The 57671-nt window shown below is 69.3% G+C and carries 48 protein-coding genes and 1 riboswitch (1 of these 49 running past the window's edge); of the genes, 29 read left to right on the forward strand and 19 right to left on the reverse strand.

The genetic code is table 11. From position 1 onward, the window contains the following. Positions 1–60 precede the first annotated feature (60 nt). Complete coding sequence (locus BLW75_RS00005; RefSeq protein WP_241783845.1) at positions 61–1296, forward strand: HNH endonuclease signature motif containing protein; 1236 nt, start codon at positions 61–63, stop codon at positions 1294–1296. A gap of 571 nt (positions 1297–1867) precedes the next feature. Here BLW75_RS00005 and BLW75_RS44130 read toward each other — a convergent pair. From BLW75_RS44130 to BLW75_RS00020, 4 genes are all read right to left on the reverse strand, one after another. After that, complete coding sequence (locus BLW75_RS44130; protein ID WP_395766708.1) at positions 1868–2272, reverse strand: MFS transporter; 405 nt, start codon at positions 2270–2272, stop codon at positions 1868–1870. Then, positions 2239–3147, reverse strand: a complete 909-nt coding sequence (locus BLW75_RS00010) for an MFS transporter (protein WP_395766707.1) — start codon at positions 3145–3147, stop codon at positions 2239–2241. The genes BLW75_RS44130 and BLW75_RS00010 overlap by 34 nt, the downstream gene beginning before the upstream one ends. 132 nt (positions 3148–3279) lie before the next feature. Continuing rightward, on the reverse strand, positions 3280–4056 hold the full coding sequence (locus BLW75_RS00015; protein WP_034316803.1) for an alpha/beta fold hydrolase: 777 nt from the start codon (positions 4054–4056) through the stop codon (positions 3280–3282). Further along, positions 4053–5000 (reverse strand): LysR family transcriptional regulator, encoded by a 948-nt coding sequence (locus BLW75_RS00020; protein ID WP_034316941.1) that lies wholly within the window; start codon positions 4998–5000, stop codon positions 4053–4055. The genes BLW75_RS00015 and BLW75_RS00020 overlap by 4 nt, the downstream gene beginning before the upstream one ends. 86 nt (positions 5001–5086) lie before the next feature. Between BLW75_RS00020 and BLW75_RS00025 the strand changes: the two genes are divergently transcribed. The 5 genes from BLW75_RS00025 (at position 5087) to BLW75_RS00045 (ending at position 10044) form a co-directional block, all read left to right on the forward strand. Then, a complete protein-coding gene (locus tag BLW75_RS00025; RefSeq protein WP_034316801.1) occupies positions 5087–6235 on the forward strand; it encodes an acyl-CoA dehydrogenase family protein in 1149 nt (382 codons plus the stop codon). A gap of 17 nt (positions 6236–6252) precedes the next feature. Then, positions 6253–7407 carry a CaiB/BaiF CoA transferase family protein gene (locus BLW75_RS00030; protein WP_034316798.1) on the forward strand — a complete coding sequence of 385 codons (1155 nt, stop codon included), beginning with the start codon at positions 6253–6255 and terminating at the stop codon, positions 7405–7407. Next, positions 7404–8177: an HTD2 family dehydratase gene (locus BLW75_RS00035; protein WP_034316795.1), complete on the forward strand. Its 774-nt coding sequence runs from the start codon at positions 7404–7406 to the stop codon at positions 8175–8177. Before BLW75_RS00030 ends, BLW75_RS00035 begins: the two co-directional genes overlap by 4 nt. Then, complete coding sequence (locus BLW75_RS00040) at positions 8174–8995, forward strand: HpcH/HpaI aldolase/citrate lyase family protein (RefSeq protein ID WP_034316792.1); 822 nt, start codon at positions 8174–8176, stop codon at positions 8993–8995. The genes BLW75_RS00035 and BLW75_RS00040 overlap by 4 nt, the downstream gene beginning before the upstream one ends. Before the next feature lie 95 nt (positions 8996–9090). After that, positions 9091–10044, forward strand: a complete 954-nt coding sequence (locus BLW75_RS00045; RefSeq protein WP_034316789.1) for a helix-turn-helix transcriptional regulator — start codon at positions 9091–9093, stop codon at positions 10042–10044. Positions 10045–10182: 138 nt separating this feature from the next. On the opposite strand, the gene BLW75_RS00050 is transcribed toward BLW75_RS00045, so the two are convergent. Beyond that, positions 10183–10815: a TetR/AcrR family transcriptional regulator gene (locus tag BLW75_RS00050; RefSeq protein ID WP_034316786.1), complete on the reverse strand. Its 633-nt coding sequence runs from the start codon at positions 10813–10815 to the stop codon at positions 10183–10185. 48 nt (positions 10816–10863) lie between these two features. On the opposite strand from BLW75_RS00050, the gene BLW75_RS00055 reads away from it, so the two are divergent. Genes BLW75_RS00055 through BLW75_RS00065 form a run of 3 tightly spaced genes read left to right on the forward strand, consistent with a single transcriptional unit; the run spans position 10864 to position 14122 of the window. After that, positions 10864–11799: a patatin-like phospholipase family protein gene (locus BLW75_RS00055; RefSeq protein ID WP_034316783.1), complete on the forward strand. Its 936-nt coding sequence runs from the start codon at positions 10864–10866 to the stop codon at positions 11797–11799. Beyond that, on the forward strand, positions 11796–12644 hold the full coding sequence (locus BLW75_RS00060) for an SDR family oxidoreductase (RefSeq protein WP_034316780.1): 849 nt from the start codon (positions 11796–11798) through the stop codon (positions 12642–12644). Before BLW75_RS00055 ends, BLW75_RS00060 begins: the two co-directional genes overlap by 4 nt. Beyond that, positions 12641–14122 carry a flavin-containing monooxygenase gene (locus tag BLW75_RS00065; RefSeq protein WP_034316777.1) on the forward strand — a complete coding sequence of 494 codons (1482 nt, stop codon included), beginning with the start codon at positions 12641–12643 and terminating at the stop codon, positions 14120–14122. The genes BLW75_RS00060 and BLW75_RS00065 overlap by 4 nt, the downstream gene beginning before the upstream one ends. On the opposite strand, the gene BLW75_RS00070 is transcribed toward BLW75_RS00065, so the two are convergent. The 3 genes from BLW75_RS00070 to BLW75_RS00080 all read right to left on the reverse strand — a co-directional run bounded on the left by BLW75_RS00070 (position 14107) and on the right by BLW75_RS00080 (position 16421). Next, entirely contained in the window at positions 14107–14985 is an 879-nt protein-coding gene (locus tag BLW75_RS00070; RefSeq protein WP_167373453.1) for an alpha/beta fold hydrolase, read from the reverse strand. The genes BLW75_RS00065 and BLW75_RS00070 overlap by 16 nt on opposite strands. An 88-nt stretch (positions 14986–15073) precedes the next feature. Continuing rightward, positions 15074–15826 carry a hypothetical protein gene (locus BLW75_RS00075; protein ID WP_034316774.1) on the reverse strand — a complete coding sequence of 251 codons (753 nt, stop codon included), beginning with the start codon at positions 15824–15826 and terminating at the stop codon, positions 15074–15076. Between the two features lie 4 nt (positions 15827–15830). Next, entirely contained in the window at positions 15831–16421 is a 591-nt protein-coding gene (locus BLW75_RS00080) for a papain-like cysteine protease family protein (protein WP_034316771.1), read from the reverse strand. Between the two features lie 384 nt (positions 16422–16805). Here BLW75_RS00080 and BLW75_RS00085 point away from each other — a divergent pair, with 384 nt between their 5' ends. The 7 genes from BLW75_RS00085 to BLW75_RS00115 all read left to right on the forward strand — a co-directional run bounded on the left by BLW75_RS00085 (position 16806) and on the right by BLW75_RS00115 (position 28929). Further along, positions 16806–19625, forward strand: a complete 2820-nt coding sequence (locus BLW75_RS00085) for an ATP-binding protein (protein ID WP_241783843.1) — start codon at positions 16806–16808, stop codon at positions 19623–19625. A 159-nt stretch (positions 19626–19784) separates the two neighbouring features. After that, a complete protein-coding gene (locus BLW75_RS00090; protein WP_034316763.1) occupies positions 19785–21242 on the forward strand; it encodes a trypsin-like serine protease in 1458 nt (485 codons plus the stop codon). A gap of 27 nt (positions 21243–21269) precedes the next feature. After that, positions 21270–22808, forward strand: a complete 1539-nt coding sequence (locus BLW75_RS00095) for a S8 family serine peptidase (RefSeq protein ID WP_034316761.1) — start codon at positions 21270–21272, stop codon at positions 22806–22808. Positions 22809–23133: 325 nt separating this feature from the next. Next, positions 23134–23832 carry a TetR/AcrR family transcriptional regulator gene (locus BLW75_RS00100; RefSeq protein WP_034316759.1) on the forward strand — a complete coding sequence of 233 codons (699 nt, stop codon included), beginning with the start codon at positions 23134–23136 and terminating at the stop codon, positions 23830–23832. Next, positions 23832–26354 carry an ABC transporter ATP-binding protein/permease gene (locus BLW75_RS00105; protein ID WP_034316755.1) on the forward strand — a complete coding sequence of 841 codons (2523 nt, stop codon included), beginning with the start codon at positions 23832–23834 and terminating at the stop codon, positions 26352–26354. The genes BLW75_RS00100 and BLW75_RS00105 overlap by 1 nt, the downstream gene beginning before the upstream one ends. Further along, positions 26351–28066, forward strand: a complete 1716-nt coding sequence (locus tag BLW75_RS00110) for an ABC transporter ATP-binding protein (protein WP_034316935.1) — start codon at positions 26351–26353, stop codon at positions 28064–28066. Before BLW75_RS00105 ends, BLW75_RS00110 begins: the two co-directional genes overlap by 4 nt. Continuing rightward, positions 28063–28929 (forward strand): alpha/beta fold hydrolase, encoded by an 867-nt coding sequence (locus tag BLW75_RS00115; protein WP_034316753.1) that lies wholly within the window; start codon positions 28063–28065, stop codon positions 28927–28929. Before BLW75_RS00110 ends, BLW75_RS00115 begins: the two co-directional genes overlap by 4 nt. On the opposite strand, the gene BLW75_RS00120 is transcribed toward BLW75_RS00115, so the two are convergent. Then, on the reverse strand, positions 28904–29830 hold the full coding sequence (locus BLW75_RS00120) for a hypothetical protein (RefSeq protein WP_034316750.1): 927 nt from the start codon (positions 29828–29830) through the stop codon (positions 28904–28906). The genes BLW75_RS00115 and BLW75_RS00120 overlap by 26 nt on opposite strands. 238 nt (positions 29831–30068) lie before the next feature. Here BLW75_RS00120 and BLW75_RS00125 point away from each other — a divergent pair, with 238 nt between their 5' ends. Beyond that, positions 30069–36449 carry a DUF7927 domain-containing protein gene (locus BLW75_RS00125; RefSeq protein ID WP_091596356.1) on the forward strand — a complete coding sequence of 2127 codons (6381 nt, stop codon included), beginning with the start codon at positions 30069–30071 and terminating at the stop codon, positions 36447–36449. A 91-nt stretch (positions 36450–36540) separates the two neighbouring features. On the opposite strand, the gene BLW75_RS00130 is transcribed toward BLW75_RS00125, so the two are convergent. Beyond that, the gene (locus BLW75_RS00130) at positions 36541–36954 is read right to left on the reverse strand and encodes a RidA family protein (protein WP_034316746.1); all 414 of its coding nucleotides are present in this window, start codon (positions 36952–36954) and stop codon (positions 36541–36543) included. 105 nt (positions 36955–37059) lie between these two features. Between BLW75_RS00130 and BLW75_RS00135 the strand changes: the two genes are divergently transcribed. Further along, a complete protein-coding gene (locus BLW75_RS00135; protein ID WP_034316742.1) occupies positions 37060–37710 on the forward strand; it encodes a maleylpyruvate isomerase family mycothiol-dependent enzyme in 651 nt (216 codons plus the stop codon). Here BLW75_RS00135 and BLW75_RS00140 read toward each other — a convergent pair. Continuing rightward, positions 37701–38030, reverse strand: coding sequence for a rhodanese-like domain-containing protein (locus BLW75_RS00140; protein WP_034316738.1), 330 nt, complete (start codon positions 38028–38030; stop codon positions 37701–37703). The genes BLW75_RS00135 and BLW75_RS00140 overlap by 10 nt on opposite strands. A gap of 81 nt (positions 38031–38111) precedes the next feature. Here BLW75_RS00140 and BLW75_RS00145 point away from each other — a divergent pair, with 81 nt between their 5' ends. The 4 genes from BLW75_RS00145 (at position 38112) to BLW75_RS00160 (ending at position 42715) form a co-directional block, all read left to right on the forward strand. Then, positions 38112–38687, forward strand: a complete 576-nt coding sequence (locus BLW75_RS00145; protein WP_034316932.1) for a TetR/AcrR family transcriptional regulator — start codon at positions 38112–38114, stop codon at positions 38685–38687. Between the two features lie 28 nt (positions 38688–38715). After that, positions 38716–39108, forward strand: coding sequence for a hypothetical protein (locus BLW75_RS00150; RefSeq protein ID WP_241783841.1), 393 nt, complete (start codon positions 38716–38718; stop codon positions 39106–39108). A gap of 57 nt (positions 39109–39165) precedes the next feature. Beyond that, a complete protein-coding gene (gene secD / locus BLW75_RS00155; protein WP_091596361.1) occupies positions 39166–41436 on the forward strand; it encodes a protein translocase subunit SecD in 2271 nt (756 codons plus the stop codon). 91 nt (positions 41437–41527) lie between these two features. Further along, positions 41528–42715 (forward strand): cation:proton antiporter, encoded by a 1188-nt coding sequence (locus BLW75_RS00160; protein ID WP_034316729.1) that lies wholly within the window; start codon positions 41528–41530, stop codon positions 42713–42715. Positions 42716–42724: 9 nt separating this feature from the next. Here the strand turns inward: BLW75_RS00160 and BLW75_RS00165 are convergent, their stop codons facing one another. Both BLW75_RS00165 and BLW75_RS43280 read right to left on the reverse strand, forming a co-directional pair. Next, positions 42725–43039, reverse strand: coding sequence for a hypothetical protein (locus BLW75_RS00165; protein ID WP_034316725.1), 315 nt, complete (start codon positions 43037–43039; stop codon positions 42725–42727). 83 nt (positions 43040–43122) lie between these two features. Beyond that, positions 43123–44430, reverse strand: a complete 1308-nt coding sequence (locus BLW75_RS43280) for a DUF5919 domain-containing protein (protein WP_241783839.1) — start codon at positions 44428–44430, stop codon at positions 43123–43125. Positions 44431–44590: 160 nt separating this feature from the next. Here BLW75_RS43280 and BLW75_RS00175 point away from each other — a divergent pair, with 160 nt between their 5' ends. After that, positions 44591–45574: a LysR family transcriptional regulator gene (locus BLW75_RS00175; RefSeq protein ID WP_034316722.1), complete on the forward strand. Its 984-nt coding sequence runs from the start codon at positions 44591–44593 to the stop codon at positions 45572–45574. Positions 45575–45707: 133 nt separating this feature from the next. Continuing rightward, the gene (locus tag BLW75_RS00180) at positions 45708–47033 is read left to right on the forward strand and encodes an alpha-lytic protease prodomain-containing protein (protein ID WP_034316719.1); all 1326 of its coding nucleotides are present in this window, start codon (positions 45708–45710) and stop codon (positions 47031–47033) included. A 194-nt stretch (positions 47034–47227) separates the two neighbouring features. Here BLW75_RS00180 and BLW75_RS00185 read toward each other — a convergent pair whose 3' ends face one another. Together BLW75_RS00185 and BLW75_RS00190 are read right to left on the reverse strand one after the other, a co-directional pair. Next, positions 47228–47542: a DMT family transporter gene (locus BLW75_RS00185; protein ID WP_034316926.1), complete on the reverse strand. Its 315-nt coding sequence runs from the start codon at positions 47540–47542 to the stop codon at positions 47228–47230. Positions 47543–47553: 11 nt separating this feature from the next. Beyond that, positions 47554–47622: riboswitch (guanidine-III (ykkC-III) riboswitch) on the reverse strand. Between the two features lie 68 nt (positions 47623–47690). Further along, positions 47691–48272 carry a TetR/AcrR family transcriptional regulator gene (locus BLW75_RS00190; RefSeq protein WP_034316717.1) on the reverse strand — a complete coding sequence of 194 codons (582 nt, stop codon included), beginning with the start codon at positions 48270–48272 and terminating at the stop codon, positions 47691–47693. Positions 48273–48331: 59 nt separating this feature from the next. Between BLW75_RS00190 and BLW75_RS00195 the strand changes: the two genes are divergently transcribed. Next, entirely contained in the window at positions 48332–48877 is a 546-nt protein-coding gene (locus tag BLW75_RS00195; RefSeq protein ID WP_198935788.1) for an SRPBCC family protein, read from the forward strand. On the opposite strand, the gene mptB is transcribed toward BLW75_RS00195, so the two are convergent. Further along, the gene (gene mptB / locus BLW75_RS00200; RefSeq protein WP_034316712.1) at positions 48781–50220 is read right to left on the reverse strand and encodes a polyprenol phosphomannose-dependent alpha 1,6 mannosyltransferase MptB; all 1440 of its coding nucleotides are present in this window, start codon (positions 50218–50220) and stop codon (positions 48781–48783) included. The two genes, BLW75_RS00195 and mptB, sit on opposite strands and share 97 nt — an antisense overlap. Before the next feature lie 111 nt (positions 50221–50331). On the opposite strand from mptB, the gene BLW75_RS00205 reads away from it, so the two are divergent. Together BLW75_RS00205 and BLW75_RS00210 are read left to right on the forward strand one after the other, a co-directional pair. Next, the gene (locus BLW75_RS00205; protein WP_034316923.1) at positions 50332–50967 is read left to right on the forward strand and encodes a DUF4230 domain-containing protein; all 636 of its coding nucleotides are present in this window, start codon (positions 50332–50334) and stop codon (positions 50965–50967) included. A 195-nt stretch (positions 50968–51162) separates the two neighbouring features. Next, entirely contained in the window at positions 51163–51672 is a 510-nt protein-coding gene (locus BLW75_RS00210) for an SRPBCC family protein (RefSeq protein ID WP_034316710.1), read from the forward strand. 274 nt (positions 51673–51946) lie between these two features. Here the strand turns inward: BLW75_RS00210 and BLW75_RS00215 are convergent, their stop codons facing one another. Further along, positions 51947–53200, reverse strand: coding sequence for a cation:proton antiporter (locus tag BLW75_RS00215; RefSeq protein ID WP_034316707.1), 1254 nt, complete (start codon positions 53198–53200; stop codon positions 51947–51949). Between the two features lie 44 nt (positions 53201–53244). After that, complete coding sequence (locus BLW75_RS00220) at positions 53245–54447, reverse strand: sigma-54-dependent transcriptional regulator family protein (protein ID WP_034316704.1); 1203 nt, start codon at positions 54445–54447, stop codon at positions 53245–53247. A 158-nt stretch (positions 54448–54605) separates the two neighbouring features. Here BLW75_RS00220 and BLW75_RS00225 point away from each other — a divergent pair, with 158 nt between their 5' ends. Then, positions 54606–56423, forward strand: coding sequence for a flavin-containing monooxygenase (locus BLW75_RS00225; RefSeq protein WP_034316701.1), 1818 nt, complete (start codon positions 54606–54608; stop codon positions 56421–56423). Between the two features lie 133 nt (positions 56424–56556). Here the strand turns inward: BLW75_RS00225 and BLW75_RS00230 are convergent, their stop codons facing one another. Continuing rightward, entirely contained in the window at positions 56557–57504 is a 948-nt protein-coding gene (locus BLW75_RS00230; RefSeq protein ID WP_034316919.1) for a helix-turn-helix transcriptional regulator, read from the reverse strand. A gap of 92 nt (positions 57505–57596) precedes the next feature. Here BLW75_RS00230 and BLW75_RS00235 point away from each other — a divergent pair, with 92 nt between their 5' ends. After that, positions 57597–57671, forward strand: the 5' end (the start) of a protein-coding gene (locus BLW75_RS00235) for a DinB family protein (RefSeq protein WP_034316697.1). 489 nt of this gene lie beyond the right edge of the window; only the first 75 of its 564 coding nucleotides appear in the window; it begins with the start codon at positions 57597–57599; the stop codon falls past the right edge of the window.

The following is a 57671-nucleotide window of genomic DNA, read 5'->3' on the forward strand; positions in this document are numbered from 1 at the left end:
CGTGTAATGGAAACGGGTTGGATTCCGGAAACTGTCGGTGGCTGGTTGTAGGTTCTTTGTGTGGACACACGCAACGCCACTGTGGCGCTACTCAAGGAAATCATCTCGCTTGATGTGTTGCAGGAGGTCAATGCTTCGCTGGATTCGTTGGGCGACAGTGATGCTGTCGACGCTGCCGTGGCCGCGTCGGAAGGGATCGCGCGGTTGGAGGCGGTCCGGTTCCGCGCTTTGGCGCAGCTGAACCGCCACCGTGGCGGCGCTTCTAGTGTGGTGCAGGAGATCGCGTTCGCCTTGTCCGTTGTGGACGGTCACGCGGCGGGTCTGGTGTCGACGGCAGTGGCGCTGACCACCCGCCTCCCGCGCACACTCGGGCTGCTCGACCGCGGAGAGGTGGGTGGCTACGGGGCGATGAAGGTCGCCACCGCGACAGCGTGGCTGTCGGACGAGGACGCCCGCGCGGTGGACGCGGTGTTGGAGGATCGCCTGCCAGGCCGGAACTGCGACCAGATCCGGAAAGCGGCCAATCACGCGGCGGTGATGGCCGACCGTGAGGGTGCCGCCCGGCGCGCGGAGCGGCACCGTGCCGGGCGCCGGTTGTCGATCCGCCACGGCGAGACCGGGGTGGCGTCGATCGAGGTCGAGGACGGCCCCGTGGAAAAGGTCGCCGCCGCCTATACGCGCATCGACCGTGAGGCACGCGCCCTCAAAACCGGTGGAGAAACCCGCACCCTGGATCAGCTGCGCGCCGACATCGCCCTCGACCTGATGTTGGGCGGACAAGGCGGCAAAAGTGAACGGTCCGAAGTGTTCCTCTACATGGATTTAAACACCTACCTCGGCCTGAACGACGACCCCGCCGAATTGGCCGGGCATGGGCATATTCCGGCGTCGCTGGCCCGGCACATCGCCTCCGGCCCAGACACCGTCCTGCGCCGGATCATCACCGACCCCCTCTCCGGACAAGTCCTCGACCTCGGCCGCGACCGCTACCGGCCCACCGCCGGACTGGACGAGTTCGTACGAGTACGAGACCGCGAATGCCGAAGACCCGGCTGCCACCGCATCGCCCAAGCCTGCGACCTCGACCACTCACTGCCCTGGCAGCACGGCGGCCACACGAGTGCCACCGAACTGATCGACCTCTGCCGCCGCGACCACCGACTGAAAGACGAACCCGGCTGGATCTACCACCTCGCCGAGGACGGCACCCTCACCATCACCACACCCACCGGACACAGCTACAACAGCACACCACCACCACTGCACGAACCCCGCACCCAAGAGCCACCATTCTGAACCGGTCGCCGAAAAACGGCCACGCTGCCAGCCGTAGGGCCTCGCACCACGTAGCCCATTACCGAAATACGACCATGGTTGAGCGCGCGGACAGGGCTCCGCACGGATCGGTGCCACGGCGGCTGTCGTACTCACCCCTCAGCTGGAGAGGCGCTGTGACCGCTCGTCGCCGAAATTCGGCAACGTCCTGGCCGCGGTGGGGCGGGATTCCGCGAGAGTCGGCGCAATGCTGACGGTTCTGCGGTACCCAGAGTGTCACAACCTTCCAGTTGGGGAACCCTGCGACTGCCGTTGCCGAAATTCGGTCACGGCCTGTTCCCGGGCAGGTGTGCGGAACAGTGCGCTGCCGCAAACCCCAGTCGCTCCTGCGTCTCATGCGGAGATCTGCGGCCCATCGCCGGAATTCGGCTACGGCTCATCGCAAGAGGCGAGACTCCCTGCTCGCCCCCGAACCGGCAACCGTCGCTGCGGTACCCCTCCCGCCGCGGCCCATCGCCGGAATTCGGCAACACCGGAATCGCAAGGACAAGCCCCTAGGAACCGAGCAACCCCAACACCAACCCTGCCCCGCCTACCTCACCACGGAATCCCGCGCAGGCACCGCGTCGATTTCCAGAGAAGAGTCACGCGAAGGTTCCCGCACCACCAGAGTCGCCACGAACGTCAGCGCGATGCAGCCGGTGACCCACCAGAAGAACACGCTCTCGTGTCCGGCCTGCTTCAAGGCCAGCGCGATCGGTTCCGAAAGGCCGCCGAAGACGGCGGTCGCCAGGGCATGCGGGAGTCCGACTCCCAGCGCACGGACGTTGGTGGGGAACATTTCCGCCTTGATGATGGCCGACAAAGCCGTGTAGCCGCTGAGGAAGATCATGGCGGTGATCATGAGCAGGAAGGCGACCCACGGATTCCCCGTCCTGCCCACGAGCGTCATGATCGGCACGGTCAGCACCATGCCGCCGATGGAGAAGCCGAACATGACCGGGCGGCGGCCCCAGCGGTCGGAAAGGGCGCCGGCGACGGCTGCATGAAGATGAACAGGAACAGGGCGGCGAAGCCGATGAGTGAAGCGGTCGGCTTGGGGATTCCCGCCGTGTTCACCATGTACTTCTGCAGGTAGCTGGTGAAGGTGTAGAAGGCCACCGTGCCGCCGATGGCGAGGCCGAGAACGGCGAGAACCTGGCGACGGTGCTCGCGCAGCAGGACCCGCAGTCCGCCGCGGGACGGCGGGCCGGTGGTCGCGGAGCGCTGGAAGTGCTCCGATTCCACCATGGTGCGGCGGAGGTACATCACCACGAGTCCGGCGATCGCGCCGAGCACGAAGGGCACCCGCCAGCCCCACGCGTACATCTGCGCTTCGGTGAGCAGTGATTGCATGACGATCATCACCAGCAGGGCCGAAAGCTGGCCGACGGTGATCGAGACGTACTGGAAGCTCGAGTAGAAACCGCGTCGCCGCGGAGTGGCGATCTCGGACAGGTAGGTCGCGCTCGAACCGAACTCGCCACCCACCGACAGACCTTGCGCGAGTCTGGCGACCACGAGGATCACGGGCGCGAGGATGCCGATCGACGAATAGCCGGGAGTGAGGGCGATGGCCGGCGAACCGAAGCTCATCAGCGTCACGGACAGGGTCAGCGCGGCCCGGCGGCCGAACTTGTCCGCGTAGAGGCCCAGAAGCCAGCCTCCGAGCGGGCGCATCAGAAAGCCGACGGCGAACACGACGGCGGTCGAGAGCAATTGGGCCGTCAGATTTCCCTCGGGGAAGAAGCCGGCCGCGAAGTAGATGCTGAACGAGGCGTAGACGAACCAGTCGTACCACTCGACCAGGTTGCCGAGGCAGCCGCGGACCACGTTCGCGACGACACCGGGTTCTTGTGCGGCAAGGGAAGCTCCTTCGCTCCGGGAACGCCGACCAGCATGAGCTGTGATCCCTGCGGTGGAGAAATAGAAATCCGCGATGGGCACATACCCGGCCGGCATGGTCTACCCGAGGAAGTCGCTCACCAGCTCGCTCGATTCGGGACGGCACTCGTCGAAGTAGGCATGGCGCGCCCCGGCGAAGAGATGCATCCGCGCGCCGGGAATCCGATCCGCCAACAACGGCGCGTTCGCCACGGGCGCGAGCAGATCGTCGTCACCGTGCAGGACCAGGGTGGGCGCGGTGATCTCCGGGAGCACCTCCCAGGCGTCGTGCGTGTTGCTCGCGACCAGATGCCCGCGCACCGCGTGCGGCGGCATGCCGTGCGCGCCCAGCACCCGGTACGGACCGGGATTGGCCGCACGCCAGGCGGGGGTGTACATCAGATTCTCCAGCGTCTCCCGTGCTTCCGCGGAGGACCGCCGGGCCAGGGCCAGCCGTACGTCGTTCGACCGCTCGACCCCGTGCGTGCCGCCCGGCGAGGTGCAGCCGAGCACGAGCCGCCGCACCCGATCGGGATACCGCGCGGCGACCCACTGGGCGACGCGCCCGCCCATCGAGGTGCCGTAGACATCGGCCTCGCCGACGCCGAGTTCGTCGAGGACGGCGAGCACGTCGTCCGCGAAACCCGGTGTGGAGTAAGCGGAGTCGGGCGCGTCGCTGCCGCCCGTACCGCGGTAGTCCATGGTGATCGTGCTCGGGAAGTCCCCGCGCGTGCGATCCCACCACGTATGGTCGTTCGCCTGCCCGGCCAGCAGCACGAGCGGCCTGCCCGTGCCGTGCCACTGGTAGGCCAGCCGGGTGCCGTCGGCGGCGACGGCGTTACCGGTGAGCGTGCTCATTCTTCTCCTGTTCGGTCTTCCCAGAGCCGTGCCGAGGGCCATTCGCCCTCCCGCACGGTCCGGTGGATCTGCCGGACGAGCGCCTGTGCGACGGCGTCGACGGCGGGCGTGACGCGACCCGTCCTGGGCGTACCGAGGACGACGGTGCGCCAGATCTCCGGTTCGCACACCGGAGCCGCGCTCAGGACACCGTCGGAGACGTCCGTCGCGATGCCGATGCCGGGCAGGATCGTCCAGCCGTGCCCGGCGAGTACCAGGCGTTTCTGCAGTGTCATGGCGTTGGTCTGCACGGTGACCTCCGCATCGGCGCCCGCCTCGCGGGCCGCGCCGTCGATGAGGGTGCGCAGAGCGTGCCCCTTGGAGGGCATCACCAGCGGATGCGCGGCCACGTCGGCGAACGGGACGGGCTGGGCGGGATCGAGCCCCGCCGACGGGGGAGCGACCGCCCACAGCCGTTCCCGGACCAGCGGACGGACGTAGAGCGACGGTGTACTGGTCAAGTTGTAGAGCAGGCTCAGGTCGACGTCGCCGTCGTCGATCCACCGCTGGAGGTGCCCGGAGTACGCGGTGAGCAGCCGCAGTTCGATGCCCGGATGCTCGCGGAGCACTTCCGTCGTCAGCGGCGCGGCGAGCCGTTCCGCGGCGCTCTCCAGCAGGCCGACCGTGACGATCCCGGTGACCACGCCGGGTCGCGGGGCCAGCTCGGCCCGGGCCCGGTCGAGTTCGGTGAGTGCCCGCCGGGCACGGTCGACGAGCGTCGCGCCCGCCTCGGTGGGGCGCATCCCGTGGCGGGTCCGTTCGAACAACGGCACCCCGAGTTCCTGCTCCAGGGTGCGGATCTGCCGGGTGACGGCGGGCTGGACCAGGTGCAGCAGCTCGGCCGCGCGGGTCACGCTGCCGACCTCGGCGACGGTCACCAACGCCTTGAGCTGCTTGAAGTCCACCTTCACTCCTGCTCATCGCGGTCCGGTATGCGACCATCATGATTCGGTATTTCACAGACCGTCACATCATCGCTCATGATAACCACATGACCGAGGAAGAGACCGAGATCGTCGCGCTCGTGGCCGGGTTCGTGGATCGCGAGGTCCGGCCCGTCGCGCGGGAGCTCGACCATGCGAACACCTATCCCGGGAAACTCATCGACCAGATGAAGGCGATGGGTGTCTTCGGGCTGGCCGTGCCCGAGCCTTGGGGCGAGACTCAGGTCTCCGCCCAGTGCTACGCGCTCATAACGGAGGAGCTCGCGCGTGGCTGGATGAGCCTTGCCGGCGCGATAGGCGGCCATACCGTCGTCGCGAAACTCCATGCCACATATGGCACTCAGGTGCAGAAGGACACTTACCTGCCGAAGATGGCGACCGGTGAGATCCGCGCGACGATGGCGCTCACGGAACCCGGTGGCGGCTCGGATCTGCAGGCACTCCGCACCACGGCGCGGCGTGAGGGTGACGAGTACGTGGTCAACGGCAACAAGACGTGGATCACCAACGCGCGCCGGTCCCAGCTGGTCGCGTTGCTGTGCAAGACCGACCCCGCCGCCGAACCCGCACACAAGGGGATCTCCGTCCTGCTGGTGGAGAAAGGGCCGGGTTTCGAGGTCTCGCGGGATCTGCCCAAACTCGGTTACAAAGGTGTCGAGAGCTGCGAGCTTTCCTTCGACGACTTTCGCGCGCCGGCCACGGCCCTGCTCGGTGGGGTGGAAGGACGCGGATTCGGTCAGATGATGCGCGGCCTGGAGATCGGCCGGATCCAGGTCGCCTGCCGGGCACTCGGCGTCGGACGGGCGGCGTTGGAGGATTCCCTGCGCTACGCCCAGGAACGCGAGAGCTTCGGCAAGCCGATCTGGCAGCACCAGTCGATCGGCAACCATCTCGCGGACATGGCTACCAAACTCGAGGCCGCCCGCCAGCTGACGCACCACGCGGCGCGACGCTACGACTCGGGCGAACGCGCGGACATGGAGGCGGGGATGGCGAAACTGTTCGCCTCCGAGGCCGCGATGGAGATCGCGCTCGACGCGGTCCGCATCCATGGCGGCTACGGCTACTCGACCGAGTTCGACGTCGAACGGTACTTCCGTGACGCGCCACTGATGATCGTCGGCGAGGGCACCAACGAGATCCAGCGCGGCGTGATCGCCCGCCAGCTGGTCGAACGGCACCGCATCCCGTCCTGAACACCGAGGAAGGCAGTATGCGCCAACCACTCGAGGGAATCACCGTCGTCGCGCTGGAGCAGGCCGTCGCCGCTCCGTTCGCCTCCCGTCAGCTCGCCGACCTCGGTGCGCGCGTCATCAAGATCGAACGCCGCGGCGTCGGCGACTTCGCCCGCGACTACGACCGGACCGTGCACGGCCAGTCGAGCTACTTCGTCTGGCTCAACCGGGGCAAGGAGAGCGTCGAACTCGACATCAAGGATCCGGCGGACCGGGTGCTGCTCGGCGCGATGATCGGCAAGGCGGACGTCTTCCTGCAGAACCTCGCGCCCGGCGCGGTGGACCGGCTCGGCCTCGACGCCGGGACACTGCGCGCGGAACGTCCGGAACTGATCCACTGCTCCATCTCCGGTTACGGCCCGGAAGGTCCATATCGGACGAAGAAGGCCTACGATCTGCTGGTGCAGTGCGAAACCGGGCTCGTGATGTCCACCGGCACCCCGGAGACACCGGCCAAGGCGGGGATCTCGATCGCCGACATCGCCACCGGGATGTACGCCCACAGCGGCGTCCTCACCGCGCTGTACGACCGCGAGCGCACCGGCGAGGGCGCGAGCCTGCACGTCGCGATGCTCGACTCGCTCGGCGAATGGATGAGCCAGCCCGCCTATTTCTCCCGCTACGGCCAGGAACCACCGCGGCGTACGGCGGCGGCGCATCCGTCGATCTCGCCGTACGGCCCGTATCGCACCGGTGACGAGAGGGTCTTCCTGAGTGTCCAAAGTGAACGAGAGTGGAGCGTGCTGTGCCGGGACGTCCTGGGACACGAGGCGCTGGTCGAAGATCCGCGCTTCCGCACCAACGACGACCGCGTCGGCAACGACGGTGAACTCACGGTGATCCTGGAGGAGACCTTCAGCGGCCTGACCGCGGACGAGGTCGGGGACCTGCTGGAGCGCGCCGGAATCGCCAACGCCCGGTTGCGGACTCCGGAGCAGTTCACCCGCCACCCGCAGCTGGCCGCGAGGAATCGGTGGCGTGCGGTGGAAACCCCCGCCGGACCGCTGGAGGCACTGCTCCCGCCCGTCGAAGTCGCGGGCCGGGAACCGGTCATGGGGCCGGTGCCCGCGCTGGGGGCGCACAACGAGTCGATCCGGGCCGCGTTCGGTGCCCGCCAGGAGGTGCGAACGTGAAGGAAATCCTGCAGTCCGGCCCCGCGGAGGCGCTGGCTTCGCTGCTCGACGTCGAGTTGCCGGATCTGGACCGCGACGGCCTGCCCTTGCTGTGGCACTGGTTCTACCTGCTGGACCGGCCGGCGCAGGCCGACCTGGGGCCGGACGGGCATCCGCTCCGGGGCACGGAGCCGGGGCGCCGCCGGATGTGGGCGGGCGGGCGAGTGCGGACGCTCGGCCCGCTGCGGTGCGGACTGCCCGCCGAACGGAAGACGGAAGTGCTTTCCACACAGGAGAAACAAGGCCGCACCGGGCGGCTGACCTTCGTCGTGACGGGCCACAAGATCGTCCAGGGCGGCGAGGTCGTGGTCGAAGAGGAGCAGGACATCGTCTACCGCGACGCCGCTTCCGGGCAGGCCGACGCGCCCGTGGAGGCGCCGGAAGTGCCGGTGGCCGACGACGAATGGGCGATCGACGTCTCACCGACACTGCTGTTCCGCTTCTCGGCGCTGACCTACAACGCTCACCGCATCCATTACGACCGCGATTACGCCCGCGACGTCGAGGGCTACCCGGGACTGCTCACCCACGGCCCGTTGCAGGCGCTCGCGATGGCCGAAGCGGCCCGGCGGCGGGGAAGTGGTGGGAGGCGGGCCTTCGACTACCGGCTCGTCTCACCCCTGTTCGACCATCAGGGAATGATCGTGCGGGCGGATGACACCGGCACCGCGGTACGTGATCGCCACGGACGGCGGACGGCGACCGGAACGGTACGGAGCTTCGGCCGATGAACGATCTCCTGAGAAGCGCGAAGACCTTCCTGTTCGTCCCCGGACACCGGCCGGACCGGTTCGCCAAGGCCGCGGCGAGCGGTGCCGACGTCGTCATCCTCGACCTGGAAGACGCCGTCGCGCCCGATCGGAAAGAGGCCGCCCGTGAGCACGTCCGGGCATGGCTGGCGGAAGGCCATCAGGCGGTCGTCCGGCTCAACGCCGCCGGAACCGCTTGGTACCACGAGGATGTCGCGAGTATCGGACAGGCGCTCGCGGTGATGCTGCCCAAAGCCGAGAACCGTGCCGAGATCGATTCCCTCGCCGGGCGGCTGCCGGGTGTCCCGATCCTCCCGCTGGTGGAAACGGCGGCCGGGGTCGCGGGCGCGGTGGAGGTCTGCCGGGCGGACGCGGTGGTGCGGCCCGCCTTCGGCAGCGTGGACCTGGCCGCGCAGCTCGGGGTCGACCACCGGTCGCACGAGGCGTTGCGGTACGCGCGGTCGGCGCTCGTCGTCGCCGCGGCCGCCGCGGGCAGGGCGGCTCCGATCGACGGTGTCACCACGGCACTCGACGACGAGGCCGCGCTCGCCGCCGACGTCGAGCACGCCAAAACGCTCGGCTTCACCGGGAAGCTCTGCGTGCACCCGCGCCAGGTCGCCGCCGCGAAACGCCGGCTGGTCCCGTCCGACAGCGAGATCGAGTGGGCGCGGGACGTGCTCGGGCACACCGGCGACGGTTCGGTGGCCGTGGCGGGCGGTCAGATGGTCGACAAACCGGTCGAAGCGAGGGCCAGGGCCATCCTCGATCGCGCGGGCGGTCCGTTCCGGCCGGCCGGATGACGCCGATATGCCCCTGGTAGCGCCCGCCGAGTGGCGGTAGCGTTCCGGCCGGCGGACTTTTCGTTACGGGCGAACGGAAAGAAGGCGTGGTCCCCATGCACGAACCGGTACTGACGGAGTTCGCGACCACCGATCCGGAGCAGGCGTGTGCCCTGATCGCCGAGGCGTACCGCGACAACCGGTTACGCGTCCGGGGCAGCGTCGAAAACTACCGATTCGAGCACAACCGCTGTGATCTCGGGGACGTGCACATCGATTTCCTGCACAACACGCTGACCACGGAGGTCGCCGTCCAGCCACTCGACAGGATGGTGCTGCTGCGGGTGCTGGGCGGTGAAATCGAGATCGACGACGGCATCAACGACCGCAGGCTCGGTCCAGGGGACGTGTTCGCCGGACCGCACCCCGGTCACGACTATCGGACGCGTATGCACGGTACGCGGCTGCAGGTCACCGGCATCGACCTGGCGTTGTTCACCGGCGCCGACCCGGCGCAGGACGGCGCCGCGATCGAGCGGTTGTGGTACGAGCCGGTGAGTCCGGAAAAGGCGCGCCGATGGCGTCTGACGGTCGAATACGTGGCCGGGCTGTTCTCCGAACCGGGTGCCGGGAGCGGGCCGCTGGTGCTCGGCGCGGCGGGGCGGCTGATGGCGGCCATGGCCTTGGACACCTTCACCACGGGCGCCGGCGAAGACCGCCCGTGCGACCGCCGGGACGCCGTCCCGGAAACGGTGTGCCGCGCGGTCGCCTTCCTGGAGGCGAATCCGGACCTCGACCTCGGGATCGCCGACATCGCCCGCGCCTGCCGGGTCTCGGTGCGGGCCCTGCAGCTGGCGTTCCGGCGGCATCTGGACATCACCCCCATGGCCTATCTGCGCCGGGTCCGGCTCGACCTGGCCAGAGCGGAACTCCGTGCCGCCGCACCCGGTGACGGCACGACGGTGACGGGTGTCGCGGCGAAGTGGGGTTTCCTGGACGGCAGCCGGTTCAGCGCGCAGTACCGCGCGGCGTTCGGCGAGCCGCCCAGCCACACCCTGCGGAGACCCTGAGGTTCGTTTTCGTCGGTGCAGATGTGCGTTTTCGCCGCTAGACCCGGATGTCCGGACCCTGTTCCATGAAGTCCGGCCGCCAGTAACGCCGGGCCCCCGCCTACTGGTGCGTCGCAACCGAACCGGCCGGCCGGTTCCCTAGCGTGGCGCGGCGATCCCGTCGTACATGACCCGGCGGACCGCGCGGCTCATCGCGGCCTGCCGCTCCGGTGACGGGTCCCGCAGTTCGGACAGGATCGACGCGAGGATCATCCCGTTGATCGCGCGGGCGGTGGAGTCGATGTCCAGGTCTTCGTGCAGATAGCCGAGGCGGACGCCGTGCCGCAGGTAGCCGGCGGTCAGTTCGGCGGCGGTCTCGTAGAAGTCCAGCACCCGCTCCCGCATCTCGGCGTCGATACCCGCCGCTTCGAGCAGGAGGAACCGGGCCATCCGCGGGTCGCCGCCGAAGATCCGGGCGAGCGCGTCGCCGATCCGCGCGCTCTGCTTGCGGTACTCGGCGAGGCTGTTGACCGCGTCCGGCGCGTTGTCCGCGGCCAGCGCGCCGACCACCTTCTCGACCAGGTCAGTGATGACGTGGTCGACGATGTCCCGTTTGTTCTGGAAGTACCGGTAGAAGGTGCCGTGCCCGATGCCCAGCCGGGCGGCGATGTCGGCGATCCCCGTCGCGTGGTAGCCGCGTTCGGCGAAGCAGTCGAACGCGGTCTCCACGATCTCGCGCCGTAGTTCCTGCTTCTTCCGTGCGGCCCTGCTGACCGGGGTCTCCGTCGTCATCCCGCCAGCTTATTGCCCCGCGCGGTCAAATGACATACCGTTCCGGAAATGACACGTCATTCCGTGAGAGCGCTGGTGCTCGGGTGCGGCGGGACCCTGGGATTCGCCTGGACCGCCGCGGTCCTCGACGCGCTCGGCTGGGATCCCCGCGAGGCGGACGTCCTGGTCGGGACGTCGGCGGGGGCCGAGGCGGTGGCCATGCTCGGGGCGGGCATCCCGGCGAAGGCGATCCTCGACGCGGTCGCCGGCGCGCCCGGTGGGGACCCCGTCGTCGCCGCGCATGTCGCGCGGGTGCCGGGCAGGTTTCCGCCGGTGCCGGCTCCGCGCCTGCCCGCGGCCGGATTGGTCCGGGGCGCGCTGCGCCGGGACGTCGACCCGCTCGCCGGTCTCGCGGGTCTTCTGCCGCGCGGCAGGGGAGACGCCGGTTGGCTGCGCGAACTCGGCGACACGCTGGCGCCCGGCGGCTGGGTCCCGCATCCCGCGACCTGGCTGATGGCCGCGGACCTGACGGGGAAGCGGATCGCGCTCGGCTCCCCGGGAGCGCCGCCCGCGCGCCTCGGTGAGGCGATCGCCGCGTCGTGGGCGATCCCCGGCTGGTTCCCGCCGTCCGTCGTGGACGGACGGCCGCTGGTGGACGGGGGCACGGTCTCCCCGACGTCGGCCGACTTCCTGCTCGGGCAGGACGTCGGCGAGGTCGTGCTCGTCGCGCCGATGAGTAGCGAAGGCGGCGCTCCGGCGCGCGGTACGGCCCGGCTGGAACGCCTGCTGCGGTCGGCGATGACCAGACGTGTCGACGACGAGACACGGCGGCTGCGCGCGGCAGGCGTCCGGGTGGTCCGGATCGAACCGGGGCCCGCCGATCTCGCCGCCATGGGCGCCAACTTCATGGACGGACGGCGGCGCGAGCACGTGCTCGCCACGGCGCTGAGGACGGCGCCGGGCCTGGTCGCCGACGCCTTCGAACGAGAGGGAGTGCGCGCATGAGCAAGTACCCGGAACTCGAACTCGACGGCGCGCACGTGGCGATCACCGGTGCGGGACAGGGCATCGGCCGCGCGACGGCGGAACGCATGGCCGCGCTCGGCGCGCGCGTGTCCATCGGCGATCTCGACCTCGAAGCCGCGAAACGGACCGCGGCCGACGTCGGTGGCACCGCGCACCTCTTGGACGTCGCCGATCCGGCCTCGTTCGCCGCCTTCCTCGGTGATGCCGAGCAGGCGAACGGGCCGCTCGCGGTGCTCGTCAACAACGCCGGGATCATGCCCAACGGCGGTTTCCTCGACCTCTCCGACGCGCTGAACCGGGCGACCATGGAGGTCAACGTCTTCGGCGTCGTCCACGGTATGCGGCTGGCCCTGCCCGGCATGCTGGAGCGGGGCCGCGGCCACATCGTCAACGTCGCCTCGCTGGCCGGGAAGTTCCCCGTCAAAGGGCTGGCGATCTACAACGCCAGCAAGTTCGCCGTCGTCGGGCTGACCGCGGCGACCCGGCTGGAGTACGCGCGGCACGGCGTGAGCGTCTCCGCCGTGCTGCCGTCGGCGGTCGACACCGCGCTCGCCTCGGGGCTCGACATGCGGCCGATCCCCAAGGTGAAACCCGGCCGGATCGCCGACGCCGTCGTGGCTTCCGTTCGCACCCGCGCGGCGGAGATCGCGGTGCCCGGCTACGTCGGCGCGCTCGCCACTCTCGCGGCCGTGACACCCGAACCGGCTCTCAACGCGGTCCGGCGGCTGGTTCGCGACGACCGCGCCCTGCGGCCCGATTCACCGGAGCGGGACGGCTACCGCGCCCGCCTCGACCAGGACACCCACCGGGAGGAAAACGCATGAACGCGCAGTACGACGCCGTCGTCGTCGGGGCCGGTTTCGGCGGGATGGGCGCGGCGATCCAGCTCAACCGGCTCGGCTACGACAACCTGCTCATCCTCGAACGCGAGTCCGACCTCGGCGGGACCTGGCATGTGAACCGCTATCCCGGGCTGGCCGTCGACATCCCGTCGGCCACCTACTCGTATTCGTTCGAGCCGAATCCGCACTGGTCGCGGCTCTTCGCGCCGGGCGCGGAACTCAAGCGGTACGCCGAGCACGTCGCGGACAAATACCGGTTGAGGCGCTACATGCGGTTCGGCTCGGTGGTCACCGGCGCGGTCTGGGATGAGGTGAACGCGCACTGGACGGTCTCGCTCGCCGAGGGCGGGCCGGTCACCGCCAAGTATCTCCTCACCGCGACGGGATTCCTTTCCCAACCGAAGAAACCCGAGATCGCCGGGATCGACACGTTCGGCGGCAAGGTCATCCACACCACCGCCTGGGACGACGAGTACGACCTCGCGGGCCGGCGCGTCGCGGTGATCGGCACCGGCGCGACCGCGGTCCAGCTGATCCCCGAGATCGCGAAGACCGCGCGTGAGCTCACGGTGTACCAGCGGACGCCGATCTGGGTGAGCCCTAAACTGGACTTCCCGGTGCCCAAGGCGGTCCGGCGCGCGTTCGCCGCGGTCCCGCTCACCCAGCGGGCCGCCCGGCTGACCGGTACCGCGCTGCTGGAACTGATGATGGTGTCCGGTGTCCTGCACTACAAGCAACTGCCGATGGCGAACCGGCTCGGCAAGCTGTGGTGCCGGGCGCATCTGCGCCGTCAGGTGCGGGATCCCCGGCTGCGCGCGGAACTGACGCCGCGGTATTCGTTCGGCTGCAAGCGCCCGACGTTCTCCAACGAGTACTACCCGGCCTTCACCAAGGACCACGTGCACCTGGAGACGACCTCGATCGCGAGGATCGACGAAACCGGGATCGAGACCGCCGACGGAGTGCGGCGGGAAATCGACGTCCTGGTGCTGGCGACCGGATTCGACCTGTGGGAGGCGAACTTCCCGGCGATCGAGATCATCGGGCGCGACGGCCGGAACCTCGGGAAATGGTGGCGGCAGAACCGTTTCCAGGCCTATGAGGGGGTGGCGATCCCCAAGTTCCCCAACTTCATCTCGCTCAACAGCCCGTATTCCTACTCGGGACTGTCGTATTTCACCACCATCGAGACACAGATGCGGCATATGGACCGGCTCTTCGGCGCCATGCGGCGTCGCGGCGCGACGGAATTCGAGGTCAAGCAGGAGGCCAACGACGCGTTCCTCGACCGGATGACCGAACGCCTCGGCGACTCGATCTTCACGCTCGGGAACTGCGCTCCGGCGAACAGCTACTACTTCAACCCGAACGGGGAGGCGACGCTGCTCCGCCCGTCCTCCACGCTGAACGCCATCAAGGAGGCCGGGAGCTTTCCGCTCGAGGACTACACCTTCGCCTGACCGTCCCTGCCGAGCAGTGCGCGCAGGATTTCGGCGGCGTGCGTCCACAGGACCGCGCCGCCGATGCCGGGGACGATCCGGAGGGTGGCATCGGGAAGGCGACCGGCGAGGGTGACCCCGTTGTCGGGAGAGTGGCTTCGGTCCTGTTCGCCGTACCAGAGATCGACGTGACCGGTGATCGAAGACAACGCGAAAGGCCAGCGGCCCATGGCGAGGACGGTGTCGCGCGCGTACCCCGCCGGGCCTTGGCCGAACGCCTCGGCCATCGCCCGGCGGTAGGCGGACTCGAACGACGGAGCGGTGTAGACCGCGAGATCGGCGTCCGGGGCGGAGCGCGTCACCAGGTTCCACAGGGCGTCGGCGTCGTAGCCGGTGAAAACGGCTTCCGCGCGGGCAGGATCGGAGACGACCAGAGCGACCAGACCCGCCAGCTCGTCGGGCAGCGTCCCGGTGAACTCCGGCCTGCTGATCTCGTCCGCGCCGGACACGATGGCGAGCGGACCGGCCGCTCCCGCCGCGGCGCAGGCGAAGGCGAACGGGGCACCCTGTGAGTTGGCGATCATCGGCGAGACACCGAAACCCCGTTCGCCCGCGAGACAGGCGATGTCCGCGGCGAAATCGGCGAACGTGCGATCCTCCAGCGGGCTGGAAGAGCCGAGGCCGGGCCGATCGACCGTGACCAGCCGGACGTTCAGCGACTCCACGACTCCGGCGGACAGCCCCAGCCGGCGGCTCGTCGCCGCGCCGGGGATCAGCAGGACGACTTCGCCGTCGGGAGGACCCCACTCGGCCCAGCCGAGGACGCGGCCGTCGGGTAGTCCGGTTTCTCCCAGCCTGGCAGGGGCATCGATCTCGAAGTCCACGCCGCCATGATCACAGCCGGTCCACCGGTCGCGCATCCGAAAAACGCGGAGGTGCCGGGACCCCGCGCGGCCCCGGCACCCTTGGCGCTTACTGCCTGTGAAGCCGCAGAGTCACGGCCGCGCCCGCGGCGGCGAGGAAGACCGCGCCGAGCGCGTACGGCCACCACGGCACCTCGGTGTCGCCCACCGGAGTGGCACCGTAACCACCGGCGGCACCGGTGCGGTCGTAGGTCGAGCCGGGCAGCTTGTCGCCGTAGCGGTTCTGCAGGGCCTCGCGGTAGGCGGCGAGCGTCATCGTCTCGCCGGTCTTCGCCACCGACGAGCCGTCGAGGACGGTCACGGTGTCGCCGTCGACGGCATACCAGGCGCCCGCCTGAGGCTCGCTCAGGAGGTAACCCTTGCCGGTCTTCGCCGCGAGACGCTTTTCGACGTCACCCGAGGCGACGTTGTAGACCGACCAGCCCGAGCCCTCGCGCTGCGACCACACGGTCGCGGCGTCGCCGTTGCCCAGGGTGGCGGGGGTGGCGACGTAGGCGAGTTCGGCCGGGACGGAGGAAGTACCGGCGATGAAGGCCGCGGTCGGCTGGTAGACCGCGACCGGTGTCCGCGGATCCGCCTTGGCGGTCCTGGCGGCGACGGCCGTGTCCGCCTTGGCGGCACCGGGGAATTGGGCCTTGGCGAGGCGTTGGGTGGTCGCGTCGCTGGTGACCACTGTGGACACCGCGGCCAGGTCGGCGGGGGTGGGCGCGCCGCTGGGGGCGTCGGCGGCGGAGGCCTGGCCGCCGAGCGCCAGTGACAGGCCGATGGCGAGGATCGTGGCGCCGAGGAAGGTTCGCTTCATGGTTTCAGTCCTTGATCCCGTAGACGGTGTGGGTCCAGGTGAACGAGTTGTTGGACCGGTAGGCGTTGTAACTCATCTGGTTGTAGCGGGGGCTCGAGCCCCACGGGTCGCCGTAGTACACCGTCGTCGCGCCGTTGGTGTTGTCGTAGCCGTAGAGCACATGCATGTGCCCGCCGCCGTTGCGCCAGCCGATCCGGGTGCCGATCGGCTGCCGCGCGTCGACCTGGCTCTTGATGGAGGCGAAGCTCAGCGTCTGGCCGGACGAACTGTAGGTGCCGACGTTGCTGAACCCCAGCCAGCGGAACACCCGCTGCTGGTCGCTCAGGTAGCCCTGGTTGTTCGCGCAGTCCGTTCCGGATTCGTTGTGCGCGATCTGGCAGAACTTGGTCTGGGTGAGGGAATGCCCCCACCACGCGGCGATCGTGTTGCCACTGGCGTCCCAGCACCAGTTGCTCTTCTCCTGTGCCTGCATCCTGATCGGGATCGTGGTGGCCGCCGTGACGGCGGGTGCCGCGGAAGCGGGCGCCTGCAAGGCGACCAACGCGGCGACACCGGCGAAGGCGGTGGCCAGCCCGCGCCTGAATGAGGTCTTCACCGTCGGAACACTCCTAACTGGATGGTCGAACGCGAAGCAAGCGCGGGCGGCTACCCGTAAGGGACAGGTGGGGACTTCGGCTACCCGACTGGGTGACCGACCGGCGCGAGCAGGGGTCATGCGCTGTGGCGAGGTGACAGAGGGGCACTGCGAATAGTCTGAGATTCACCCTCTGGTGGCCTCGTGGCAAGGTTCGCGGCAATACCTAAGGGTCCGTATTGCCGATCCGAGGCCGCGGTCACCGCAGGCTGGCGTCGCCCGTTCGAGTTAACGGCGCGGAGGGGTCGTGACTCCCGTGGTGTGGACCAGCGGAAAGCGCGCGCACCCTGGTCACTGTTCGTGTTCCCGCCTTTCGGCGGGTGTCCGATCGGTATGGTCCCGAGCATGCCGACGATCGGTGCGGCACCGGTGTTCGTGGCCCGCGACACCGAACTGGCCGAACTGGTGCGCGTCGCCTCGCGCCCGCCGTCGGTCGCCGTCGTCGAGGGCGAACCGGGTGTGGGCCGCAGCCGTCTGCTCCGAGAACTGGCCGCCCATCCCGGGATCGCGTCGCGGGTGGTCTGGTCCGCCCGGTGCGGGTCCTTCACGCGGCCGGGCCGGCTGGCGCCGCTGGTCGACGCGTTGCTCGGGAAGAGCGACGTCGCCGCCGCCCACGCGGCCGGTTTCTCGCCGGTGACAGGGGTCCTGCGACGGCTGATCCCCGAATGGTCCCCGTGGTTGCCGCCCTTTCCGGCGAACGCGGACGCCGAAACCGTCCGGCAGCAGGAGTTCCGCGCCGTGCGCGAAGTGCTCACCGGCAGCGGTCCGGCGGTGCTGGTACTCGACGACGTCCACTCCGCCGACGACGACACGTGGGAGTTCCTGCACAGGCTCGTGGCGTCCCCGGCGCCATCGCTGAGCGTGGTGGTGAGCGCGGCCGCGAGCGGACCGCGGCGATTCCCTCCGCTGCGCGAGACCGCCGCGCATTTCTCGCTCGCCGCGTTCACCGAGGTCCAGGTGCGGATGCTGGTGGACGCGTCCTTCGGCCGCTGCGCACCGGATTTCGCCGAAGCCGCGCACCGCCGCACGTCCGGGATCGCCGTCGACCTGACGGCTCTGGTCCAGAGCATCGGCGACACGGCCGAGGCGCTCACGGCGGACAGACTGGCGTCGGCGACCGTGCCGCCGCTCGTGCGAAGCCGGGTCTCCGGCCTGATGACGGCGCTCGGCCCGGCCGCGCAAGACGTCGTCCGCGCGGCCGCGGTGCTGGGATCACCCGCCGGCGAACCGGATCTGGGCGCGGTCGCGGCACCGTCGCCCGGGGCGATCTCCGGCGCGCTCACCGAAGCGGTGGAGGCGGGACTGCTGCGGGATCTCGGCCGTGGCCGCTATGTCCCGGGGAGCCCGCTGATCGCCGAAGCGGTCTACGCGTTGCTTCCTGGACCTCAACGCTGTGCGATGCACGGACGCGCCGCGACCCGGCTCGCCGCGAGTGCCGAACCGTTCGCGTCTCTCATCGCCCGTCACGCGCGGATGGCGGGAGACATCGCCGCATGGACACAGTGGACCGGCGTGGCGGTCGACAACGCCATCGAAGACGGCCGGACAGAGGAAGCGAGCCGCCTGCTCGAAGCGGCTCTGCGGGACACGGAGCTCCCGCGGACCGCGCGCGAATCATTCGCCGTGCGGCTCGGCAGGGAATTGCCGCGCAGTATCGCGCACGCCGGTACGGTCCGCCTGCTGCGGGAGATCCTGCGCGAATGGCCGCTGAGCAAGGCCGCGCGGGGCGAGATCCGGGTCCATCTCGGACAGGTGCTGATCAATCAGATCGGCAAGGTCGAAGCGGGCAGGCTCGAGATCGAACTCGGCGCGGCCGACCTCGGCAGACGCCAGGCGCTGCTCGCCAGGGGGCTGGTCACCTTGGCGCTCCCGCATATCGGCACCGTCCCGGTGGAGGAGAACTTCCGCTGGCTCGACGAGGCCGAGCAGGTGAGCAAGGGAGAACATGACGCCGGGCTGCTCGCCGCGATCGCCGCGAACCGGCTTTCGGCGCGGATGCAGATCGCCGACCCGGAGGCCTGGGACGAGGTCGCCGACCTGCCACGGGCCCCTGAGTCGGCCGAGGTCTGCCGCCAGGTGGCCCGCACCTACATCAACCTCGCCGACGCGGTGGCGTGGAACGGGCATTTCCCGGTGGCGCGGGCCTATCTCACGACGGCACGGCGACTGATCCGTGACGACCACCAGCCCTATCTCGACGCGCTGGCCGACGGCACGGAACTGCGGCTGGACCTGGCGATGGGGGAGTGGGCGAGCGTCGCGGAGAAGGCACGGGCGATGCTGACGCGGGTCGACAAGGACGGTTCACTGGCCGCCGAGCCGCTGCTGGTGCTCGGCTGGTATGAGTACGGGCAGCACCGGCCGACGGCGGCACTGCGCAGTTTCGACGCGGCGTTCGCGCTTTCTGCGGGCAGCGTCCCGGTGCAGGCTTCGGCGTACGCGGGCCGCGTGGCGGTCCATCAGGCGGGCAAGGACCTCCAGGCGGCGAGGCGCCTCGCCGAATTCGGCCTGGAAACCGTGCGCCGCAAGAACAATTGGGTCTGGGCGGCCGAACTGATGCCGTTCGCCGTGCGCACCATGCTCGGGCTGGGACAGCACGTCGAGGCCCGGGAACTCCTCGCGGAGTACCGGCAGGGTATCGACGGCAAGGACGCCCCGGTCGCGAACGCGTCGGCGCTGCTGTGCCGGGGCATGCTCACCCAGGCGCGTGGCGAAACGCTCGCCGCCGGTGATCTGCTGCTCGGTGCCGCGCAGGCTTACGGCGCGCTGCCTCTTCCGTATTTCGCCGCCTATGCCGGCGAGCTCGCGGCCGGATGTTTCTCCGAAGCCGGGGAGCGGGCGCGTGCCGTCGCGTCCTTCACCACCGCGGAGACCACGTACGCGAGGCTCGGCGCGGCCGTGGACGCGCTCCGCTGCCGGCGTTCGTTGCGGCGGTGCGATCCGGAGATGCCCCGGCGCGGCCGCAAGGGATACGGCGAAGCACTGTCGCCCAGGGAACTCGAAGTCGCCCGGCTCGCCGCCCAGAACCTGACGAACCGGGAGATCGGTGAGCGGCTGTTCCTTTCGCCGAGGACGGTCGAGATCCACGTCGGACGGGCACTGCGCAAATTGGGATTGCCTTCGCGCACCGTCCTGACCGCTGATCTGCTCAGCGACATTCCCTAAGGGCACGTATTCGTCGATTCGCTGGGTACGACGGGAGAAACCGCAGGTGAGAGGCGGTTTCTTTAAATAGTGGGGCCAGTGCCGTACTCCACTATTGTTCCGTTTCCGCCGCCGACCGACAGTTGTCGGGCAGTCGCGCTTTCCCGGAAAGGAATCACCGTGAGCAGAAAACGGATCTTCGGCGTGGTCGTCCTGACCATGGCCGCGCTGGCACCGGCGGCGGGCTTCGCCGGTGCGGCACCGGCCGACCCTCTTCGCGCCATCAGCCCGACCGACGCCGCGCCCTTGCCGACGGGCGGTGTCCACGGTCAGAGCATCGGCGGCACCCCGGCCTCGGTGCAGGACCACCCGTACGTCATCGCCGCACTACGGGAAGGTGGCTCGCGGCCGAAGGGACAGAGTTGCTCCGGTTCCGTCATCGCGACGCGGAAGGTCCTGGTCGCGGCCCACTGCAAGGAGCTGGCGGGCGAGAAGAGTGTCCTTTATGGACTCGACGACCTGAAGAGCGCGGGCGGTACCCAGCTGAAGGCCGTCGACTACCAGACGCATCCCAAATTCACCCAGCCCTGGTACGGCTACGACGTCGCGGTGATCACCGTCGACGGCGACATCCCGGTGCCACCCGGCGGTTACGCGAAGGTCGCCACCTCCGCCGACACCGGCTTGGAGACGCCGGGTAAGGACGGGTTCAGCCTCGGGTACGGCAAGAAGGACATCAACGACTCCACTCAGGACGTCGCGCTGCACAAGCTGACGTTGCCGATCGTGAACGCGAATCAGTGCACCGGCGTGGAGAACGGCGTCGACCCGAAGACGATGATCTGTGCCGGCTACTCCGACGGTCGCAAGACCATCCTGCCGGGGGACAGCGGAGGCCCGTTCGTCGTCGGCGGGAAGGTCGTCGGAGTGGCGTCCTGGAGCCGCAGTGACTTCCGCTGGTACAGCGTCTACAGCAGGCTCAACAACGAGATGGGGGACTGGGTCGCCGAGCAGATCGGCGGCCAGCAGCCGGGTGACGCCTTCACCCTCGCGGCTTCGCCGTCGTCGGTGAAGGTCCTGCCGGGCAAGTACGTGTCGGCGAGTGTCACGAGCAAACCGGGCAAGAACGGCGCCGAGAGCATCACCTTGTCGGCGTCGGGGCTGCCCGAAGGTGCCAAGGCCACGTTCCAGCCCGCCACGATCAAGGCGGGCGAGGTGGCGAAGCTGACCATCGAGACCGCCACCGGCACCCCGGAAAAGGCGTACCAGGTCACGATTTCCGGTAAGGGAACCACCGAGACGGCCACCGCGGGCCTGTCGCTCACCGTCGGCGCCGGTGAACCTCCCGCCGGCGACCTGAAGGTGACCGTGAACCCGTCCGCCGGGTCCGGTCGCGTGGGTTCGCTGGTGACGGCCACCGTCACCGCGACCGGCGGCACCGGTTCGATCACGTTGTCCGCCAGTGGATCCGGGCTGCCGATCAACCCGATGTTCTCGCCGCGGACCGTGTCGAGCGGCGGCAGTTCGACCATGCAGGTCTTCGCGCCGTACCAGCCCGGCACGTACCCGATCACGGTGACCGCGAACGACAGCGGCGGCAAGACCACGACCACCACGTACACCCTCACCGTCCAGTGATCTTCGCCGAAACAGAGGGGACCTCCCATGCGTGACAAGACGAAAACCCTGCTGGCGCTCGGCCTGTTGAGCCCGCTGCTCGCCCTCGGCGCCGGAACGGCCGTCGCCGCCGAGGCCGAAGGCGTGGTGATCCCCGCCAAGGAACACTACGGCGACCAGTACATCGTCGTCCTCCACGACGTCGCCGCCGCGGGACAGTCGGCGTCGGCCGATCTGGCGAAACGGTACGGCGGTGAGGTCCGTTCGGTCTGGACGGCTGCCCTCCGCGGGTTCTCGGCCAAGAGCATGACCTCGGCCGAGGCGCGCAAGCTGGCCGCGGACCCGTCGGTCAAGGCGGTGTACGAAGACGGCACCGCACGCGGCACCGGCACCCAGCAGAACCCGACCTGGGGCCTGGACCGCGTCGACCAGAAGAACCTTCCACTCGACAAGGCCTACACCTACCCGAACGAGGGCGCGGGTGTCACCGCGTACGACCTCGACAGCGGCATCAACCCGTCGAACCCGGAGTACGAAGGCCGCGCCAGCCTCGGCAAGGATTTCCTGGGCGGTGACGGCAAGGACTGCCACGGGCACGGCAGTCACACGGCGGGCACGATCGGCAGCAAGACCTACGGCGTCGCGAAGAAGGTCACCATCGTCGGGCTGAAAGTGCTGGGCTGTAACAACTCCGGACCGGACTCGGGCATCATCGACGCCGTCGACTGGGTGACGGCCAACGCCAAGAAACCCGCCGTGGCGAACATGAGCCTGACCATGGACGCCCCCGGAGTCGGGGACGACGCGGTGAAGCGGTCGATCGCGTCAGGCGTCGTCTACGGCGTGGCGGCGGGCAATGCCTCCACCGACGCCTGCAACACGAGCCCGGCCAGGGTGCCCGAGGCGATCACGGTCAACGCCTCGGATTCCTCGGACAACCGGTCTTCGTTCTCCAACTACGGAAGCTGCACCGACATCTTCGCCCCCGGTTCGAACATCACGTCGCTGAGCCCGAGCAGCGGCGGTTCGGCGGTGATGAACGGGACCTCGATGGCGACACCGCACGTCGTCGGCGCGGCCGCGCTCTACCTGTCGGCCAACCCGGGCGCCACTCCGCAGCAGGTGCGGGACGCGCTGGTGAACGGCGCGACCGCGGGTGTCGTCAAGAACGCGGGCAGCGGCTCGCCGAACAAACTGCTGAACGTCTCGTCGATCGGCAGCGGCGGCCCCGGCCCGCAATGCGGCGCCAGGTCGAACACCACGCCGGTGTCCATTCCGGACGCCGGGGCGGCGGTGACCAGCTCCGTGACCCAGGAAGGCTGTGACGGCAAGGCTTCCTCGTCGCTGCCGGTGAAGGTGGACATCTCGCACACCTACACCGCGGACCTCGTACTCGACCTCATCGGGCCGAGTGGCAAGGCCTACCGGCTCAAGGAGTCCGGTGGTGTCGGTTCGGCCGCCGGTGTGCATGAGACCTTCACGGTCGACGCCTCCGGTGAGGCGGCCAACGGTACCTGGAAGCTGAGCGCGCAGGACGTCTACCGGTTCGACACCGGTTCGATCGACGGGTTCACCATCACGTTCTGAACCCACTGAGACTCGTCGGCAGGGCGGGAGGGAAAGCATCGGCGGGGCCGCTTCGGCGGTCCCGCCGATGTTCGTCCGCTGGGGGTGTCGCGAAAGTGGCTTTCGCGACACCTCGCGCAGGCGACGTTCGCCGTGGGTGGCTGCCACCCGGAGCCGTTGCGAAAGCCACGTTCGCAACCTTCAACGTTGCGAACGTGGCATTCGCAACATGCCCCGGCCCTGGTCCGGCAACCCCTTGGCAGTTTCCGGCCACCGGCCGAACCGTGCCTTGACAGCAACTAAGTACACCCTTAGTTTCCCCCTATAACTTTCCAAAGGGGGCGAGATGCCGAAGACCGGTGGCCGTCCGGCGACGATCGCGCGGGACGACATCCTGCGTGCCGGTCGCGAGCTGGGGATGCGCCGGCTCAGCGTCAAGGCGGTCGCGGTCCGGCTGGGGGTGACCGCGACCGCGCTGTACCGGCACGTCGACGGCCGATGGGGCCTGGAGCGGCTGGTCGGCGAGAGCATCCTGGCCGAGCTGCGCCTCCGGGACGATCCCCGGCACGGGCTCGAACAGCATCTGCTGTCCTTCGCCCTGCAGATGCGGGCCTTCGTGCTGGAGCATCCCGGCCTCGTCACCTACCTGCAGCTGCTGTTCCCGCGCGGCGACGGTGGGCAGCGCCTGCTGAACACCGAGGTCGACGCCCTCGTCCGCCGGGGCTACGAGCCCGCCGCGGCGATCGTGCTCAGTGGCGCCGTCGCGTCGCTGACCATCGCGATGACCGCGTCCGAGGAGAACGGCACGGCCGCGGAGGAGGCCGACGGCGACGGGCTGGACCGGGAGCGCCAAGCCGTCCGCGACCGGTTGTCCCGTGACGATCGGCTCGCCGGACCGTCCGCCACGTTGCCGGAGGTACCGCGGCCCGAGTACGTGCGGCTGCTGCTGACCGCGTCGATTCGCGGGCTGATCGAGTCCTGCCCACCGGGCAGGCCGGTCGCCGAGATGGTGGCCGATCTGGCGGCCACGGGGGAGGAATTGTGATGGCGCGCGGATTCCAGGGCGCGGTGATGCGGGGTTTCGGAGCCAGAGACCACGAAGCGACCGTCGTCGAAACAGAAGAGATCACGCCGCGTTTCGTGCGGGTTCGGTTCGTCTCACCGACGTTGTTCGAGGACGTCGTCGTGGAGCCGACGGCCTGGCTCCGGTTCTGGTTCCCGGATCCGGAGGGCGGCACGACGGAGTTCCAGCGCGCGTACACCCTCACCGAAGCCGATCCGGAGGCCGGCACGTTCGCCATCGACGTCGTGCTCCACGAGCCCGCCGGACCCGCCTCGCGGTGGCTGCGTGAAGCGCGGCCCGGAGCGAAGGTTCCGGTGATGTCACTGGGTTCCTCGTCCTTCTCGGTCCCAGCCGAACCTCCGGCCGGGTACCTGCTGATCGGCGACTCCGCCTCGATCCCCGCGATCAACGCGATCCTCGCGGTGGTCCCGGCCGAAATACCGATCGAGCTGTACCTCGAAGAGCACGACGAGACCGACCGCCTGATCCCGCTGGGGGAGCACGCGAGGCTGACCGTGCACTGGGCGCCGCGCCTCGACGCGACCTCGCTGGCCGCGGCGATCGAGACGCGCGACTGGTCGGACTGGCAGGCCTGGATCGCGACGGAAGCCGGTTCGTTCAAACACCTGAAGACGCGGCTGCGCGAGACGTTCGGCTTCCCCAAATCCGAGGTGCACGGCCGGGCGTACTGGTACTACGGCCGGGCCATGGGCGCTTTCCGCGGGGAGAAGGAAGAGCCGGCCGCTGAAGCCCCGGAGCCGGTCAAGGAGGCACCCAAGGGAGCATGGCGGGCACAGGCGGCCGGACGCCTGCTCGCGCCGGTGCGGCGGACGCTGATCTTCGCCGGGCTCCTGCAGGCCGTCGTGACGTTGATCGGGCTCGCGCCGTTCGTGCTCCTGGTGGAACTGGTCCGGCGGTTGCTCGCGGGTGGTGAATCGCTGTGGGCACTCGGCATCGCGGCACTGGTGCTGCTGGGCGTGGGAACACTGCTCGAAGCCGCGGTCGTGCTCTGGCTGCACGCGGCCGACGCGCGGTTCGCCCGCGATCTGCGGCAGCGGCTGCTGGGCAAGCTCGCGCGGCTGCCGCTGGGCTGGTTCACCGCACGCGGCTCGGGCACGATCGCGAAACTCGTGCAGGGCGACACGCTGTCGCTGCACTACCTGGTCACACACGCCGTTCCCGACGCGGTGGCGGCCGTCGTCGCGCCGGTCGCGGTAATGGCCTACCTGTTCGCGGTGGACTGGCGGCTCGCGCTCGTCCTGCTCGTCCCGATCCTCGTCTACCTCGTCACCACGTCGATCATGGTCGTCCAATCGGGGCCCAAGACCGGCCAGGCGATGCGCTGGGCGGAACGGATGGCGGGCGAGGCGAGCGCGTACCTGGAGGGGCAGCCGGTGATCCGCGTGTTCGGCGGCGCCGCGGCTTCGTCGTTCCGGCGGCGGCTCGACGAGTACATCGGCTTCCTCGGCGACTGGCAGCGTCCGTTCACCGGCAAGAAGACCATGCTGGACTTCGCCACCAGGCCCGCGACCTTCCTGCTCCTGATCACCGGGGTCGGCACACTGATGATCTCGGGTGGCGGCATGGACCCGGTGACCCTGATCCCGTTCCTTCTGCTGGGCACTACGTTCGGCGCGCGCCTGCTGGGTATCGGGTACGGCCTCGGCGGTGTCCGTGAAGGGATGCTGGCCGCCCGCCGCGTCCAGGTCGTACTGGACGAACCCGAACTGTCCACAGCGGAGCTGTCGGACCGGGATGGCGTCGAGCCGGGCACGGTGGAACTGGACCGCGTGGGTTTCGCCTACCGCGCCGGCGTTCCCGTGCTGGAGGACGTCTCCCTGACCCTGCGACCCGGCACGGTGACCGCGCTGGTCGGCCCGTCGGGAGCGGGGAAGTCGACCCTCGCCGCACTGGTCGCGCGGTTCCACGATGTCACCGAGGGCGCCATCCGGGTCGGCGGCCGAGACGTCCGCGCCTTCGCCGCCGACGAACTCTACGGCCGGGTGGGATTCGTGCTGCAGGATCCGCAGCTCGTCCAGGGCACCGTGCGGGAGAACATCGCCCTCGCCGTTCCCGGCGCGACCGAAGACCAGGTCGTCGCCGCGGCCCGCGACGCGCAGATCCACGAGCGGATCCTGCGGTTGCCCCAGGGTTACGACACCGTCCTCGGTGCCGGTTCCCAGCTGTCGGGCGGTGAACGCCAGCGCGTGGCCATCGCCCGCGCGATCCTCACCGACGCCCCCGTCCTCGTCCTCGACGAGGCGACCGCCTTCGCCGATCCCGAGTCGGAGTACCTCGTGCAACAAGCACTCGACCGGCTCACCGAGGGCCGGACCGTCCTGGTCATCGCCCATCGGCTGCACACCGTCACCGGCGCCGACCGGATCGTGGTCCTCGACGGCGGCAAGATCACCGAAAGCGGGACCCACGAAGAACTTCTCGCTTCGGAAGGGCGGTACGCCCGCTTGTGGCAGGCCGGCGCCGGTGCGGAGGTGACGGCGTGATCCGCACACTTCTGGGCCTGATCCCCGGCACGAAACGCGCGGTGTTCCGGCGTTATGCCGTGCTCGCCGTGCTGTCGGTGCTCCTGCGCGCCTCCGGTGCCGTGCTGCTGGTTCCGTTGGTGGGCGCCTTGTTCGGCGCGGAACCCTCGGACGCGTTGCCCTGGCTGGGTGCGCTCGCGGTCGCCACCGCGGCGGGCTGGGCCGTCGACGCCGTCGTGGGGCGGCTCGGGTTCGAACTCGGCTTCGGCGTGCTGGACCACGCCCAGCACGACGTCGCCGAGCGGCTGACGGACGTCCGTCTGTCCTGGTTGGACAGTGAGCACACCCAGACCGCCCGCCAGGCCATCGCCGCCACCGGCCCCGATCTCGTCGGCCTGGTCGGCTACCTGTTCACCCCGCTCATCGGCGCGGTCCTCCTGCCGATCGCGATCGGGCTGGCTCTGCTGCCGATCGCCTGGCCGCTCGGCGTCGCCGCGCTGGCCGGCGTCCCGGTGCTGCTGGGCGCGCTGTGGGCGACCGGCCGGATCACCCGCCGCGCCGACCGTGCGGCGGCCGGCACGAACACCACGCTGACCGAGCGGATCGTCGAGTTCGCCCGCACCCAGCAGACGTTGCGCGCGGCCCGCCGCGTGGAACCCGCACGCAGTCACGCCGGTGCCGCGCTCGCCGCGCACCACGGCGCGACCGTCCGGCTGCTCCGCCTGCAAATCCCGGGGCAGGTGCTGTTCGGCGTCGCCGGTCAGCTGGCGCTGGTCCTGCTCGCCGGGACGACCGTCCTCCTTGCCATGCGAGGCGACTTGAGCCTGCCCGAGGCCGTCGCGTTGATCGTCGTGATCGCCCGGTACCTGGAACCGTTCACCGCGCTCGGCGATCTCGCTCCCGGCATCGAAACCGCCGCCACCACCCTCGGCCGCATCCGCGCCGTGCTCACCGCACCGATCACCCCGTCAGGGGAGGCCGCCGCACCGGCCAAGGCGCCGTGGATCCGGTTCGAGAAGGTCGGTTTCCGATACGCGCCCGGCGCCGAGAACGTACTGGAGGACTTCGACCTCACCCTCGAACCGGGGACGACGACGGCGATCGTCGGACCGTCCGGCTCGGGCAAGAGCACCGTCCTCGCGCTGCTCGCCGGTCTGCACCAGCCCACCAGCGGCCGAGTGCTCGCCGGCGGAACCGACCTCGCCGGCTTGTCCGCGGACGGCCGCCGGGATCTCGTCACCGTCGTCTTCCAGCAGCCGTACCTCTTCGACGGTTCGGTGCGCGACAACGTGCTCGCCGGTGACCCCTCGGCGAGTGACGAGAGGGTCGCCGAGGTCGCCGAGCTCGCGAGGGTGGACGAATTGCTGGAGCACACGGCCGTCGGCGAGGCGGGCGGCGCGCTCTCCGGCGGCGAGCGGCAGCGGGTGTCCATCGCCCGCGCGTTGCTCAAACCGGCGCCCGTACTGCTGGTCGACGAGGCCACCAGCGCGCTGGACACCGAGAACGAGGACGCCGTGGTCCGCTCGCTCAGCGCCGATCCCGTGCCGCGGACGCGAGTGATCGTCACCCATCGGATCGCCGGGATCCGGCACGCGGACCGGGTGCTCTTCCTGGCGGACGGGCGGATCGCGGAGGACGGCACTGTCGAAGAACTCCTTGCCAGGAAAGGACGTTTCGCCGAGTTCTGGCGCCGTCAGATCGATGCCACCGGCTGGAGGATCACCGCGAGATGACCCACACACAAGGTGCGCCGGAATGGGTCGTGACCCGCGACGGCAGACGGCTCCACGCGATGGTGCACCCGGGGCCGGAGGGGGCGACCGGGCCGACCGTCGTGTTCGAGGCGGGAGCCGCCGCCACCCGGTCGTCGTGGGCGGCCGTTCAGCCGGAGGTCGCCCGATACGCCCGCGCGATCGTCTACGACCGGTCCGGGCTCGGCCGCAGCGCCCCTGACCCGGGCGGCCGCACGCTGCGGCGGATGGCCGACGACCTCAACGACGTCCTCGATCATTTCGGCCAGGGGCCGTACGTCCTCGCCGGGCACAGCGCCGGCGGGCCGATCGTGCGGCAGGCCGCCGCCCGCCGCCCGGAGCGGATCGCCGGGCTGGTGCTGGTCGACCCGACCGACGAGGCGGCGGATGTCCTCTTCGGCCGCGCCTTCCGCACCGGTGAACGCGTCATGCTTCCGGCCGGCGCCCTCCTCGCGCGGCTGGGCCTGCTCAAGGTCGTCTTCCGCGGCCTGCTGCGGGGGATCCCGGACGACGTCCGCCGCGACCTCGAACGGGAGGCGTTCACCGTCGGGACGGTGCGGACCCAGCGGGAGCAGGCCCGCACCTTCCTCGACGAACTGGCCCTCTGGCGGCAGGATCCGCCGGTACTCGGCGACATCCCGGTCACCGTGGTGTCCGGCGGCCTCGGCGGAGGCGGATTCTCCGCCGGCATGAGGGCTCGGGCGAACGCCTCCCACGCTCACCGGGTGAGCCTCTCGCCTGCCGGCAGGCACGTCATCGCGGAGCGGTCCGGCCACTACGTCCCGGTGACCGAGCCCGACGTGATCGTCCGCGAAATCGTCAGGATGACGTCAGCGCCCGCCTGAGTTCTTCGTAGGTCGGAGCGAGCGTCCGGAGGGTCGCGGCGGCACGCGCGTCGTCCTCGACGACGAGGTCGTACTGCAACGAGCCGATCAGCCGGGCCTGCGTGGTGAGGACGGCGGCGGCCTCGTCGCGGCCGATCCGGCGCAGGCACGCCGCGGCGTCCGCTGTGCGGCGAGCGCCGAGGCGGACCACGAAATGGACGAGCAGCCCGCGCAGTTCCGGGTCGCAGCCGTCGCCGATCCGCGCGGCGAGCGCGAGTGCCGCGTCGCCGTTGCCGAGCGTGCCAGGCGGGAGCCCTGCGTCGTTCTCCCCGCTGAGCCGCCGGATCGCTCTGGGGAGCGACGCCACGATCGCGGCCTCGTCCTCGACGAAGGTGTGCCGCACGAACTTCGTCCGCATCGTGTGCGGTTTGCCGTAGGTGACCGTTTCCGCGCGCCAAGCGGCGGCGAAATCCGCTCGGGGGATCCGCGCGTACGGATATCCCTGCGGGTCGTGAGCGGTGACGGACTCGTCGTCCGCGCCGAGCGCGACCAGGAAATGGTCGGCGCCGACCGGGCCGGTCATCCCCGGCTGGTGTCGCAGGTGTCCCATTTCGACCGGGCCGAGCAGGACCGGGCCGTCGGCGAGGCTTTCGACGAGCCGGGTGAAGGCGGTGTCCGGGTCCGGCTCGCTCGTCGTTTCCGCGAGCCAGCCGAGGGCGTCGAGGGCCTCGCCGATACCGAGATCGGGATCCCAGCCGAAGGCGTCGAAAAACGGCAGCGAACCGCCGATCAGCTGCATGCCGAAGGGGCTGCCGGTCACGGTTTCGAGTACGTCGGCGCCCGGAGCCTCGGAGCCGAGCATCATCGCGAGGGAATGGGCGTAGCAATAAGGGCCGGAGCCGCGATAAGGAAGATCGATCACGTGTTCGACAATGCCGGTTTTCGGGTGAAAACGCCACCCCTCGCCGCGTCCGTTGTGGACAGTGAATTCATCACCCGTCCGGGGGTTTCGGGGGCACTCAACGGGTTTTATCCAGGCGACACCGCTGGTCCCGGTTGCCGTCGGCGATCTTGCCGCTCCAGGATGACCACGACTTGAGCTCGCTGTCCCCGCCGTCCTGACCTGGGCCGACGGAAGCGAGGGGTGAGGCGGAGGCGGCATGGCGGAACGTCGTGGGCGGAATCGGTGGCGCCGGGGCATGGCGGTGCTCACGACGATCGTCGTGGCTCTGCTGATGAATGCCCCGGTACCCGCGAACGCCCAGATCCAGCCTCGTGGAGCGGGTACCGAACGGCCGATCGGGCCGGAGCCGGTGTACTCGGGGCTGGCGCACGGTGGCATCACGATGGCGGCCAACTCCGTCGTGCAGTGCGCCGTCGGCGTGGTCTGCAACGAGTCCGCGAGCAACGCGAGCCCGGTGGCGTGGATCAAAACCGACCCGGCCGCGCCGGGGAACACCGCCTCCGCGGCGAACCTGAACGTCCCGGCCGGCGCGAAGGTGCTCAACGCCCGGCTGTACTGGCAGTTCAACCCGGTCGCCAGCAGCGGGACCTCCGGCGACGGGAACCGGGGCAACCAGGTCTCCATGAAGGCCCCGGGCTCGAACTCCTACCAGCGGATCACCGCCGAAACCTACGACTGGTTCCCCGCGACCACCACGGGCGGGTTCCCGACCCTGTACGCCTACGGTGGCGCCGCCGACGTCACGTCTCTCGTGGAGGGCGCCGGTACCGGGCAGTACACGGTGGCCGACATCCAGGCCTGCCAGGGGCAGTCGATCAGCGGGACGAACCTCGGCTGCTGGGGTGGCTGGTCACTGGTGGTCGCCTACGAACTGCCCAGTGAGCCGCTGCGCTACCTGCAGGTGTGGGACGGTTTGCAGCGAGTCGCCGGCGGTTCCACGCCGAGCTCGGCGACCATCGCGCTGAGCGGCATCAAGGCGCCGACCTCGCGTCAGCCCAACGTCGAACTCGGCATCGTCGCCGGTGACGGCGACGCGCCCATCACCGGCGACTACCTCCAGGTCGGCCCGGACGCGTCCAGCCTCCAGACCATCGCCATGCCCGCGCCGGGCGGCGTGGCGACCAACAACGCGTTCAGCAGCCGCATCGACCGGGTCACGGCCACCGGTTCGGGCACCAACGTCACTTCGCGCGTGCCCAACCCGGTGAACAACGTCGGCTACGACTCCCGGAGCATCGACATCACCGGCAAGGTCCCGGCGGGGACCACCGCGCTCCAGGTGAAGATCGGCACCGTCGGCGACGCGCTGTACCCGCAGACGATCTGGCTCGTCACCGACGCGCTCGAACCCGACCTCCAGATCACCAAGGCCAACGACCCGATCGGCAACACCGACGACAACCCGCCGGGCTACGTCACCAAGGGCGGCGAAGTCACCTACAGCTTCAACGTCGCCAACCGGCACGCCGACGGCAGTGTCACCGACCTCGACACCGCGACGAACGTCGTGCTCACCGACATCCTGCCCGACGGCGTCACGTTCGTGGCCGGATCCAATCCGAACTGTTCGGCGGCCGGCCAGTTGGTCACCTGCAACCTGCGGAACCTGAGGCCGGGGCAAGCGCAGAAGGTCGACTTCAAGGTCAAGGTCGGTGCCTCGGTGCCGGACGGCACCAAACTCGACAACACCGCCAAGCTGACCTTCCGCGGCGAGGACACCGGACGGCCGCAGGAACGCACGTCGAACACGGTGCGGAACACGGTCACCTCGCCCGGATACCAGCTGACGAAGACGGTCGACCTCGCCGAGGCGATCCCGGGCGACACCCTGACCTACCAGGTGGCCGTCCGGAACACCGGGGTGATCCCCGTGCCCGCGTTCACGGTGCGCGACACCTTGCCACCGGGAACGACCTACGTTTCGTCCAGTCCGTCGAAGGGCACCGCGTCCGGTACCGGCCCGATCGAGTGGGCCGTGAACGGCCTCGCCGTCGGAGAGACGGCCACGCTGACCGTGCGCGTGAAGGTCGAAGAGGCCGCCATCGGCAAGGAGCTGGTGAACCGCGCGAACGTCCCGATCGGGCCGCCGCCGGTCGTCCCGCCGGACAACCGCTGCCCGGACGATCCCGCCGCCGCGTGCGCGAAGACCAAGGTGCCGTCGCCGTCGTACACGGTGACGAAGACCGCGGACAAGGAATCCGCGAACCCCGGTGACGTCGTGCGCTACAAGGTCACCGTCGCCAACACCGGAAAGGTCACCGCGGCGGACCTCAAGGTCGTCGACGATCTGACCGGGGTGCTGGACGACGCGGTCTATCAGAACGACGCCACCGCGAAGCCCGGTGCAGTGTCCTATGTGGAACCGAAGCTGACCTGGACGGGCACGCTCGCCGCGGGGGAGAGCGCCGAGTTCACGTACACGGTCAAGGTCAAGAGCCCGGACACCGGTGACAATCGGCTGAAGAACGTGGTGTCGTCGGAGACTCCGGGTGGGAATTGTCCGCCGGGTTCGACGGATCCGAAGTGTGGCACGACGACGCCGGTGTCGGGTCTGTTGATCGAGAAGTCGGTCGACAAGCAGTCGGCGAACCCCGGTGATGTCGTGAAGTACACGGTGACGGTGCGGAACACGGGGCAGACGAAGATTTCCGGTGCGACGTTCACCGATGATCTGACGCAGGTTCTCGATGACGCCGCCTATCAGAATGATGGCGCGGCGACGGTCGGTGATGTGTCGTATGCGGCGCCGGAGTTGACGTGGACAGGTGATCTGGAAGTCGGTGCCACGGCGACGGTCACGTACACGGTCAAGGTCAAGAGTCCGAACACGGGCGACAACGTGCTCAAGAACGCGGTGTCGTCGGAGACTCCGGGTGGGAATTGTCCGCCGGGTTCGACGGATCCGAAGTGCGGGACCACGACGCCGGTGTCGGGTCTGGTGATCGAGAAGACTGCGGACAAGCAGTCGGCGAATCCGGGCGATGTCGTCAAGTACACGGTGACGGTGCGGAACACGGGACGGACGAAGCTGACCGGCGCCACCTTCACCGATGATTTGACGCAGGTGCTCGATGACGCCGCCTATCAGAACGATGGCGCGGCGACGATCGGCGGTGTCACGTATGCGGCGCCGAAGTTGACGTGGACGGGTGATCTGGAAGTCGGTGCCACGGCGACGGTCACGTACACCGTGAAGGTCAAGAACCCGAACACCGGCGACAAGAAACTGTCCAATGTGGTCACCTCGGAGACGCCGGGCGGAAACTGCCCGCCGGGCTCGACCGACCCGAAGTGCGGGACCACGACGCCGGTGTCGGGACTGACGATCGAGAAGTCGGTCGACAAGCAGTCGGCCGACCCGGGCGATGTCGTGAAGTACACGGTGACGGTCAAGAACACCGGCCAGACCATGCTGACCGGTGCGACGTTCACCGATGATCTGACGCAGGTGCTCGATGACGCCGCCTATCAGAACGATGGCGCGGCGACGATCGGCGGTGTCACGTATGCGGCGCCGAAGCTGACCTGGACCGGCGACCTCGAAATCGGTGCCACGTCGGTCGTGACGTACACGGTGAAGGTCAAGAGTCCGAACACGGGCGACAACGTGCTCAAGAACGTGGTGTCGTCGGAGACTCCGGGTGGGAATTGTCCGCCGGGTTCGACGGATCCGAAGTGCGGGACCACGACGCCGGTGTCGGGTGTGGTGATCGAGAAGACCGTGGACAAGCAGTCGGCCAACCCAGGCGATGTCGTGAAGTACACGGTGACGGTCAAGAACACGGGGCGGACGAAGCTTTCCGGTGCGACGTTCACCGATGATCTGACGCAGGTTCTCGATGACGCCGCCTATCAGAATGATGGCGCGGCGACGGTCGGTGATGTGTCGTATGCGGCGCCGAAGCTGACCTGGACCGGCGACCTCGAAATCGGTGCCACGTCGGTCGTGACGTACACGGTGAAGGTCAAGAATCCCGCCCCGGGCGACAAGAAACTCATCAACACGGTCACGTCGGAGACTCCGGGTGGGAATTGCCCGCCGGGTTCGACGGATCCGAAGTGCGGCACGACGACACCGGTGTCGGGTCTGCTGATCGAGAAGACTGTGGACAAGCAGTCGGCGAATCCGGGCGATGTCGTGAAGTACACGGTGACTGTCACCAACACCGGCCAGACGAAGCTGACGGGTGCGACGTTCACCGACGACCTCACGCAGGTTCTCGATGACGCCGACTACCGGAACGACGGTGCGGCGACGGTCGGTGGTGTCACGTATGCGGCGCCGAGGCTGATGTGGACCGGCGACCTCGGCGTCGGCGAAACGGCGACGGTCACGTACACGGTCAAGGTCAAGAACCCGGACACCGGCGACAACCGGCTCAAGAACGTGGTGACCTCGGAGACGCCGGGCGGGAACTGCCCGCCGGGATCCACGGATCCGGACTGCGGCACGGAAACCCCGGTGTCGGGCCTGGAGATCGAGAAGACCGTCGACAAGCAGTCGGCCAACCCAGGCGACATCGTGAAGTACACGGTCACGGTCAAGAACACCGGTCAGACGAAGCTGACCGACGCCACCTTCACCGACGACCTGACCCAGGTGCTCGACGACGCCGTCTACCGGAACGACGGTGCGGCGACGATCGGTGGTGTCACCTACGCGACGCCGAAGCTGACGTGGACCGGCTCGCTGGAGATCGGGCAGACCTCGACCGTCACCTACTCGGTCCAGGTGAAGAATCCGGGCGACGGCGACAAGAAGCTCGTCAACGCGGTCACGTCCGAGACCCCGGGCGGGAACTGCCCGCCGGGCTCGACCGATCCGGCTTGTGGCACGACCACCCCGATCTCCGGACTGCTCATCAAGAAGACCGCCGACAAGAAGTCGGTCGAACCCGGAGACACGGTGAAGTACACGATCACCGTCACCAACACCGGGCAGACCAAGCAGGACGCGGCCACCTTCACCGACGACATGACCGAAGTCCTGGACGACGCCGACTACCAGAACGACGGCGCGGCGACCATCGGCGGCGTCACGTACGCGGCGCCGAAGCTGACGTGGACCGGTTCGCTGGAGATCGGGCAGACCTCGACCGTCACGTACACGGTCAAGATCAAGAACCCGAACCCCGGTGACAAGAAACTGTCCAATGTGGTCACTTCGGACACCCCGGGCAACAACTGCCCGCCGGATTCGACCGACCCGAACTGCGTCGCGGACGTGCCGTCGCGAGAACTGACGGTCAAGAAGACGGCGGACAAGCAGACCGCGAATCCGGGTGACGTCGTCACCTATACGGTCACGGTCACCAACACCGGCAAAGTCGACCTGGTCGGCGAGGATGCCGCACGGGTCACGGACGACCTGTCCGAGGTGCTCGACGACGCCGACTACGCTGATGACGCCACGGCCGTCCCGGTCGCCGGGACGTTCGCCTTCACCGCGCCGAACCTGGTGTGGGCGGGCGATCTCCCGGTGGGTGCTTCGACCACGCTGAAGTATTCGGTGAAGGTGAAGAATCCCGTGACCGGCGATCACGAACTGCGGAACACCGTCAGCACCAACACCCCGGGCACCTGCCCGCCGCAGTCCGACGACCCGGCGTGCTCGACCGTCACTCCCGTTCCCGGCATCTCGCTGGAGAAGAAGGCGGACAAGGCCACGGCGAACCCGGGCGACGTCGTGAAGTACACGGTGACCGTGCGCAACACCGGCAAGACGAAGCTGACCGGCGCGACGTTCACCGACGACCTCACCGAGGTGCTCGACGACGCGGTGTTCCAGAAGGACGGTACGGCGACGATCGGTTCGGTGACCTACGAGGAACCGGAGCTGACCTGGACCGGCGACCTGGAGGTCGGGCAGACGGCGACGGTCACGTACAGCGTCAAGGTGACCAAGACCGACGGCGACGGCAAGCTGACCAACGTCATCACCACCGACACTCCGGGTGGCAACTGCCCGCCGGGCAGCAAGGACCCGAAGTGCGGGACGACGACGCCGCTGTCCAGCCTGAAGATCAAGAAGACCGTCGACAAGGCGGAGGCGAAACCGGGCGAGGTCGTGACGTACACCGTCACGGTGGTGAACACCGGGCAGGCCACAGTGGACGACGCGACGTTCACCGACGATCTGACCCAGGTGCTGGACGACGCCACCTTCGACGGCACGGCGAAGGCCAGTACGGGAGCGGTCACCTACTCCGCGCCCAAGCTGACCTGGAAGGGCGTGCTCAAGCCGGGGGAGAAGGCCACCGTCACCTACGCCGTCACCGTGCGGAAGCCGGCGACCGGTGACCACCGCCTCCGCAACGTCGTCACGTCGGACACCCCTGGCGGCAACTGTCCGCCGGGTTCGGCGAACCCCGACTGCGGCACCGACACCCGGGTGCCACCGGAGCCGCCGACGCCGCAGCCGCCGGAGAAGCCGAACCCGCAGCCGCCGACGACCCCGCGTCCGCCCGGACTGGCCGTGACCGGCTCACCGGTGAAGACGATGACGGTGCTGGCGCTGGGCATGCTGGCCATCGGCGCGCTGCTGCTCCTCGCCGGACGGAGGCGCCGAGAGTCCTAGGCACGCTGGTGATCCGGGCGAGTCGCGCCGGGGTCGTGAGTGATAAAGAGCGTTAGAACGACCATTACCACTCACGACCCCAGTGCGACCGTCACGCGGTCTTCGGTACCGCGATCAGCGCTTCGACCTCGACGACCAGCTCCGGCTTCGCCAGCGCCGCCACCACGATCAGCGACTGGGCAGGCCAGTCCGCTTCCGGATACCAGCGGGTGAAGGTCTCGCGCATCGCCGTGCGGAACCCGGCGAGGTGCTCGGTGCCGGAAAGCATGCTGAACACCTTGACCAGGTGTTCCGGTCCGCCGCCCGCGGCTTCGAGCAGCCGTTCGAGGTTGGCGAGCAACGCCCGGGTCTGGGATTCGGCGTCGGGTCCGGCGAGTTCGCCGTCCGGCCCGACGCCGATCTGGCCGGACACGACGACGAGTTCGTGATCGGCGGGGACGCGGACCAGATGGCTGTACGGGCCGATCGGCGCCGCCACGGTCTCCGGATTCCAGCGCTGGATCATCGGTCCCCTTCTCTCGTCCACTGAGGAAATCGTCTCCAAGGTACCGATGATTCCGGGCCGCGCCGGGAGTCTCACCTTCGACGACGACTACTGGAGGGACTCCGGATGCCGAATTCAGGAACGAAGACCGAGCTCTGGCCGCTGATCCACGCCGAGCGGGCAGCACTGGCCAACGACCTCGCGGAGCTCACCGAGGAGCAATGGAGAACACCGTCGCTGTGCGAGGGGCTGACGGTACGCGAGGTGCTCGCGCATCTGACCTCGGCCGCGAGCCTCACCCCGCTGCGGTGGATGGCCGGTGTGGTCCGCTGCCGGTGGGATTTCGACAAGCAGGTCGCCATGCGGCTGGCCGAGCAGCTGGGGGACGACGGCGCCGAGACACTGGAGCGGTTCCGCGGCGTCGTCACCAGTACGACGAAACCGCCCCTGCCGAAGATGGCGATGCTCGGCGAGACGATCGTGCACGGCGAGGACATCCGCCACCCGCTCGGCATCCGCCGCGATCACCCGGTCGACGTCCTCACCGCGCTGGCCGGGTACTACCGAGGCTCGGACATGGTGGTGGTGGCGAAGGGACGCATCGGCGGGCTCCGGCTGCGAGCCACCGATGGCCCCTTCGCCACCGGGACCGGACCGCTCGTCTCGGGCACGACCTTGGCGCTGATCATGGCCATGACCGGACGGGCGGCCCACCTCGCCGAACTCGACGGCGACGGGGTCCCCATCCTGCGGAAGCGGGTCCTTCCTCAGGACTGAGACTCGAGGGGCAGGCCCGCGCCCGCCCAGTCCTCGATACCCTCCCGGTACTTGCGGACGTCGGTGTAGCCGAGGGCGGTGAGCCGGTCGGCGACCTGGCCGCTGTTCGGGCAGCCGGGGTTCGAGCAGTAAGTGACGATGGCGGCGCCGCGATCGAGCAGCACGGTCGCGGCGTGCGCGTCGACGTCGGCGAGGACCAGGGGAACGGCGCCGGGCAGATGCTGCTTGGCGTAGTACTCGCCACCCAGTGTGTCGACCACCGTCACGGTCTTCGCGTCGATCGCGGCCTTCAAATCATCACGGGTGACGAGTGCGGTCATGTCGCTACCTCCAGTTAATCGGACTATAGTCCGGATGTGCCTCGCGACCATAACGGACCGCAGTCCGCTTCTGCAACCTCCCTGGAATTCCTGTGTACGCCGCCGCTCAAGGAGCGCGCCGACGCCGCCCGCAATCGGGCCGCGATCCTGGACGCGGCGGCGGCGCTGTTCGCCGAGCACGGCGTCGAAGCGGTGTCGATGGATCAGGTGGCGGCGGCCGCCGGCGTGGGCAAGGGCACGCTCTTCCGCCGCTTCGGGGACAAGGCGGGGCTGGCCGTCGCCCTGCTGGACGCGCGGGAACGACGGCTCCAGGAAGGGATCCTGCACGGCCCGCCCCCGCTGGGCCCCGGAGCTTCGCCGGTCGAACGGCTCGTCGCCTTCGCCGACGCGTACGTCGATTACGTGCTCGAACACCTGCCACTGGTGCGGATGTCGGAGACCGCCGCGCCCGGGGCGCGCTACCGCATCGGGGCCTACCGGTTCTGGCACCGGCACGTCGCGCTCCTGCTCGACGGCACGCCCGACCCCGAGCACGCCGCGCACGCCCTGCTGGCCCCGCTCGCGGCCGAACATCTGACCGCGTTGCTGCCGGAGCTGGGGGAGGACCGCGTCCGCGCCGGGATCACGCGCCTGTGGCGGCGGGCCGGATCCCAGTAGGGTGTCGGCGAGACCCGGGAGTGTGTCGATGAGGGTGGAGAGCTGGAGGTACCGGACGGCCAGGCAGGCCGTGCCGGCGCTGCTCGCCGCCGTACTGACCGCGCTCGGCCTGTTCCTCGCGCTCCATACGGGCGGTTTCGCTTCGGCGGACGAGCCGCACGGGGCGAGCACGACGGTCGACTCCTCGGCCTCCAAGGCCGTCAATCCGGTGCGCGCCGCGGGCAGGCTGGCCGCCGAACCCGCGCTCCTGGGTGTGCACGGTCACGGTGACCTGCCTCTCTTCGGCACCGTCCCGCACGGACCGGCGTCCACGACGCTGCTCCGCCTCAGCGAACTCCACGACGACGTCACCCCTCCTTCACGCGCGGCGAACCGCCTCGCGCTGGGGGATCGCGCTCCTCCTTTCCCGGCAGCCGTCTGACGCTGACGGGCGCGCGTCCGCGTGCCCGAACCGGGAAACCCTTGAGGAGAAGACTTCGTGCCGCGCGAAACCGCGCGGCGAGGCATGACCGGGCGAGCCGTCGTCTCGCTGGTCGTCCTCGCCGCGACCGTGTACCTGTTGCTGACCACCGCCCCGCGCCTGGGGCTCGATCTGCGTGGTGGCACGCAGATCGTGCTGGAGACCAAGGATTCGCCCACCGTCACCGCCGACGCCCAGACCACCGACCGGACACTCGAGGTGCTGCGCCGCCGGGTCGACGCGCTCGGTGTCGCCGAGCCGATGCTCGCCCGCTCCGGTGACAACCGGATCATCGTCGAACTGCCCGGCGTGCGGGATCCGCGTGAGGCCGTCGAGGTGATCGGCCGCACCGCGCAGCTGTCCTTCCATCCCGTGCTCGCCACCGCTTCAGGCGACTCCCGTGTCCTCAACGACGAGAGCGGGCAGCCGATCACGCTGGGGCCCGCCGCGCTGACCGGCGAAGGCGTCGACGAGGCACTCTCGTCGGTCGATTCCCAAGGCGGCGGCTGGCTCGTCTCCGTCGACTTCAAAGGCGACGCCGGCCGTGCCTGGGAGCGGCTGACCGGGCAGGCCGCCTGCTCACCGCCGGGTGATCCGGCGAGGCGGGTGGCGATCGCGCTCGACGACAAGGTGATCTCGTCGCCGCAGGTGAGCCCACAGGTCGCCTGCGGGGTCGGGATCGTCGGCGGGAGCACGCAGATCACCGGGCGGTTCTCGCCGGCCGAAGCCAAGGATCTGGCGCTGCTGATCAACGCCGGCGCGCTGCCGACACCGGTCGAGATCATCGAGCAGCGGACCGTCGGGCCCACCCTCGGCGCGGCGGCCATCGACGCCAGCGCCCGTGCCGCCGTGATCGGCCTGGCACTGACCGCGCTTTTCCTGCTCGCGGTGTATCGCCTGGCCGGGCTGATCGCCGTCGGCGCACTCGTGGCGTACGCCGCCGTGTCCTATGCCGCGCTGCTCGCCGTCGGCGCGACACTGACCTTGCCGGGCCTCGCCGGCTTCGTCCTGGCGATCGGCATGGCCGTCGACGCGACCGTGCTCGTCTTCGAAAGGGCGAGAGAAGAACACTCCGTCAAACAGGGAGGTTCGCTGCCGCGGTCGGTCAGCCGCGGGTTCAGTGGCGCGTTGTCGGCGATCGTCGACTCGAACGTGACCACCCTGCTCGCCGCGGGGCTGCTGTTCTGGCTGGCGTCCGGCCCGGTGCGCGGATTCGGGGTGACGCTGTCCATCGGCGTCGTCGTGGCGTTGTTCATCTCGCTCGTGCTCACGCGTTGGCTGCTGCACCTCACGATGCGAGGCGTGGTCGCGCGCAAACCGCGGCTGTCCGGGCTCACCCACGAGGGCCGGGTCCGGCGGTGGGTGAACCGCCGTGATCCGGGATTCCTCGGGAAACCCCGCCGCTGGCTGATGGTCGCGGGCGCGGTCGTCATCGCCGCGATCGCGGGACTGTTCGTGGCAGGCCCGAACCTCGGCGTCGAGTTCACCGGCGGCAGGGTCATCGAATACAGCACCTCGGCGCCCGCCGACGTCGAGCGGGTCCGGGACGCGGTCTCCGAAGCCGGATTCCCTCGCGCCGTCGTGCAGACGTCCGGGGAAAAGGGCATCTCCGTCCGCACCGAACCGATCGACGAGGACGCCACCGAACGGATCCGGACCGCCGTCGCCGGGGTCGCGGGCGACGCGACCGAGATCCGCGACGAGCAGATCGGCCCGAGCCTCGGCGCCGAACTGCGCACCAAGGCGGTGCTCGCGCTCGGCCTCGCGGTGCTGGCGCAGCTGATCTACCTGGCGGTGCGGTTCGACTGGCGGCTCGGTGTGGCCACGGTGGCCGCGCTCGCGCAGGACGTCCTGATCATCCTCGGGATCTTCGCCTGGCTGGGCAAGTCCATGGACGGTGTCTTCCTCGCCGCGCTGCTGACGGTGATCGGCTACTCGGTCAACGACTCGGTGGTGGTCTTCGACCGGGTGCGGGAGGTACGGGGGCAACGCCGCAAAGAGCCGTTCTCGCGGGTCGTCGGCACGGCGGTCCTGCAGACGCTGCCGAGGACGATCAACACCGGGATCGGGGTGCTGTTCGTCCTCGGGGCCCTGCTGTTCCTCGGGGACGGCTCGCTGGCCGACTTCGCCCTCGCGCTCCTGCTCGGTCTCGTCGCGGGCACAGTGTCCACAGTGGCCACTGCCGGTCCCGTCGCGATCCTGCTCGACAAGCGGTGGCCCGGCGCCGGACGTCCCGTCCGGAAGGCGTCGCCCGCACGACAGCGGGACGACAACGGCGCGGTGGTGTGATCGACGTTCCTTTGTGGACCGCCGCACTCGGTCCGGCCTCTAAGCTCGTTCCCGGTGGCAGGGGAGTCCACCGGGAACGAGGGACGGGGAGATGATCCAGAGCGTGCTCGTCGGCGCGGTCGTCGTGCTGGCTTGGACGATGACGGCGGCGCGGCTGGAGCGGTGGCAGATCACCGCGCCGATGGCGATGGTCGCGGCCGGGCTGGCGATCGGGTTCAGCACCCGCAACGATCTCGGCAACGGGCTCAACACCGAGATCGCGCTCAACGCGGCGGAACTGATCCTCGCGCTGCTGCTGTTCGTGGACGCCACCGCGGTCAAGGGCGGCTATCTCGGCCACGACGCCAAGACCGCGGTGCGCCTGCTGCTGATCGCGCTGCCGCTGACCATCCTGATCGTCATGGGTGTCGGCCTGCTGGCGCTGCCGGGCCTCGGCTGGGCCGCGGTCCTGTTGATCGCCTGCGTCATCGCCCCGACGGACTTCGCGCCGGCGACGTCCGTGGTGCACGACGTCCGGGTGCCCGAACGCGTGCGGCATTTGCTGAACGTCGAGAGCGGCTACAACGACGGCGTCGTCGCCCCGGTGTTCATCTTCGCGCTCACCCTCGCGGGGAGCCACCACCAGGCGAACACGCCGGGCGAGGCGTTGCAGACCGCGATCCCGGCGGCGTTGCTGGCCGTGCTGGCGGGCTCCGTCATCGGTGCGGTGGCCGCGGTGGCGATGAACGTGACGGCCAAGCACGGCTGGTCGACCCGGCATTCCGCGCGGGTCGCGGCGGTCGCCCTGCCGCTGCTGACCTACACCGCCGCCGTCGCGATCGGTGGTAACGGCTTCGTCGCCGCGTTCATCTGCGGGATCGCCTACAAGACCGCGCGGCACCCCGGCGAAGACGAAGTCGGGCTCGCTGAGGACGTCAGTTCGCTGTGCGGGCTGCTGATGTGGTTCGTCTTCGGCAGTACCGCGGTGCTGGTGCTGTCCTTCGGCCTCACCTGGGGCATCGTGCTCGTCAGTGTCGTGGCACTGACCGTCGCGCGGCTGATCCCGGTGCTGCTCACCTTGCTGCGGACGGACTTCCGGTGGCGGGACCGGCTGACCATCGGCCTGCTGGCCCCGCGTGGCGCGGCGTCGATCGTGTTCGGCCTGCTCGCCTTCAACTCACTCGACGGGGACGCGGCGGACGTCGCGTTGAGCGTCATGGCGGTGACCGTGCTGCTGAGCGTCGCCGCGCACGGTGTCGGGGCCTCGGCGTTCCTGAACCGCAAGTCGAAGAGACACTGATCCCGCTGGTCAGCCGTTCATCGCCTTCCGGATGGCCGCCTCCAGCTCTTTCACGTGCTTGGAATTCATGCCGCCGTAGGTGAAGGTGTTCATGTCGACCTTGTCGGCGTACATGGGCACGTCTTCGACGATCGTCTTGGACGCCCCGTTCACTTCGAAGACGAGCATTCCCGGTTTGAACGCCGTCGGCGGGATGTTCTTGATACCGCTGATCTTCTCGACGGTGAACGTGTGCTTCTTGTAGTTGAGTCCTTTGACCGCGGCCTTGATCGTGACCGTCCGGCCGCTGAAGCTGATGGAACGGCGTCTGGCGTGGATGTGCACGAACCCTCCCCTGGGCGCGAAAGAAGGCACTCTAGGAGAGTGGAATCGGGGGGAGCGGGCGTCGTTTCCGAACCGTTATCGGCTCAGCCGCCCGCCGTCTCCACGTCGTCCACGGTCAGGTCGTACGGCGCGGCACTGGTCCACAACGCCTCCGCCTCGCCGAGGAAGGTCCGGTACGCCGCGCCGTCCGCGGGCTGCAGCACGAACTTCGGCTCACCCGCGGCCTGGTAGGTGTAGTACTCGGCGAACAGCGCGGTGCCGGTGACGATCGCTCCCGTGGCGACGGGGTGCGCGACGAGCCGGACCGTGAGGTCGCCACCGGTCGAGCGTTTCAGTTCGGCCAGCACCCGCAGCGTGTGGAGGACCCGCTCTCGCGCGCTTTCCGGAGACTGCACGGCGTAGTACCGGGAGGCCGCTGTGCCGATCGCGGGCGAATGCGGGTCGATCAGCACGAACCGGATCTTGGCGCCGGCCCGCAACCGTTCTTCGAGTTGGCCGTAACCGTTGTTCACCAGGGTGTTGCGGGCCATCCCGGTGATCAGGAGTTCGCTCGTGCCGTCGATCGCCTCGGCGAGGGCGGGGCCGAAGTCCTCGCTGAACACCGGGCGGCGCGCCCGCGCGACCTGGTCCGCGGGGGACAGCGGCCAGGGTGTGCCGTCCTCCCACAGCCGTTCCGCCTCGCCGGCGAAGTGCCGGTACCAGGGAGCGTCCTTCGGTTCCACTGTGAACACCGGCGCGGCCTCACCACTCGGCCGGTATTCGTAGTGCTGCACGCAGATCAGGCCCCGTTTGCCGGAGACGTCGAGACAGTTGAAACCCGCGGACGGGATCCGCGACGACACCCGGATCTCCAGCCTGCCGCCGGTCCTGCTCTTCAAGGACGTCAGCTCGTCCAGGGTCGCCAGGATCCGTTGCCGCAGCCGCCCCTGTCCGAGACCCTGGGAGATCCGGCGATCGGCGATGGCGACGAGCTCTTCGTCGGTCGGATCCAGCACCAGCACCCGGATCCGTCCGTCCGATTCGAGGATCGACCGGATGTCACTGCGCATCCCCTGCACGGTCCGGGTCATCGAATGGCCGACGAGCAGGATGTCGAACGCCGCCGCACGCCGGGAGATGAGATCAGCGGGGAATTCCGGTTCGAAGAACGACGCCGGGCCACCCCGGTTGGAGTCGCGGACCTGTTCGGTCAGCCGCCGCGAGCGGATCTGGGAGAAGGCGAGCAGGGCCAGCAACGCCGTCACCACGGACGAAAGCGTTTTGACGTCCGAGATCCCGGTCGCGCCGAGGACGGTGAACGCCAGTGCGACGGTGCCCAGTACGTACAGATCCAGGTTGTCGTCGGTGATCACGCGCGCCAGCGATCGCCGGATCCGTCCACGCTCCGCCACTGAACCCCCTCGTCGCCGGTTCCGTGGACACGGTATCGGCCGGAGCCCTGGCGTGTCCTGGATTCCTGACATCGATGGCATCGCCGAACCAAGCGATACGAAGCCATTTGGCTCAATCGTTTGTCTGGTCCAGTCCAGTTATGTCTACTAACGTAGAGGGATGGAGCTGGAACTGCGCCACCTGCGCATCATGTGCGCGATCGCCGAACTCGGGAGTATCACCAAGGCGGCGAACACGCTCGGAATGGCGCAGCCTGCACTGACAGCACAACTGAAGCGCATCGAACGGACCCTCGGCGGGAAGCTGTTCCTGCGCGACCACACGGGTACCCGGCCGACCGCGCTCGGCCTCCTCGTCCTCGACAGGGCGAAGATGGTGCTCCCCGCCGTGTCGTCGCTGCACGACGAGGCGGCGCGGCTCGCCCAGCACGCCGGTACCGGTGAGCCGGTGACCCTGCGGCTCGGCTCGGCGACGGGGCCGATGCTGGGGGCGCTCCTGCAGCGTCTCGGCACCACCCATCCCGACATCCATGTCGCCACGCATACGTCGTGGTCGGCCAACAAACTCGCGGACATGACCGCCGAGGGCGCGCTGGACTTCGCCTTCGTCGGCGTTTGCGGTGACGCCGCGCCGCCGCCGGAGCCCGGCCTCCGCTGGCGGACGCTCGCGCATCATCCGGTGTTCGTGCTGATGTCGGCGCGGGACGAGCGCGCGCAGCGGCCCGAGGTCGAGCTCGGCGCGCTCGCGAACGAACGGTGGTGCGCGACGCCGGGTGACGGCTGTTTCGGCGACTGTTTCGCCTCCGCTTGCGCGAGATCGGGGTTCACACCGCGTTCGTTGTACGAAACCGATGTGCTGACGTGTATCGAGATGGTCGAGTCGGGACACGCGGTGGTGCTGTGCCAGCCGCTGTTCCACGAGATCCCGGGCATCGTCGCGGTCCCGATCGCGGGGAATCCGCTGAGCTGGCGGAACCTCGTCGGCTGGTCGGAGCGCGGGGAGATGGGTCCCTTCGCCGCGGAGATGATCGCCCTGTCCCGCGCGGTGTACGGCGAACTGATCGACCGGCGGCCGACCTACTCGAAGTATCTGGAGTTGAACCCGGGGTACGGCGTGGACTACACGGACGCCGGGATGCGCTGACCTGCGCGAAAGCGGTCAATAGGTCCAGTCCACTGGGGTGGATATGACCTAAATGGTATGTACCATTTGCATCAGGTGCCTCGTACGGTCTGGACGAGATCTTCTTCCGGAACGCGGTGAGGAAACGCCTGAAATGAACCGAAAGATCGTAGCGGCCGCCGCGGCGGCTCTGACCGGCGCGGGCCTGGTCACGGCCATCGCGCTGACGCCGAGCGCCAGCGCCGGCCAGAACGTGTCGGCCGCCGAGCAGGTCCGGTCGGAGATCGTCGCCGCCTTGGCGCGAGACCTGAAGATCAGTCCGGAACAGGCGAGGACCCGCCTCGACGGCGAGCAGAAGGCGGCCAGCGCCGACAGCGACCTCAAATCCCGGCTCGGCTCGTCCTACGCCGGATCCTGGCTGGACGCGGCCGGGACCACGCTGACCGTCGCGGTCACCGACGCGGCACTGGAGGGTGTCGTCCGTGCGGCGGGCGCGGCCCCGAAGACGGTCGCGCGGAGTGCGGCTCAGCTCGACGCGGCGAAGCTGTCGTTGGACGCCAAGGGAACCAGCGCTCCGAAGACCGTGCCCGGCTGGTACGTCGACGCCACCACGAACTCGATCGTGGTACTGGCCAACGCCGGTGGCGAGGCGGCCGCGAAATCGTGGGCCACCGCGGCGGGCGTGGGCGCCGACGCGGTGCGGGTCGAGACCAGCGCCGAAAGCCCGGTTCCGCTGATCGACGTCATCGGCGGCAACGCCTACACCTTCGGCTCGGGCCGGTGCTCGATCGGTTTCTCGGTCGAAGGCGGCTTCGTGACCGCGGGACACTGCGGCACCACGGGGACGCGGACTTCGAACCCGAGCGGGAGCGTCGCCGGTTCCAGCTTCCCCGGTAACGACTACGGCTGGGTCCGCGTGGACGCGGGCAACACCCCGCGTCCGCTGGTGAACCGCTACCCGGGCACCGTGCCGGTGGCGGGTTCGCAGGAGGCCGCGATCGGCGCGTCGGTCTGCCGTTCCGGTTCCACGACGGGCTGGCACTGCGGCACCATCCAGCAGAAGAACGCGTCGGTGAACTACCCGCAGGGCACCGTTTCCGGCCTCACCCGGACCAACGCCTGCGCCGAGCCGGGTGACTCGGGTGGTTCGTGGCTCGCGGGCGACCAGGCGCAGGGCGTCACCTCCGGTGGCTCCGGCAACTGCAGCTCGGGCGGCACGTTCTACTTCCAGCCGATCTCGGAGATCCTGAGCGTCTACAACCTGCGTCTGGTGACCTCGGGTTCGAACCCGCCCTCCAGCACGACGCCGACCACCACGACGTCGAACAACCCGCCCGGTGGAACCTGGGCGGCAGGCACCACCTACGCCGTCGGCGCGACGGTGACTTACGGCGGTGCCACTTACCGGGCCCTGCAGGGCCACACCGCTCAGGCAGGTTGGGAGCCGCCGAACGTCCCAGCGCTTTGGGCGCGCGCCTGACCGCCTAGCCGTCCGGGCCACACGCAGGGGTGCGCCCGGACCGACCGCCCCCGACGTCGTCCGTGCGTCGGGGGCGGTCCCTCTTCACGGCGTAACTCGCGTGATCGAAGGCGTAACTCACGTGATCAGACGCCGCACACTCGAGTTACGCCTTCAATCACGCGAGTTACGTGCCTGATCACGCGAGTTACGGCTCAGTGCAGGATTTTGAGGCCCACCACACAGGCCACGATCCCCACGATCAGCAGGATCCTGGCCACCGAAACGGTTTCCGCCCCCGACCACATGCCGTAGGCGACGGTGAGCGAAGCCCCGATGCCGACCCAGACCGCGTAGGCGGTGCCGACGGGGAGATCCTTCATCGCGTACGCGAGGCCCACCATGCTGGCGACCAGCGTCACGCCGAAGATCACCGACGGTACCGGCCGGGACAGCCCTTCGGATTTGCCGAGGGCGGTGGCCCATACGGCTTCCAGCACACCCGAAACGATCAGGACAAGCCACGACATGACGCGCTCCCAGAGCGCCGTCTTGTCGCTGGCCGGGTACGGCACCCACTCGTCCGGGGACCTCGATCACGAGGTTCCACGACCAGGATGGCACACCGCCGCACAGGGTGCCCGCGGGTTTGACGAGGGTCACCACCCGGGCCTGAGCTCAGCCCGCCAGCAGCGTGCGCGTGGTCCTGGCCACCAGGTCGACGGTGCGCGGCGGTGGCGCCTCACCGCGGTCGAGATGGCGCCTCACCGCCGCGTAGGGAAGGTCCACCAAGGCGAGCATCAGTTCGTCGGTGCTCCGGCCGGTCAGCGGACGCAGCCGTCGCACGACCTTGGTGATCGCCGCGTCGAGGCGCTGGTTGGCGGCGTCGACGCGGGCGCGGTCTTCGGCGCTCCAGTCGTCGACGCCGAGCGCTCTGTCGCCGCCGTAGAGCAGTTTCCCCTCGGCGGGATGGGCGCGGCACCAGCGGACGACCTGTGCGGCGGCCTCGACGGCGGCTTCGATGACCGGTTCCTGTTCGAGTGCTTTGAGGTAGCCCTGCTGGAAGCGGGTCACCGTGCGAAACCAGACGGCGGCGAGCAGCGCCGGACGTCCGGGGAAGCGGTGGTAGATCGACCCGCTCGGCGCGCCGACCTGGCGGGCGACGGCCGACATGGTCACCCCGGCGGCCCCTTCGGTGGCGAAGATCCGCACGGCGGCGTCGAGGAAGTCATCGGCGGTGTGCCGCGGTGGCCGTCCCATTTTCAGAGACTATCCTCTACTATGGTTTTAGGGGAAGGTCTCTAGAACTGGGAGGCGCGATGCGCGTGTGGAACAGGCATCACCGGATCGTCGGCGTGGCACAGGACCGTGCCGGCGCGCTGATCGACACTCTGTCCGCGGACGGCGACAGGCTCTGGCCCGTCGACGCGTGGCCGCCGTTGCGGTTCGACCGGCCACTCGGGGTGGGCGCCGACGGCGGGCACGGACCGGTGCGGTATCACGTCGAGTCCTACGAGCCAGGAAGGTCCGTGCGGTTCAGGTTCAGCGCGCCCCGCGGCTTCGACGGGTTCCACGAATTCACCCTGCGCGCGACGGAAACCGGGGAGACCGAACTCGTGCACCTCATGGTGCTGCGGCTTCGGCACCCGGCATGGTTCACCTATCCGCTGTTGTGGCGGCCGATGCACGACGCGTTGCTGGAAGACTGCCTCGACCGTGCCGAGCGTGAACTCACCGGCACGGTCGCGAAGCCGGCGCGATGGAGCCTTTACGTTCGGCTCTTGCGGAGCCTGATCTCCGGCAGGAGGCCCTTTCGCTTGAGTACGAACAAAGTGCCGCCGATGAGCACGACGGCGATCAAGTAACCCAGCGCCAGGGAGACGGCGCCGCCGTTCGCGGGCGGGAGAAGAACACCGAACACCGCGCTGACGACGGCGAGGATCCAACGGCCGCGGTCGGTCGTCAGGCTCACGGCCAGCAGGGCGACCGTCCACAAGAGATACCAGGGCTGGACGACCGGCCCGAGGACCAGCATCGCGGCGAAGGTCAGTCCCGCGGCGTAGAGCGGGTGCAGCTTCTCGCGATAGGTGAGCCAAAGCAGCCTGGCGCCCACGGCGAGGCCGAGGATCGCGCCGATCAGGGAGAACACCTTGATCGCGCCGTCGGTCAGGTCGGCTCCGAAGACCTTGCCCACCCCGCCGACGAGGAAGCCGAGTTCGTTGGTGGGGGCCATCCAGCTGTGGACCTGGCCGGAAACCCCGGACAGCACCCGGACCCAGCCGAAACCGAGCCCGCTGCCGAGTGAGATCGCCACCGTGACGGCGGCGAATCCGGCGGGCAGCCCGAGCGCCACCGCCACCCGGCCCGCGGGAGTCGCCCGGCGGAACAGAGCGACGCCGACGAACAGCAGGCCGGCGACCGCCACGATCTTGATGTTCGCGGCGGCGCTCACCGCGACCACGCCGACGGCGATCAGCGCGGGCCGGGCCACACCGGTCTTCGCCGCGCCCAGGAGGACGAGTTCCAGCCCGGCGACCATCAGGCCGACCATGAGCCCGTCATTGTGCACGCCCCCCACGACGTGCCACAGCACCAGCGGGTTGAGCAGGGCCAGCCACAGCGCGATCGACGGGGAGACCCCGACGCGGCGGGCGAGCCGGGGGAGCGCCCACGCCATCAGCACGATTCCGATCAGCCCCAGCAACCGGTGCAGCAGCACCGTCGGCACGAAGGCGTCCCCGGCGACGTGGGCGATCGTGCGGGCCAGCGCGACGAACGCGGGACCGTAGGGTGCGGGCGTGTCCCGCCAGTAGTGGCTGACCGCCATCGTCACCGGCGAATCGGCGCCGAGCGCCTCGGCGGGCCCGACGAGATAGGTGTCGAATCCCTTGGCCGCGATCAGGCCCTGCGCCAGATAGCTGTTGATGTCGCCGCTGAACAGCGGGCGCGCGACCAGCAGGGGCGCGCACCACGAGACCGCGATCCAGTACAGCCGCCGTTCGGGCAATCCGGCGGCGAGGCGTCCGATGCCGAGCCAGGACAGCACGAGGGTGGCCATCCCGGCGACACCCAGCGCCACCACCAGCACCGACGGCAGGCCGATCCCGGACGTGACCAGCACCAGTACGGCGATTCCAAGGAAACCCGCCCAGTGCAACGTCGAGATGTTCAGCCCGGTCTTCTCCGGCGCGGGCAAGACGTTCTGCATGCGGCCAAACTACTCCAAGTGCGAAGTCCGGTTCCGCCGAACGTAGGGGAAACCGGTTGTGATGCTTCGGGGCCGCGTCCGCCGGGTACCCCCCGCCGTGGAGAGGCGGTGGTGAGCGTGAAAAAGCGCTGGGTGCGTCTCGGGGTGTTCGGCTTGGCCGGGCTCCTGATCGTCGCGGCGGCATTGCAGCTCACCGGGCTGCTGCCGAAGCTCAATCCGTTCGGAACGTCCACTGTGGACCGTTCGCAACCCGCGGTGCTCCAGGCGGTCCGGGATCTGAGCCAGTATCACGCCGCGGTCGGCGACTACCAGGTCATCGTCGACATCGAGAAGGACGTCCAGTGGGTACCCGCGAGCATCGCCGGCGAACGCACCCTGTTCGTCGCGGCGGGCTCTGTCGACGCGTACGTCGACTTCGGGCCACTGGTGGAGAATTCGCTGACCGTGTCCGAAGACCGGCGATCGGTCGAGGTCCGGCTCCCCGAACCGAAGCTGGCGAAACCCAATCTGGACAACGAACGGAGCTACGTCTTCGGCCAGGAGCGCGGCCTGTTCGATCGGCTCGGCGCCCTGGTTTCCGTGCAGGACCAGCGGCCGTTCTACCTCGCCGCGGAGAAACGCATCGGTGAAGCCGCGCAACACTCCGGCCTGCTCGAGCGCGCCAAGACCAACACCAAGGCGATGCTCACACAGCTGCTCCGAGGGCTGGGCTTCCAGGTCACCTTCGCGGCGGAACCCGCCACCTGACCTCCGCGCCCCCGGTCGGGAATCACGAACAGGAGACCGCGCGGCGACCGGCCAGGCTTCATACGCGGATGAAGCAAAGCGCTCCTCGGGCGCTCATCGGCGCACGATGATTCCGCGTCCGTGCGGTGCTCACCCCGCCGGTCTTGACCGGACGGGCTCGTGCTGGTGGGCTGGCGAAGTCGACTGGGAGGCGCGATGGTGACGAAGCCGAGGGACAGCCTGACCTACAGTGAACCGATCGCGACCGGGGAGGTCACGATCGACACCGCCCCCGAACAGGTATACCGGCTGGTCAGTGATCCGGTCGCGATGTCGGAGTGCACCGAAGAACTCCGCAAAGCCCGGTGGATCCGCGGCGCGACCGAGGCCCGCGTGGGGAACTGGTTCGCCGGCAGCAACCGCAACGGGTGGCGGCGCTGGGTGACCCACGCCGAGATCACCGAGGCCGAACCCGGCCACCGGTTCGCCTACCGGGTGCGCACGCCGTTCTTCGTGCCGATTTCCCGGTGGGAGTACGAAATCGCCCCCGACGGCGACGGCACCCGTCTCGTCGTCAAGAACTGGCTGCGGGTGCCACCGTGGTTCATCCCGATCGCCATCCTCATCACCGGCGAGCCGGATCGAGCCGGGACCAACCGGGCCAATATCGCCGCCACGCTGGAGCGGGTCAAGGCCCGGCTGGAGGGCCGGGAATGGCACCGCTAGCGTGATCGTTTTCTGACACGCGACGAGGCCCGGCCACGAACGTGTCGTCCGTCGGATCACGCGTGTCGTCCGTCTGGTCACGCGAAATGGCCGACTCGGTTCAGCGATTCGGAAGTGGCGATTCGGGTTATCGAGGGGGAGGCCACGTGGCGTGTTGCGAAAGCCACTTTCGCAACGTTGAAGGTTGCGAAAGTGGCTTTCGCAACGCAGCGGCTGCCCAGACGGAATCGGTGACACGCGAGCGGACTGCCTACCCCAGCCACGTACGCCGGCCTCAGCCGTTCTCGAAGTTCTGCATTCCCCGGTCCTCCAGCTTGCGCATCACCGGACCGGACAGCAGTCCGTGCACGAGCACCGAAACCGCGATCGTCAGCGCCGTGACCCGCCACAGCGAGTCGGCCATCGGGAAATCGCCGTGCCCCAGCGCGTAGGAAAGGTAGTAGAGACTGCCGATCCCGCGGATACCGAAGAACGCGATCGCCGTCGCCGCCGGGCGGGTGGCGCCGCCGCCGAGCAGGGCCAGCCCGCCGAACAGCGGGCGAACGATGCCCACGGCCGCCACCGCCACCAGGACTTCGACGAGTCTCAACCCGTCCAGCAGCCCGTCGCCCATCGCGACGCCGAGACCGAGCAAGGCCAGCGCGACGAAGAGCCGTTCCAGCTGATCGCCGAATTCGTGCAGCACCCCGTGGTACTCGTGCGACCGCTCGCTGGCGCGGATGGTCGCGGCCGCGGTGAACACCGCGACGAAGCCGATGCCGCCCAGCCATTCGCAGAGCGCGAAGGGGAGGAACGCGATGGCCAGCACCACCAGGCCGTCGGAGTATTCACCCAGGCGCAGCCTGTCATGCTGCACCCGGAACATCAGCCAGGACAGCAACCGGCCGCAGACGAGGCCGACCAGGACGGCGACCGCGAGCGGGATCACGACCTCGGTCAGCAGCCACGGCACGGGGGACGTACTCGCCGTTCCGGCCAGTACGAGGGCCAGCAGCACGAACGGCATCGCCAGGCCGTCGTTCAGCCCGGCTTCCGAGGTCAGCGTGAACCTGATTTCGTTGTCCGAGCCCCGCCCGTCGTCGGTATGCGGCGCGGGCACCTGGACGTCGCTCGCCAGCACCGGGTCGGTCGGCGACAGCACGGCTCCCAGCAGCAGCGCGGCGGCGGGGGACAGGGCGAGCGCCCACCAGCCGAGCAGGGCGACCGCGCCGACCGACAGCGGCAGAGTGATCGCCAGCAGCCGCCATGTCGAGCTCCACGACCGCCAGCCGAACAACCGGTCGGATTTCAGTCCCGCGCCGACCAGCGACACGAGCACACCGAGCTCGGTGATCACTTCGACGGCGCCCACATGCGACCGCGGATCGAGGACACCCTGGCCATAGGGGTGTCCGAACGGGAGCAGTCCGAAAACGAGCCCGCCCATCAGAAGGACCAGCGGCATCGACAGCGCGCGTTCGTGCAAGAGGTTCGGCAGCACGGCGGCGCACAACGCCAGAATGCCTGCCCCGGCGAGCAAGATCTCCATTCGCGCGGAGTACCCGGCCCGCGCCTCCGGCAACCGGGCGAGGTTCAGCCGCTCACTTCAAGTCCTTTATGGACCGTCAGGGCGACGCCGGTGGCCAGCCGGTACGGCCGCGTGTCCACAATGGCGCCGAGCAGCCGTCGCAGCCGGGAGACCTCGGCGCGGACGGTGACGAGATGTTCTGCGTCGCCGTAAAGCGCCCGGCTGAGCGCCTCGGCCGAAAGCCCGGCCGTTCCCGCCGTGTTGAGGTGCACCAGGATCTCCGCGTGCCGGGGCGTCACCGTGCGGACCCAGCCGACGTCGCCCGACGCCATCCGCAGCATCGGCGCGTGGCCGAGTTCGAGATCCAGCCGGACGCGGCGCGCGGTGTCGGCGGGGCGGACGAGCCAGCCTTCGGCCAGCCGTTCGGGCAGGCAGGCGCCGAGGCCCGGCACGGCCAGGATCTGTCCTTCCGCGGGCGCGGCGATTCGCGCGCCGGAGGCGACCCCGGCGGAGTGGGCCACCCAGCCGTCGTCGTCCACCAGCAGTACCGGGCCGCCCACGCCGGTCACCACCGGTTCGGCGGTCCGGCGCAACCGGTCGAGACCCTGCTGATGGTGCCGCCAGAGTTCGGCTTCGACCAGGCGCCGCCCGGTCTCCACCAACGCGCCGATCGCCGGATGCAGGGTCAGCGCCGGACCGCTGACGTCGATCACGCCGAGCAGTTCACCGGTGCGCGGATCGTGTACCGGCGAGGCGGTGCAGTACCAGGGATGCTGGCCTTGTTCGAAGTGTTCCCCCGCGAGCAGTTCCACGGGCGCGGCCTCGGCGAGCGCGGTGCCGATCGCGTTGGTGCCGACCCTGGTCTCGGTCCAGACGGCGCCTTCGGTGAAGCCCAAGGTGTCGGCCCGGCGCCGCACGGCGGACGAACCCACCCGCCAGAGGATGATGCCGTCGGCGTCGGTCACCACCAGCAGCATGTTCGCGGTGTCGGCCGTCGCGCCGACCACCTGACCGAGGTCCTCCACCACCAGCCGCAGCGGGGAGACGCGGCGACGGCGGGCGACCTCGTCGAACGAGACCGAATCCCGGGTGTTCACCCCGTCGGCGGCGAGCCCGAGGCTCAGCATTCGTGACCACGACCGCGACACCAGCGGCCGCGGCCGGACCCGCGGGCGGCCGCCGCCGATCACGGCTTCGTGCATGCGGATCAGGTCCCGGGCGTGCATCGGCAGGTCGACGCCGGGCGGGACCGAGCTGTACAAGCTCACAGGTCACCTCCGCACCATCGCGTCGACTGACCAGCATAGGACCGGCCGCCGAGGCGCGCCAAGGAGCCGGAGGTGCAACACGCTGCAACCTTTGCCCCCGTACCCACCGGAGGCGTGTGATCGGGGTAACAGCCGATCGCCGACGTTCAGGAGTGGCCATGACCCAGACGGTGGACCGGATCGAGGCGACGGGCTCGCCGCAGGCTCGGGTGGACGCCTGGTTGAGCCGATTCGAATCGGCCCTCGCCGCCCGCGATGTCGAAGCCGCCGCCGCGCTGTTCGCCGTCGACAATTACTGGCGTGACCTGGTCGCCTTCACGTGGACGATCAAGACGGTCGAAGGGCGCGACGAGGTGGCCGGCCTGCTCGGCGCGTGCCTCGACCGGATCGACCCGTCCGGGTTCCGTACGACCGGGACGCCGACCGAAGCCGACGGCGTGACCGAAGCGTGGCTCGAATTCGAAACCGCGACTGGACGCGCGAAGGGGCACTTGAGGCTGAAGGACGAAGGCGCCTGGACGCTGCTGACGAGTCTGCGCGAGCTCAAGGGTTTCGAGGAACGTCGCAACGAGCAGCGGCCGAAGGGGGTCGAGCACGGCGTCGTACGCGGGCGGAAGTCCTGGGCCGAGAAGCGCGAGGAGGAACAGACCCGGCTCGGCTACGAGCAGCAGCCGTACGTCGTCGTCATCGGCGGCGGACAGGGCGGGATCGCGCTCGGCGCCAGGCTGCGGCAGCTCGACGTCCCGACGCTGGTCCTGGAACGCAACGAACGACCGGGCGATTCGTGGCGCAAGCGGTACAAGAACCTCTGCCTGCACGACCCGGTCTGGTACGACCACCTGCCTTACCTGCCGTTCCCGGACAACTGGCCGGTGTTCGCGCCCAAGGACAAGATCGCCGACTGGCTCGAGATGTACACGCGGCTCATGGAGGTGCCGTACTGGACCAGCACCGAGGTCACTTCGGCGTCCTGGGACGAGGAAAAGCGGCAGTGGCTGGTGACCGTGGTCCGCGAGGGTGAGGAACTGGTGCTCACGCCACGGCACGTCGTGTTCGCGACCGGGATGTCGGGCAAGCCGAATCTCCCGTCGTTTCCCGGGATGGACGTTTTCGAGGGCGATCAGCACCATTCGTCCCAGCACCCCGGCCCGGATTCCTACGGGGGCAAGAAGGCCGTCGTGGTCGGTTCCAACAACTCCGCGCACGACATCTGCGCGGCACTGTGGGAGCACGGCGCGGACGTCACCATGGTGCAGCGGTCCTCCACACATGTCGTGAAGTCGGATTCGTTGATGGAGCTGGGACTCGGCGACCTCTATTCGGAACGCGCGGTGCGGTCGGGGATCACCACCGACAAGGCGGACATGATCTTCGCGTCGATCCCGTACCGGATCATGCCGCAGTTCCAGATCCCGGTGTACGACGCGATCCGCGAGCGGGACAAGGACTTCTACGCGCGGCTGGAAGCGGCCGGGTTCGAGCACGACTGGGGCGACGACGGCTCCGGCCTGTTCCTGAAGTACCTGCGCCGCGGCTCCGGCTACTACATCGACGTGGGCGCGTCGGAACTGGTCGCCGACGGGAAGATCAAGCTGGCCCACGGACAGGTCGACCATCTGACCCGGGACGCGGTGGTGCTGTCCGACGGCACGGAACTGAAGGCGGACCTCGTCGTCTACGCCACCGGTTACGGCTCGATGAACGGCTGGGTCGCCGATCTGGTCGGGCAGGAGACCGCGGACCTCGTCGGCAAATGCTGGGGCCTCGGCTCCGGGACGACGAAGGACCCCGGCCCGTGGGAGGGGGAGCAGCGCAACATGTGGAAGCCCACGCAAAAGGACGGCCTGTGGTTCCACGGCGGGAACCTGCACCAGTCGCGCCACTACTCGCTTTACCTCGCGCTGCAACTGAAAGCGCGTTACGAGGGCATCCCGACGCCGGTGTACGGCCTCCAGGAGGTGCACCACAAGGCGTGAGGAGCATCGAGCTTCGGTGACCGGGATCCCGGGCGGTCCCGGTACCGGAGGGCACCGCCTCCGGACCCCGGGCGGTAGGCGACGTCGGGTACCGTCCCCAGACCCTGGGCGAGCCCGGCGTCGTACCCCGTGCTCAACGGGCGGCCTTCGCATAACGGCGGGCCAGGACGGCGAAGGCCTCCTTGAGTTCAGGAGGCCCGACGACCTCGATGTCGGCGTCGAACCGGCCGATACTCGCCGCGAGTCCGGCCCACGACCACGACCCCAGCGTCAGACGGCACCGATCCGGCCCGAGTTCTTCCACGACACCGTCGCGGACGTAGTGGGACACCGTGGCCACGGGAAGGTCGAGGACGACTTCCCCGCGGCACGGCCATTCGCCGGACTCGGACGCACCACGGAAGCGGCTCGCGACGAAGGTGGCGACATCGGGGGCGGGCAGTCCACGGGGCGTGAACCGCGGGCCGGTGGGGGTACGCGGGGAGATCCGGTCGGCCCGGAAGGTGCGCCAGTCCGCGCGATCGGTGTCCCAGGCGACGAGGTACCAGCGGCCGTGCCAGGTGACGAGGTGATGCGGTTCCGCCCGGCGCGGCGCGTCCGCGTAGTCGAACCGCAGGATCTCGCGGGCGTGCACGGCCGCGCCGAGCGCGAGTAGGACGTCGCCGTCGACGCGGGGTTCCGACCGGCTCGCGGGCGATTCGACGGCGGTGACCCGCAGGGTGTCGATCCGGCGCCGCAGCCGGGAGGGCATCACCTGCCGGACGGTGTGCAGCGCCCGCATCGCCGCTTCCTCGATCCCCGCGCCGCTGGTGGTGGCGATCTGAAGCGCGACGGCCAGCGCGACCGCCTGGTCGTCGTCGAAGAGCAGGGGCGGCAGTTCGGACCCGGCGTCGAGCCGGTAGCCGCCGTCGGGGCCCTTGATGGTCGCGATGGGGTAGCCGAGTTCGCGCAGCCTGTCGACGTCGCGCCGTACGGTGCGCGGGCTGATGTCCAGCCGCTCGGCCAGCAGCGCTCCCGGCCAGTCGCGGCGTGCCTGCAGCAACGACAGCATCGCCAACAGGCGCGCGGAGGTCTTCGGCATGTTTTCCATGATGCCTCCAGTAGAGGCCACAACCTGTCCTCTACCCCTGCGAGAGTCGTCTTGTGCCAGAAAACGACAACCCGGAGGGCCCGATGACCGCCACCATCCTCGACGCCGAACGCGCCGACCTGCTCGAAGCCCTCGACGCCGTCCGCGCCGCGCTGACC

It is taken from the genome of Amycolatopsis lurida, from assembly GCF_900105055.1.
Classification (GTDB): domain Bacteria; phylum Actinomycetota; class Actinomycetes; order Mycobacteriales; family Pseudonocardiaceae; genus Amycolatopsis; species Amycolatopsis lurida.

Excerpts from the sequence above, each read along its gene's own strand:
- BLW75_RS44130 (WP_395766708.1), bottom strand. The coding sequence starts at position 2,272 with ATGTTCGGCTTCTCCATCGGCGGCATGGTGCTGACCGTGCCGATCATG.
- BLW75_RS00015 (WP_034316803.1), bottom strand. The coding sequence starts at position 4,056 with ATGAGCACGCTCACCGGTAACGCCGTCGCCGCCGACGGCACCCGGCTG.
- BLW75_RS00025 (WP_034316801.1), top strand. The coding sequence starts at position 5,087 with ATGACCGAGGAAGAGACCGAGATCGTCGCGCTCGTGGCCGGGTTCGTG.
- BLW75_RS00030 (WP_034316798.1), top strand. The coding sequence starts at position 6,253 with ATGCGCCAACCACTCGAGGGAATCACCGTCGTCGCGCTGGAGCAGGCC.
- BLW75_RS00040 (WP_034316792.1), top strand. The coding sequence starts at position 8,174 with ATGAACGATCTCCTGAGAAGCGCGAAGACCTTCCTGTTCGTCCCCGGA.
- BLW75_RS00045 (WP_034316789.1), top strand. The coding sequence starts at position 9,091 with ATGCACGAACCGGTACTGACGGAGTTCGCGACCACCGATCCGGAGCAG.
- BLW75_RS00050 (WP_034316786.1), bottom strand. The coding sequence starts at position 10,815 with ATGACGACGGAGACCCCGGTCAGCAGGGCCGCACGGAAGAAGCAGGAA.
- BLW75_RS00055 (WP_034316783.1), top strand. The coding sequence starts at position 10,864 with ATGACACGTCATTCCGTGAGAGCGCTGGTGCTCGGGTGCGGCGGGACC.
- BLW75_RS00060 (WP_034316780.1), top strand. The coding sequence starts at position 11,796 with ATGAGCAAGTACCCGGAACTCGAACTCGACGGCGCGCACGTGGCGATC.
- BLW75_RS00065 (WP_034316777.1), top strand. The coding sequence starts at position 12,641 with ATGAACGCGCAGTACGACGCCGTCGTCGTCGGGGCCGGTTTCGGCGGG.
- BLW75_RS00075 (WP_034316774.1), bottom strand. The coding sequence starts at position 15,826 with ATGAAGCGAACCTTCCTCGGCGCCACGATCCTCGCCATCGGCCTGTCA.
- BLW75_RS00085 (WP_241783843.1), top strand. The coding sequence starts at position 16,806 with ATGCCGACGATCGGTGCGGCACCGGTGTTCGTGGCCCGCGACACCGAA.
- BLW75_RS00095 (WP_034316761.1), top strand. The coding sequence starts at position 21,270 with ATGCGTGACAAGACGAAAACCCTGCTGGCGCTCGGCCTGTTGAGCCCG.
- BLW75_RS00100 (WP_034316759.1), top strand. The coding sequence starts at position 23,134 with ATGCCGAAGACCGGTGGCCGTCCGGCGACGATCGCGCGGGACGACATC.
- BLW75_RS00105 (WP_034316755.1), top strand. The coding sequence starts at position 23,832 with ATGGCGCGCGGATTCCAGGGCGCGGTGATGCGGGGTTTCGGAGCCAGA.
- BLW75_RS00115 (WP_034316753.1), top strand. The coding sequence starts at position 28,063 with ATGACCCACACACAAGGTGCGCCGGAATGGGTCGTGACCCGCGACGGC.
- BLW75_RS00125 (WP_091596356.1), top strand. The coding sequence starts at position 30,069 with ATGGCGGAACGTCGTGGGCGGAATCGGTGGCGCCGGGGCATGGCGGTG.
- BLW75_RS00130 (WP_034316746.1), bottom strand. The coding sequence starts at position 36,954 with ATGATCCAGCGCTGGAATCCGGAGACCGTGGCGGCGCCGATCGGCCCG.
- BLW75_RS00135 (WP_034316742.1), top strand. The coding sequence starts at position 37,060 with ATGCCGAATTCAGGAACGAAGACCGAGCTCTGGCCGCTGATCCACGCC.
- BLW75_RS00140 (WP_034316738.1), bottom strand. The coding sequence starts at position 38,030 with ATGACCGCACTCGTCACCCGTGATGATTTGAAGGCCGCGATCGACGCG.
- BLW75_RS00150 (WP_241783841.1), top strand. The coding sequence starts at position 38,716 with ATGAGGGTGGAGAGCTGGAGGTACCGGACGGCCAGGCAGGCCGTGCCG.
- BLW75_RS00160 (WP_034316729.1), top strand. The coding sequence starts at position 41,528 with ATGATCCAGAGCGTGCTCGTCGGCGCGGTCGTCGTGCTGGCTTGGACG.
- BLW75_RS00175 (WP_034316722.1), top strand. The coding sequence starts at position 44,591 with ATGGAGCTGGAACTGCGCCACCTGCGCATCATGTGCGCGATCGCCGAA.
- BLW75_RS00180 (WP_034316719.1), top strand. The coding sequence starts at position 45,708 with ATGAACCGAAAGATCGTAGCGGCCGCCGCGGCGGCTCTGACCGGCGCG.
- BLW75_RS00185 (WP_034316926.1), bottom strand. The coding sequence starts at position 47,542 with ATGTCGTGGCTTGTCCTGATCGTTTCGGGTGTGCTGGAAGCCGTATGG.
- BLW75_RS00190 (WP_034316717.1), bottom strand. The coding sequence starts at position 48,272 with ATGGGACGGCCACCGCGGCACACCGCCGATGACTTCCTCGACGCCGCC.
- BLW75_RS00195 (WP_198935788.1), top strand. The coding sequence starts at position 48,332 with ATGCGCGTGTGGAACAGGCATCACCGGATCGTCGGCGTGGCACAGGAC.
- mptB (WP_034316712.1), bottom strand. The coding sequence starts at position 50,220 with ATGCAGAACGTCTTGCCCGCGCCGGAGAAGACCGGGCTGAACATCTCG.
- BLW75_RS00210 (WP_034316710.1), top strand. The coding sequence starts at position 51,163 with ATGGTGACGAAGCCGAGGGACAGCCTGACCTACAGTGAACCGATCGCG.
- BLW75_RS00215 (WP_034316707.1), bottom strand. The coding sequence starts at position 53,200 with ATGGAGATCTTGCTCGCCGGGGCAGGCATTCTGGCGTTGTGCGCCGCC.
- BLW75_RS00225 (WP_034316701.1), top strand. The coding sequence starts at position 54,606 with ATGACCCAGACGGTGGACCGGATCGAGGCGACGGGCTCGCCGCAGGCT.
- BLW75_RS00230 (WP_034316919.1), bottom strand. The coding sequence starts at position 57,504 with ATGCCGAAGACCTCCGCGCGCCTGTTGGCGATGCTGTCGTTGCTGCAG.